We start from the raw sequence: 57,671 nt of genomic DNA, 5'->3' as shown, positions 1-57,671 counted from the left end.
GGCTTTCTGATTGAGTTTAACTGCCATGTTTCCACAACCGATATCGAACCCCACGCCCACGGGCGATACTTTGTTTTTGTAGGCCGCAACGCCGCCGATCGGCATGATATATCCCACGTGGCCATCGGCCATCAACGCGCCGCGCTTGGCGCGCATCAGCACGTTCTGGTACTGCTCCAGCGTCTGATCGTCATGGGATCCGAATACGGGATTTTTCGACTTTTCTGTTTCTTTCATAAATCAGAATAGATACTTGGTTCGAGTGTTCATATAATAACAAAACAGATGGACATACCATTTTTGAGCGAATCCTCTGCTCAAAATAGTTGTTTAATCTGATACCTATGATGGGTTTAAATTGAACTAAATTTGGAGGTTCACATATGATTACGAAGGATATCATTCTGGATATTATTGAGCATGCAGCGGAAACAAGTATTTCAATATTTTTGCCCACCCACAAAACAGGAGAGGAAGTTCAGCAAGATCCCATCCGACTGAAAAACAAGCTGAACAACATTGAGGCCGACCTCTCCGAATCCGGGATGAAAAAGAGCGAAATTGACAACCTGCTCGAGGGCCCCAGGAAACTGCTTGACCAGCCCCTTTTTTGGCAGCACAACGACCGCGGACTGGCCCTGTTTTTGGCAGAAGATTATTTCGAATATTTCAGGGTGCCACTGGACTTTAACCCGCGTTACCTGATCGACAACTATTTTCTCGTCACACCACTACTGCCCATGATAACACTGGAGGGCACCTTTTGCATACTGGTGATAAGTCAGAAGAAGGTGCGCCTGCTCAAAGCCACCCGCGACTCGGTTGAAGCGCTGTCACTGACCGATTCGCCCACAAGCATCGAAGAGTTCAAGCAGTATGACGTGGTACAGCGCAACCTCCAGCACCACTCCGGGCAGGGACAGGGGCCGGCCATCTTTCACGGGCAGGGGTCCGGCAGCGACTACGACCGAAAAATTGTGGAGGAATACCTGAAAACAGTTGAAACCGAGGTTACCAACATCATGCGCCGGCGCAACGATCCGCTGATTCTCGCGGGGGTTGATGAAGCCGTTTCGATTTATCGAAAATCGAACCACTACAGCCGGCTGCTGGATTCCAGCATCAAGGGCAACCCGGATCCCAAAAGCGACGAAGAGATCCGTGACGAGGGGTGGGAGATCATCAAATCCTATTTCCTGAAGGACATGTATTCCGATATCGAACGGTTCGGCGACCTCTCGGGCAGCATGAAGCGTTCCGAGGACCTATCCTACATTGTGGAAGGCGCCTATTACGGGAAGATAGACTCCCTTTTTGTTCCGATCGGGGAACACAGTTGGGGTAAATTCGATGCCGTAAACGATGTGGTTCACCTCAGCCACGAACAAGAAAACGGCGAACATGACCTGATCAACCTGGCGGCGATCAAGACGATCACCCAGGGAGGCGACGTGTACGCCCTCCACAGGGATGACATGCCCAACAATGCTTACATAGCGGCTATCTTCCGTTATTAGCATTCCCCCATTCCCTTATGTGCGGCGCACTTACCAGCGTGCGCCGCGCTTTTGTTTCTTCCACCTCCTTTACAATAACCTCTGCTTTTCGGTACTTCCATACAGGTAATACACCGCAATCCATAACGACCTTTTCATGAAGCGCATCGCATATTCAATATCAATTCTACTCCTAATCGGCTTTCTTCACATCACAGCGGGACCGGTTGCTGCCCAAAATCCCTCCGAAGCCGTGGCCACCATGAATTACTACCTTCCCGGGGATGTAAGCTATGACGAATCGGTGCCCACTCCGGAGGAGATCCTGGATATGGTACCGGGAGAGTGGCATGTTCGGCACGACCAGCTGGTAAAATATATGTACGCACTGGCCGAGGCCTCTGACCGGATCGCCATCCGGGAGTTTGGGCACACCTATGAGAACAGACCGCTGCTGTTGTTGACGGTCACTTCTCCGTCAAATCATGCCAATATTGAGCAGATCCGTCAAAACCACCTGGCCCTGACCGATCCCGGCCAATCCAGCAATTTTGACGTCAATGAAATGCCGGTGGTGGTATACATGGGATACAGCATCCACGGTGACGAGTCCAGCGGCTCAAATGCAGCACTGCTGGTTGCTTATCACCTTGCAGCGGCACAGGGAGCCGATATCAGGCAGAAACTCAACAATTCGGTCATCCTGCTGGATCCGAGCTTCAACCCCGACGGACTTGATCGCTTTGCCGGCTGGGCCAACACCCACAAAAGCAAAACCGTTGTGGACGATCCCAATAATATGGAGCAAAATCAGCCGTGGCCCGGCGCCCGCACCAACCACTACTGGTTTGACCTGAACCGCGACTGGATGCTGGTTCAGCACCCAGAGAGCCAGGCCCGAATCCGGGTGTTCCACCAGTGGAAGCCAAACATCCTGACCGATCACCATGAGATGGGTACAAACGCGACTTTCTTCTTTCAGCCGGGCGTCCCGTCGCGGACCCATCCTCTGACACCGGATCGCAATCAACGGCTCACCGAAGCGATCGGGGAATACCACGCGCAGATGCTGGATCAACACAAGCGACTGTACTACAGCAAAGAAAACTACGACGACTTTTACTACGGCAAGGGCTCCACCTATCCCGATATCAACGGCAGTATCGGCATTCTTTTTGAGCAGGCAAGCTCCCGCTCGCATGCCCAGGAGAGCATCCACGACGTACTCAGGTTCCCGTTTACGATAAAAAACCAGTTCCTCACCTCGCTTTCCACGCTGGAGGCCGCCCAGAGCCTGCGTCCCGAAATCCTAAACCACCAGCGTTCTTTTTACCGGGAGGCCCGGCAGCAGGCAGAGCGCTCTCCAATTGAAGCGTACGTGTTTGGCACGCAGGAAGACCGGGCGCGAAGCTTTCACCTGGCCGAGATGCTGCACCGGCACGACATTGATGTGTACGAGCTGGAGGAGAGCCTCTCAGCCAACGGCGAACTGTTTGCCGCGGGCTCCTCCTACATTATCCCGACCAACCAGGCGCAACACCGATTTATCGAGGCCCTGTTTGAACGGAGAACTACTTTCCGTGACAGTCTTTTTTACGATGTCTCGGCCTGGACCATGCCTTATGCTTTTAACATGCCGTTTGCCGAGCTCGACAGCCGCGCGTTTAACCGCAACCAGATTGGAGATAAATTCACCATCGAAAAACGTCCCGCGGGCAGCCTCATCGGTGGACAAAGCGAGTATGCCTATATTTTCGAGTGGGATGAATATTACGCGCCGCGGGCGCTCTATCGTATCCAGGAGAAAGGGGTACGGGCCAAAGTAGCTGCCAAACCGTTTACTGCCGTTACCTCCACCGGTGTTCACCAGTTTGGCTACGGCAGCATCATCGTGCCGGTAGGTCCCCAGGAAGTGGATTCTCAGACGATCTACGAGTGGGCCCGCATGGCAGCGGAACAGGATGGAATCGACATTTATGCGGTAGATACTGGCCTGACTCCCTCCGGCATCGACCTGGGCAGCGGTTCGTTTGAAGACATTGACAAACCCTCGGTCGCCCTTATTGCCGGGGAGGGGACCAGTGCTTACGAAGTGGGTGAAGCCTGGCACCTGCTCGACCAGCGGTACGGCATGCCGGCCACGCTACTCACCAAGGATCGTCTCGGGCAAACCGATCTCGACCGGTATACTGCCATAGTCATGGTCGATGGATGGTATGGCGACCTTTCAGGCAGCGACATCCACAAGTTAAAGGAATGGGTGGAGAGCGGTGGAACGCTGGTAACAACCAAGGATGCCGTTGAATGGGCCCGTGAAAACGGCCTGGCTAACGTCTCATTTGTGGAGAAAAGCGATAGTGAAGAGGAAAACAGCGATAGCGTTCAACCCAAACCGTATGCCGCAATGGACCAGGAACGAGGAGCCCAACATATCGGAGGCGCCATTTTCCATGCCAGGATTGATACCACGCACCCGATCGGTTACGGATATAATGGATCGGATCTCACCGTGTTCAGGAACAGCACGCTCTTTATGAAGAAATCCGACCATCCCTATGCCACACCGCTTCGCTATTCCGATGATCCCCTGGCCAGCGGCTATATTTCGGAAGAGAATCTTGAGAAACTGAACGGTACGGCGGGAATTGTAGTCTCCGGATTTGGAAGCGGAAAAGTAATTGCAATGACAGACAACCCCAACTTCCGGGCGTTCTGGTACGGGACCAACAAACTGTTTGCCAACGCGATTTTCTTTGGCAGCACAATCAGTGGCTCGTCAACCAGTCGTTAGTGTAGTTATTGGTTAACCAGTGTATTGCTTATTTGTGGAAGACCAATAACTAATTCCTAATAACCAATCTCCGGCGGTAATTTTTGTAGCCCGCCTCCTCGTCAGATAGAAATTCTTCCAGTTGCACATGGCGCTATGCCGTTCATACGACCTCTCCTTCGAAATTCATCATTTCTAATTGTTCATTCATAATTCCCATCCCCCTACCGCTGTTCGGGTAGAGGCTCCTGCTCAAAATCAGAGTCATTCACCCAGCCGGTGTTCATCTCTTCACCTGCCATGTATCGCTGATAGAAATTCGCCGTTCCCTCGTCCATGTAGCGGTAGGCATCAAAAAGATAGCCCCGGCCAAACATACGGGGATCTCCCTGCTGTTTCAGCTCGCGATAAAGTTGCGACTTTAGTGCCTGTTTTTTGGAGAGGTAGGCGGGATCTTCCGCCAGGTTGTTCAGGCAGTATGGATCGGCTGCAATATTGTAGAGCTCTTCGGGGGGACGTTTTCCAAAATTCCAATCCCAAAAATGGTACATGCCTGGAGTCGTTCGGTGGTCCAGAATGTATGTTTTTGTGGGACTCCCGTCGGTATTCAGGTAACCAGTCTCCGGGTTGCCCACAGGCCATCGTTCCGGTTCGAAATTCCGGATATAGAGCAGGTCACCGCGAACGATGCCCCGGATCGGGTAGCCCCAGTCGTATGGGCGGCCGACATCGTGCCGCTCCTTGCCCAGCAGTACGTAATCGCGTTCAGGCGTTACCTGACCGTCCGAATCTGAGTAAAAAATATCGGTAAGGCTGCGGCCGACGGTGGAATGCATTCCGGTTTGAGTCCAGTTGAGCCCGGCCACTTCGATAAACGTCGGGGCAAAATCGGCAAAGCTGACAACATCCTCGACAACGCGCCCGGCATTTTCAATACCCCGTGGCCACATTACCGCCAGTGGCAGGTGAGCCGATCGTTCATAGGTTTGTCCCTTGATTCGGGGAAAAGGCATGCCGTTGTCGGCAGTAACCACAACGAGAGTGTTATCCAGCTCTCCGCGTTCCTCCAGCAGGGCCAGCATACGTCCAAGGTGCCGGTCGAAATGCTCAATTTCAAACGCATAATCCAGCATGTCAGTGCGTACGGAGTCGGTATCCGGCCAAAAACCGGGGACATGAGCAATGTCTGACAACTGCTTGCCGCCCTTTTCGATTCCTGATTCGTATTCATATCCACGATGCGGCTCATATCCCCCATACCAAAAGGCAAACGGCTCGTTGCCCGCGCGATCTGCCAGGAAGGCCTCAAAATTGGCCGCGTAATCGTTCCCGGAAATACCGCCGGCCGGCGGCTCCGTTTGGTGGTCATTATACGGTTGGCCCGCCAAGTGTCGCGGTTGCCCCTGAGCCGTCTCGGCCACTCCCGGTGCCCACCCCTTGCCGGTGCTCCCCACATGATAGCCGTTTTCAGCCAGCACCTCCGTATATACTTTAAACTTGGTCGGGAAGTCGGCCCAGTGGTTGGCGGCTTCTTCCAGCTGCCAGGAGTTGCGTCCCGTCAGGATAATTGACCGCGATGGACCGCATTTGGGATTGGGCGTATAGGCATTGGTAAACAGGAGACCCTGCCCGGCTACGCGATCAAACGCCGGTGTTCGTACCCATTCGGTGCCGTATGCTCCCATATGGGGAAAGGAGGCGTCATCGGCGATAGCGAAAAGGATATTGGGACGATTATCATCAGATTGAGCATGAACAGCCAATCCATTATATCCAGTAATGAACAGTAGACAAATAACGCTTTTCCACACAAGGGAGATGTAAGTTTTTGAAATCATGGTACCATCCGATTGGACTTCCAATTCAATTGTTAAAAGTGGACTTTGCAAAACCGTTGTTTTGACCAATCTCTGTATTTTCGCGAATTTGGAATCCTCACTTATAGCTAATAAGCTCCGGTTTCAAATTCGCTCAAGCTTCAACCTTGACCAAAACCCCTGGTTTTTCAAAGCCCTATAAAAAATAAATGGCGTCAGCTTGGGATAAAAATATATCCACCTCAAACCTGCCACTTGCAACCTTCAGCGGATAAATACACTATCGGTTCTCTCCATCCAGGGTAGTCAGGAACTCAACAAGATCCCGGAGTTCGGCACGCGACAACACCCCGCTCATCGTCGGCATGGAGGAGGGGGAGTTCGTGCGTTCACTGATCTCGGACTTGCTGATCACCCATTCATTTTCCCTGGAGACGACCGTAATCTCCTCTTCATCCTCTTCTTGCAGCACACCCTGTATCGTCTCTCCATTTCGGAGTGTCAGGGAAACCGACCCGTAACCGGGTGCAATGCGGGCGTCGGGAGCCACCAGGGCCTCCAGCAGGGTACGCCGTGAAAGCTCGTTGCCAATATTTGTGAGGGGTGGTCCCACTTCGCTTCCCTCGATCCCAATCTTGTGGCAGCGCATGCACTGGGCCGCTTCATGCTGGTACAAAATATCCCGGCCATTTTCCGCATCGCCGCCATAAAGTGTCTCGCGATAGCGGGTCACTGCGTCTCCATTTTCTTTTTCAGATCGATAGGTCGCCAGCAGCTTTTCCACATTTTCCGCGTTGGAGGAATCTGCGGCCTGAATCACTTCAAGTTCAAGTTCCCGTTCCAGGTCTCCATTCATCAGCTGTTGCAGCAGCTTCTCCAACAATGCGTTGGCTCCCGGACTGCTGATCTCACCCAGCAGGGCTATTGCTGTGTGTTGCTCTTCTGTTGTTCCATCATCAATCACCGGTTCCACCAGCTCCACGATATTTCCCTTCGGCAGATTCAGCTCTGTGATAGTCTGCAGCGCATTCATCCGCACGCTGCCAGCCGGGTCATCAAGAGCGGTAAAAACCGCTTCTTCGATATCTTCATACCCCATTCCCGCCAGCAGCTCCAGTGCCGAAATCCTGACCTGTGGGGCCGGGTCTTCGGCAAGCATCGTGGAAACTTTGGGAACCAGCGAGCTTATTTCCAGGCTCCCGACCACGTCGAAAGCGGCAATCTTCAACGCGACGTGGTTTCCATTCATAATGTTGCGTATTGACGAAGCCGTGACACTCCGGGCTTCCTCCACATTGTTGCGCACCACGTCCCGCGGATCGCCGGTCACCCGATCGAGCCGAGACGATTCCGGCCACACCGAGAGGGTCTGCAGCGCCTCCACCCTCAGGGCCTCGGGAATGTCCTCCCGGAGCGCAAAATCGGCCAGCCGGCGCGCACTTTCGCGGGTTCCATAGTAAAGGTTGGCGTTAATTGAGCGCCGGAGCAGCGGTTCATTTATAAACTGATCCTGCTCCAGCATCGCCGCCAGCTCGTCCAGTCCCTCTTCAATAAACGCATCGTCGTTGATCGCGCGGGCTGCGTTGGTGACGACGAATTCATCCTCATCTTCGAGGAACCGAACCACCCCGGGATGCTCCATCCGTTTTAATGCCACTACCGCGGCAATCCGTACCGCGCGAGAGGGGTGGTCGGATAACGCCGCCACCGCATCGCCATCTCCAATTCGCGCAAGGGCGATTGCCCCGCCATGGCGCAGATATACATCTTTTTCGTCGTTGGCTTCCAGCATGTCGACGATCGGCTGCAGGGCGGACTTCCAGGCCAGCCGACCCAGGGCCTCTGCAGCAAAAAACCGGACCCGGGCATTTTCATCCCTGAGCAACGGAATCAATGAGTCGCCTGCGGGCTGGTAGCGCACATCACCCAGCATCTTGGCAGCCTGGGCCCGGATTTCGGCCTCTTCATCTGCCAGCAGCTCCATCAGTGGTTCAACCGCTTCCGGGATGCGACGGCCCACCTGTGCCAGCCCCCAAATTCCGTGTACCCGCTTTAGCTGGTGATCACCCCCGCGGGCCGCCTTTTCCAGTGATAGCGTGTCATCCCGGCCGGCAAGTTCAAACTGCGCTTTTTGGCGCACCCGCATGTCGGCATGTCCCATTAGCCCAATAAGCTCCTCCGGGGAACGGTCGCCGAAATCTTCCGCCAAAAGCTCCATCGTTTCAATGCGGATATTGGACACCGAGTCCGGACTTGTGTCCAGCTTCCATATTCTGCCTTCCTGGTTCAATGCCCATCCCTCAACCCAGTCGGTAAAATAGAGGGCTCCGCCGGGACTAAAATCGAGTCCAACGGCCAGCACTCCTTTCATCACTTCCACATCTCGCTCCAGTTGGAACGAAGCTCCCTGCTGCTCAAGGGTAAACGCATTGATCCCCGAACGCGTCGTGGAGCCCACAAATTCGGCCACAAAAAAGTGGTCTTGCCATTGCTCATCCAGGGCGGTGCCCGGGTTATAGACCATGCCGGCCGGCCCGTCGTGGTATGCCGCAATTGGCGGCAGGAGGTGGGCGGCCTGGTTATCAAAACGAGGCTTGTAATATCCCTCATCCATCAGCACTTTATAGTCGTTGTTTTTGGGATCGTTATATTTCCCGAACTGCCAATTGGTCCGCCATCCGCTGTCTGATCCGTTGACTACGTAAATCAACCGCTCATGCTCCCCGGAGTGGTCTCCGTCGTTGTCTACCGCAATCAGGTTTCCGTGCTTGTCGAAATCAAATTCATGCGTATTGCGCAGCCCGCGGGCGTACACTTCAAAGTTGCTCCCGTCCGGATCTGATCGCACTATCACGCCCTGGCGCGGCTGGTGCCAACGGTTGCCCTCCTGGTCCTCTATGCTGATGCCGCGATCGCCGATCGACCAGTAAAGCCGGCCGGCCGGACCGACCGTAAGCCCGGACATCCCGTGACCGCCATACCCGATATTTACTCCGTAACCGTGACTGATCGATTCTTTCTGCTCGCCGTATCCATCGCCGTCACTGTCCTGGATACGCCATAAATCGGGTGCCACCCCCAGGAAAAGATCGCCTTCGTGGCGGAGTACGGCACCCGCCACGTCCGTGACCTCCTCGTGGAAATCGCGAATAAAAAGCTGCGACTGGTTGGCGTATCCGTTACCGGTTAAGTCCCTTACCCTAAAAACAGATTCTTTATTGACTGTCAAGTCGCGCCAGTCGTGCGAGCCATCGCCGTTGTGATCATTCAGCCACTCGTTTTGGGCACTTCGCTCAGGTGCCAGCTTGCGGTGCAGAAAATCCCGCCGCTCTTCCACCGTCTCAAGGGTAAGAGATTCAATCATCCAGTTACGGTGGCCGCGAATGTCAATTTCCGAGGTTCTCCTGCGCGCGGTATTGGTGACCCAGACGGTTCCATCGTGATCTACATCCAGCGCCACCGGGTCGCCCAGCAGTTTCTCGGAGGCCCACAACGAGAGATTCAGTCCCCCTGCCGTGGATGGGGCGAGCTCCCCGAGTATCTCGTTCGAATACTCCTCTGCAACCTGGTCTTCTACCGTATGTGTTTCAATTTCAACGTCCTCCTGTGCCGAACATCCCCAAAAAACTGCCAACAATAAGATAAAAGTTCGTACAATGAATCTGCGAAAACTGGTCATAAATCTATATTCAACACTTTTGTTACTTGTTTGCATTGCACTATCCATCCCTGAGACTTTCCGGATTTCAGGATCGGGGATTAAAAGGTAGATGATCGAGATGATCGCTCTGAATCCCGCTTACCTGCCCCGCCAACCACTACTTTTTCATGCCAGGAGAGCTTCGAAAAACCGTTGTTTTGCCCGGTTGCGACACTTTTGCGAATTCAATCCCCCATGTTAGGATATGAACTGAGGTTTGGAATTCGCACCGGCTGGATCCCGGACAAAAACTTGATTTACAAAGCCCTCGTCAAACCAGACCTGCTCTCCCTGGAACAAGCGCAGCCTGTCTGTTTTAGGACTCGATGTCATAATTAAATCGGATGTTTTCCTGCACCAATCCCGAAACGTGACAAAAGGCTGAATAGTGCAAGGGTAATAAGCTTATCGTCCCTTTAAATATCCTTTCGAATTTAATTAAGAGACTCCTTAAATCGAAACTTATTCTATTTTCTCTACGGCTGGAGATTGGCTTTTTCAGGTATACATGTTATTGGGGGGGATCGTGAGGCAGGGATATATCAAGGAATTTTTTCAAAATAATGTACTGTTTGTATAATAAACCGGTGTTTTTCACTGATAGCAGATGGGAATTTAAAATCTACACTTGTAACAAAGAATAATAAAATAGGAGGACCACTTTTGGGTCACGGTCATATCTTAGCTCGAACCAGATACAAACAGATGAATATTTAAATAGTTTTTACAGTTATCCTAGTACCGGATGGAATTTTTATACTTGTCTCAGTACCCACTTCTAAAGAGGGGGCTGGCATCTGTAAAATTCTTCCTTTTTTATCAGCTCGATTTGTGTAGAGCATTTGACCATTATTTTTGTACACGGTAAATGGCACATTTTCTGCCTCTTCCATCTTTAAGCCCTTCCTAGTCAGATCAATTTCAGGAAGCATGGAACTATCCCACATGATCTCATTTGGTGAGAACGTCAGCGAATAATCGGGATCCTCGCGCCTCGGGTCTTTGGCCGGGTAATCGGGGGCTTTATTATGGCGTTTCCAGATCTCAAATTTTACCGATCGCTGGTTTTTGTTGAACCGGAATACAGTATACCCGTTCCATTTCTGGAAACCGTGGGTTATCGCCTGCGTTTTATCGGGGGTCTGATGCAGTACATCATACTTTATGCCCTCTTCCGAGACCCCGCTTTCGCGGATATGACGGAACCATTCCCCAGACAGGTTGGAAAGTCCAAATTCATACACACTCACATCGGTCAGGGGCTTCAGGATGGGATCGTTGGGATAGGTCTCCGAAAAGTCGGTGTATTTCACCAGCCTGAGGTTGTGCTCATCACCAATCGCGTACATCAGGCCGGTTTCCACGATGAGACGTGCCAGCCGGCGTCGCTCCCATGGATACAACCGGTAGGTTTCTTTGGGAGAAGCAGTTCGAATATCGCCGAGCGGGTGATCTCCGTGAACAATTTTAAAGGGAGCCGGAGACGTTCGGGCCCAGCGTTCCAGCTGATGCATGACCTCAGTTCCGGAGGGAGATTGCTCGTTGGTCTCGTCAATGTGATTGGGATACTTACGCGTACCAATATTCACGGTTTGGTTATACCGGGTCACAATATGGAATACTTCAATCCACCCCGGGATCGGCCTTGAGATAAAGGAAACTTCGTCGTCACTCACCGGCTCATGTCCATCCAAGCTAATCGCCTGGTAAGCATTTTTAATATAGTTCGGGTAATACTGTCCCTGGGCTCCGCCCGGCTGAAGTGGCGTAGCGTTTGCAAACTCGTGATCCCCGCCTTTAAAGGCCGACGGCACATTCCCATGAAGCTCACGCTGGGCATCACAAGCGGCAAATACATCCCAGATCCGCTGCTGGTAATCGACCTCACTCAGCGTCAGGATCGGATTATCGGGGTAGCCGGGATAGTCGTCTCCCGCAAAAATAAAGTCGGGCCAACTGTTGCCTGTGCCCTGGTATTTAATATACTCCGCCCCGGTATCGCCAATGTTATCGGAATGACGATCGAATGCGATCTGCTCCCCGTGCCCCTGCCAGCGCTGCTCGGTCAGTATATGGTCAAACCAGTTGAGCTGATTTTGCTGCTTATAGCGCCATACCTCGTTGCAAGACATGCCTATGCCGACCACTTCGCGCTTATCCTCCCAGTTGTTATTAAATGGGGGGATCCTTCCCTCGAAAATAGATTCTCCATCCTGCAGCAGACGGTAACGGCTGGGGCGGTCTCCCTCCCAGGTAACTTTATGAGTGTAAACCGTCATCCCACCGTTTTTCTCTTCAGAAGTTCCGGGAATAGGGTTAGACTCTCTCCACTGGTTCCCCTTTTGTATTGAAACCGAGGTTTGTTTTGCCTCTCGGAGTGCAAACGTCAGAGTCATATACTGTTGCTGGTTGGATTTTACTACACACCATTCGCAGGCTCTTTCATATCCCTGCAATCCTTCACTGATCGGCTTGTTATTTCCTGGATCCAGTTCGATATCCAGGATCTCAACTTCCCCTGGTCCATCCACCGAAAAGCCCCAGTATCCATACCCGCGAATATGGGGATTGCCGGTCACTTCATCCGGTTTGCCCAAGTCAATCGGGGTTTGAGGTAATTCGGCCTGGAGGTCGCCCTCCAGCCGGGCAGATACCATGCCGCGGGCGCCTCCTTCGGACAGGTTCAGGGTCATCGTAACTGTTTCGCCCTGCTTCCACGGGCTAGCAAGCTCAGTTCTTCTATCCTTCCAAACTTTTGCTCTATCCGTCCGGTGATCCCGGAGAGCAAAATCGTTCTCACTCAAGTAGGCAAACAAGGCTCCATGAGCATCGGGTCCGCCCAGCTCAAATTCATACGGTGTTTTGGCCCCGAATATCAATCCCGCAGAAACCGGTTTATGATCCTGTTTTCGCAAAGTGACCCGCACCCGGTATGGATAGGAGCTCATTTCCCACTGGGGAAACAGGAAGGTTCGGTGCCGCTTGAACTTTCCATGCTGGGTTACCAGGCGACCATTGACCGCCTCAAAAAACGAAGGGTCATTGAAGCGGATCAATCCACCAATTTTTTTCTTGGGCGTAAGTGATTCAATGTTAAACGCCTTTATCCAGCTGCCTTCGTCACGTCCTGCCAGCGAATTTCGAAGGAGCAAGTTTTTTTGGTTCAAGAAGGGAACGGAAAAAGTTCCCAGCAACATCGTTTTTATACTTTCTTTGCGATCCATATTGATAATGACCAGATAAAATTAATAGAGATAGTTCTAATCTTGGTATTCCGGGTTCCGTTGCGTTGGCACCGGCGCATTGGTCTGCTGGCGCCAATTTTCCAGCTCCCGGTAAAGTTCATCCACTTTCCCCGGGTAGAGATCCTTCAGATTTTTCTGCTCCCCGATATCGGTATCCAGGTTATAGAGTTCAATGTGTCCATCCTCAAAGTACTCATGTAGCTTCCAGGGCCCTTTCCGGATGACGGATCCGGGTGTGGTTCGAAAATAAGGATTCGGCAAGTCAGGATTTGCCCCCGGTTCATAGGCCTGTAGATAAATCGGGAAATGCCAAACTAGGTAACGTTCCTCGATCGAACCTCCTTCAAACAGCGGCACCAGACTCGTTCCATCCAATATTTTCCCTTCCGGTCTGGGGGTGCCAGCCACATCCAGGAACGTGGGATAAAAATCAAGATTGGTCACTGGCTCGTCCGAAGTACTCCCGGCCGATATCACCCCGGGCCAGGTGGCAATCATGGGCACGCGAATACCCCCTTCATAATAGGCCCCTTTTCCCGCTCTTAAGGGATACTGCATACTCACACGGTAAAGCCCTCCGTTATCACTGGTAAAAATGATCAGGGTATTGTCAAACTGGCCGGATTCCTTCAGGTAATTCAAAATCCGTCCTACATTGTGATCCATCGTTTCCACCATCGCGCCGTACCCGGGATTGTTGTGGATTTGAGATCCCTGTTTCTGCTTATATTTTTCCTCCAGTTCTTGCTTAGGCTGAATGGGCGTATGCACGATGTAGGGAGCATAATTCATAAAAAACGGCTGGCCTTCGGTTGACTTCAGGAAGGAAAGCGCCTCCGTGGTTATGCGGTCGTTCAAATATTCTCCTTCCGGGCCTTCTTCCAGGTACGGATTATTGTACGGGGCAAAATAACCTCCCAGATCGCCGGCCGATGGATTCCCTGCCTCAAGCCCGGCGATATTGATGTCAAACCCCTGGGTTTTGGGATCCTCCCCCAAGTGCCATTTACCAACATGGGCGGTCCGGTATCCATGCTGCTGCAACACTTCCGATACCGTCACGACGCTGTCGGCCAGATGAATGGTGTTTTCTATTGGAATCAGCTTGCGATGAATTGCATCCCCTCGATCAGAATTCGCAACCGTATACACGCCCGTGCGTGGGGCACTCATCCCGCTGAACAGGGCTGCGCGGCTTGGGGCACAGTTGGCCGCTGAAGCGTAGGCTTCGCTAAACACCATTCCCCGGGTCGCGAGCTGGTCAATGTTGGGCGTCTCGTAGTAGGTACTGCCCATATAGCCCAGATCTTTCCAGCCCAGGTCATCTATATTAATAAGCAGGATATTAGGTTTTCCGCCCGTATCCTGATCTCCATTCCTTGAGTTACTGCTGCATCCCGCCAATAGCAAGCCGGCCAGCATCGTTGTAACTGTTAGTGACGTAAAACTCGTAGTTTTATTTATCATTTTACCGGGGAGTCTTCTATTTATTATTTAGTTACGATTACGATATTGACGCAGCATTCGGCCGAAGCCGATTTCTTCCCCCTCTAGCATATCCAGGTAGCGTGGCGTACGTTCATACTGTACCCACTCCAGCAGTTCCGGGGCAATGGGAACCACCAGGTCATGATCATTTGGGGAACTGGCAGGAAGGGTGGCCTCCCACTCTTCAAGCATATCCCGCAACCGGCGGAGCTGATCCCTATAGTCCGGATCATTAATTAAATTGTTGGTCTCGTGGGGATCTTCCTGGAGATCGTATAACTCCTCAGTTGGTTTGGCACCTGTAAAAAAGCTGGCCTGTAGCGAGTCGAGCTTCCCCTGGTGATACAGGGAGCGCATCACATGTACAGCGGGACGATAAAATTCAAGGTAAGCCTGGGCGGCATCAAATGGAACCCATGGCATGTCATGACGAATATATTTAAATCGCTCGGTGGAAACACTGCGCGACCGTTCCATAACTTCATCCCATAAATCACGAGCAGAGAACACCGCTTTGCGGCTGGACTCTGTATTTATAAATGGAATGCCTGTGAGATAGTCTGGCAGCTCGGCCCCCGCCAGCTGCAGAGTGGAGGCGGTAATATCGGTTGTGCTAATGACCTGGTCACTAACCTGTCCACCCTCAAGCTTTTCCGGCCAACGCACAAGCAATGGTACGCGCAGTCCCGGGTCATAAAGGTAGCCTTTGCCTCGAATGTTGGCCCGCCCATTATCACCAACAAAAATTACAACCGTATTTTCGGCTATGCCTTTTTCTTCAAGCTCTTCCATAATCATGCCTACCTCGCGGTCCATATACTCTATCTGGTCGAGGTAGCGGGCCCAGTCCATCCGTATGACAGGATGATCGGCCATATATGGTGGAAGTTCGATACTCTCCGGATCAACCGGGTCCGGGGATTCCCTCCGAATCCGGTTCCACCAGTCCCCGCGATGAGTCACATTCAGTTGTACCTGGGCAAAGAAAGGTTGCTCTTCAACGCCAAGGGTATCCAGCTTATCAAAAATGCCAAAAGCGTCCTCGCCATTATAAGGACCAAGGCGTTCATGTTTAAAATTGACATCAATTTTACGACCGTTACCCATCACCCCGTGATGCCCTACGATATTAGTGTAGCCTGCTTTTCGAAGCCAATATGTAATCGGTTTATAAGGATCGGGCAGCACGCGGTTGCGGTTGCTCCGGTGGTGCTGCGCGCCGATCATATTCTGGTGCGCCCCCACCATCATTGCCGATCGATTGGGAGAACAGATCGGGTTGGTGCTGAAGGCGTTGGTATACTTGATGCCCTGTTCGGCCAGTTTATTTAAGTTGGGCGTCTCCACCCCGGCCATGCCGTAAGTTTCGAGATCTGTGCTAATATCCTCGGCTATCAGCCAGATGATGTTGGGTCGCTGCTGGGCCTGGAGAGATAAAGCAAAGGTTAGTAAAAGTATACAACTTAGGAGCTTCTTCATTCTTAATCCCGACTGTTATTGGTTTATTCGACAAACAAGAAACATAAAATGAGTGGATGAGTCCAACATTCAATCTTTGTTTTAATAATTAAACGCACTCTTGAAAACGGTCATTTATCAAGATCAGTCTCCCAGAGGGGCCATCTCCATGCTTTCCAGGGCCGGTTTTTCGTGTTCTTTCACCATTATCTGTTCCATTCGGTCTACGATTTCAGGGTATTGAGCCGACACATCATTTACCTCCAACGTATCCTCCTCCAGGTTGAACAGCTGTATTTCCATATTCCCGTCAAAGATGTTTTCCCGAATTCCTTTCCACTTGCCCATCCGTACGGCCTGCTGTCCGCTATAGGCGGGAAATTCCCAGTATAAGTATTCGTGCTTATCCTGCCCTTTATCTCCTTTAAGTGTGGATAGAAAACTGGTTCCATCTCTACCAGGGGGAAGTTCAGCCCCGGCTACCTCGGCAAGAGTGGGCATAACATCCCAAAAAGCGGAGATATGATCTGAGCGACTCCCGGCTTCGATAACCCTAGGCCATGAAGCGATCATAGGCACCCGAATCCCTCCTTCATGCAGATAGCCCTTAATCCACTCTTTTCCGCTATTGAACGGGGTGGCACTCTCAAAAAATTGCGGGTCTGCACCGCCCACACTACTGGGGCCGTTATCACTGCTAAATATTATCAACGTATTTTCATAGCCCCCCATCTCCTTGAGTTTACTCACAATCTGGCCCACCTGCTGATCCATATAGGAAATCATGGCCGCATAGGTAGCGTGCGGGTAACGCGCAGGAAAATACCTATTTTCTCCCAGGTAAGGCTCTTCATCGCCAAATTTTTCCCTGTAGTAATCGATCCACTTTTGCGGGGCCTGCAACGGTACGTGAGGAATGGGGGTGGCAAATTCAAGGAAAAACGGTTCATTTTCGCTCTTCTCAATAAACTTGAGTGTCCTCTCTATCATTAAATCTGGAGCATACTCGCTTAACTGGTATTTCGCGTAGCTTTGGGGATCATATGGATCGGCCCCTTCCTCCAGTTTGGTATTGGGCTCTACCAGCTTGTTATCCAGCGGAACTTTTTCTTCATTTTCCCACAGATGCAGAGGATAGTAGGTATGCGCCTGCCGCTGCCCGTTATACCCGAAAAAGTAATCAAACCCCTGCTTGTTGGGGATACCTTCAGTACCGGGCGCCCCTAACCCCCACTTGCCAACGAAGGCTGTCTTATAACCTGCGCTTTGTAACACCTCACCAATTGTTATAGTCTCTGCCGGTATGGGACGCTGTCCTTCTAGCTCCGGGTTATTGGAGGCTTTCTCAAAATCCCATACGTCCCCGCGCTCCGTCCATTCATCGTTGGCCCGGATATAGGCGTGTCCCGGGTGCTTGCCAGTTAACAGCATGTAACGGGAAGGGGCACAAACCGGGGAGCCCGAGTAGTGCTGGGTAAACAGCATTCCGTTTTCGGCCAGAGCATCGATATTTGGCGTCTCAATTTTTTCCTGTCCATAAGCGCCCAATTCGCCGTATCCCAGGTCATCCGCCAAAATGTAGATAATGTTGGGCTTTTCGGGATCAGTTTCCTTATTACTTTGCTCATTACAGCCAGAACACATTACTACCACTATGACTGTGAAGAGTCCATACACTAGCAATCTTGCATTATATCCCATCATAATTATATCCCAAAAAATGAGCCCGCAGTGAATGATCTCTTCCCCTGCGGGCTCGTTTGAACTTGCTATTTATTGTTGTTGATCAATCAATAGGTTTCACTAATTTCCTGCTCCTGGTTACCTATACCCATTGTTGGTCGGATCCGATTCCAGCAGGGCCGGGTTAAGATTCAGCTCTTCTGTTGGAATTGGCAGCAATACATGCTTGGGCTCAATATTGGCAGCCGGGTTGTACACCCGGTATTCGGTATCCTTGACCACCTCTTCCAGGATTCCCCAGCGAATCAGGTCCAGCCGGCGGTGCCCTTCGCCGCCAAGCTCCCAACGGCGTTCATCATATATGGCTTGCCGAAACTCCTCCTGGCTCAAACCGGAAAGAGGCTGATCGGGATCATAGGCGCGTTCCCGCACACGATTGATATACTGGTAGGCATTTGCCGGGCCGTTCAGTTCATTTTCGGCTTCAGCTGCCATCAAGTATACATCCGCGAGACGGAAGATGATCTTGTTGTCACCGTGATTGCCCCTTGGTGAACCGATCTGGTCCAGGTTCCACATCTTGGGCATGTAGGGAAAATTTAAGTCGTAACCCAGGTAGTTGGTCACAATGTTGGAGGATCTCCTCAAGTCATCAGTGGGAAATTCGTTGACATAGTCGGGCAGTGGAATGGCCAGGCCATAGCCGGTAAATCCTTCATTCCTGCTGCTAAGATCCGCACTTAGAGCATCACGCTCGCTGCTGTTCTGCGGCTCATCGCGGATACGCGGCGTAAAGTGATCCACCCAATCGTCGGGGTTCGTATCCTTGACAAAATCTATCGACCAGATCACCTCGTCATTGTACTCGTTATCCGGGGCAAAAACGTCGGCATAATTATCCAGCAGCCGGTGGGGTGATTCGTTGATTATCTCAACCGCTTTGTCACGGGCCTCTTGCCATTTCTCCTGTATCAAGTAGATTTTGACCATAACCGTCGCTGCGGTCCACTTTGAAGCCCGACCCTGTTCACTACCGCTGTAGCTGTCGGCCAATAGATCCTGGGCTTGTTGCAGGTCCTGCAGGATATCATTACGAATCTGGGTCTTGTCGGTACGACCAAGTGTGCGGATCTCCTCAATCGAAAGGTTTTCCCTGAAATAGGGTACATCTCCCCAAAGGTTGGTTAGGTGGTAGTAGGAATATGACCGCATAAAAAGGGTTTCTCCAATGAACTGGTCTCGGTCTTCAGGTCTAATATTTTCATTGCCCTCTACACTTGCCAGTATGATATTGGAATTCTGGATAACCCGGTATAGATCCTGCCAAGTAAGCGGAGCACCGCCCCCCTGCGAGATATCCCCGACATTTCCTTCATTTAGCGTATAATTTTGAATCGGTTCAACCTGCCCGAATAGCCTGTTGGGGCCGATCACATCCGCTCCATTCTCGTAGAATCGGTCCAGCCCGATCTTGGCATGCAGCGAATTGTTTTTATAGATCGTGTACAAGCCGTTGACAGCCGACTTTACCTCTGCACTTGAGTTAAAAAAATTAGAGGGCGATACGATATCCCGAGGCTCCTCGGCCAGGAAATTATCGCAACTGAATGAAGAGCCCACCAACAAAACAATCAGTATGATGTTAAATTTAAAATTTTTCATAACGCTGATATTTAGATTAATTTTTTTCAATGAAATACCGTGGTTAGTCTTCATTAAAGGGTTGCCTTGATACCCAGGGAAAGCGTCCTGGCACTGGGATATTCACCCTGCGAAAACCCGAAGGCCACGTTGCTTCTGCCGAACATGCTGGTTTCGGGATCGTTCAACCGGAAGTTTGACAGGATAAACAGATTGGTTCCAGAGAAATAGACACTCAGGTTCTTAAACGAATTCAATCCCCATTTTTCTACCGGCAGGTTGTAAGAGAGCTTCAAGTTCTTGAGGCGCAAATGGGTGGCATCCTCAATCTGCTCAGAGTTACTTTTTATTTCTGCCAGCGAAGCTACTGTTCCGGCCCTGGGAATATCGGAATCCTGGTTATTTGGGGTCCATCGATCCAGGGTTTCCGCATACTTGGTACGCTCAGCCCGTCCGAAAAAGGCGGTCTGTGTGAGGCTGTTAAACACCTCGTTTCCGTATGTTCCCTGAATGGAGAAGTCCAGCGCCCAGTTTTTATAGGATACTGAGTTTTGGAAACCGTAGATAAAATCCGGCTGTGGGCTGCCCAGCACTTCAAAATCATCTTCTGTAATCTGGCCGTCGCCATTGGTATCCTTAAAGCGAGGACCTCCGACGTCAACACCAACCTGGCCGGAGGCGTCGATCTCTTCCTGGGATTTCCAGGTTCCAAGGTACTCAACACCCACAAATACCGGGGCGCTTTCACCAACGATCAGTCGCCCGCTGGGACCACCCTGACCCGTACTTGAGGGGTCAACTACATTTATAAAATCAACACCTCCCAGGTCTACAACTTCATTTCTATTCCCGGAAATGGAGAGCGTGCTAGACCACCTCAGGTCTTCATTGGAAATATTGACGGTATTAACCATCATCTCCAACCCCTTGTTTTCAATCTGTCCCAGGTTCTGGAGCCTGCTCACGAACCCTGTTTGACGGGGAATTTGAACGTTCAGCAGCAGGTCCGAAGTCTTTTTGTAGTAGTAATCCAGCTCAACCGAGAGGCGGCTGTCGTAAAAAGCCGACTCAAGACCGATATCAAGCTGTTCGGTGGTCTCCCACTTCAGATCTTCATTGGCTGGACGTCCCAGCGTTACCCCTGCTTGCTCGGCACCATTAAAGGTGGTGTTGGCATTATCGAGCAGGGCCAAGGTTCTAAACGATTCAATCGCCTGGCTGCCGGAAATACCGTAACTGGCACGAAGTTTCAACAAGTCAAAAACATCCAAATCCTTAATAAACGGTTCCTGGGACAATCTCCAGCCGACCGCCGCAGAGGGGAAAAATCCATATTTATTCCCCGGTGCAAATCGTGAGGAACCATCTACACGGCCAACTACCGTTAACAGGTATTTATCCATGTAGCTGTAGTTGGCCCGACCGAGCCAGGAGACTAGCTGGAAGGCATTGAAGTCGGAACCCACAACATTACGGTTCGGGTTTGACCCAAAGGAGAGGTTGTTGTACCCGGTAATATCATTTGAAAACTCAAAGGCGCGGGCCAGGTTATCCTCTACCAGCAGTTTCTGAACGGTGAATCCCCCCAGCAGATCAAGACTGTGATCAACTCCCAGATCGGTATTGTAGGAGACGGTGTTTTCATTGATGAACCCGATGCTGGAACTGGTGCTTACGCGGGCATTCCCACCCGCATTAATGACCCTGTTCTCTGGCAATGCTCCCGGATTAAACTGGTTCAGCTTGTTTTCATTGATCTCCGGGCTGAATGTGGACCGAATACTCAAATTTGTGATCGGTTCTATTTCAACAAAGACATTGCCCAGGATATTTGTCACGAAATCGTGATTATCCTGGAGCTGTATATCAGCCTCGGGGTTTGACTGGATTGAGGCCGACACAGGATTTTCTTCTGAGAATAATCCTTCATCATTATAAATGGCCCTGTTGGGGAGGATATCCCGAAATACCTGGGCTATATTTACCACGTTGTTCTTTTGTTCCAGCCTCGAAATATTAAGTCTAAATCCCGTTTGTACAGCATCTGACAACTGGTAATCAAGGTTCGTCCTAAAGATATACTTCTTTATCTGGGATTCGCGGACAACTCCTTCTTGGTTAAAGTGATTAGCCGACAGATAGTAATTTATTTTTTGATCCTCCGAAGTACCTGCAACGGATAGATCTACATTATGAACACTGGCATCGCGCGTGACCTGGTCGATCCAATCCACGTTAGGAACGTTATCAATATTGGAGAACGGAAGGGCTGCACTTCTGAACTCTGCATCTTCGTTGGCGTATTCCGCGTGTTCCCGTCCATTTAAGAAGTCGACCGTTTCCGTCATGGACTGTATACCGGAGTAGGCACTGATCGAGATTTCTGGGCTTCCCGCACTTAAGCCTGAACCACTTTTCGTGGTCACCAGGATAACTCCATTCGCTCCCCTGGTACCGTAGATCGAAACCGCCGTGGCATCTTTAAGGATGTCGATCGATTCAATATCGTTGCTGTTGATATTATTTAAGTTGAAATTCTGCCCCACAATAACACCGTCAATTACCCAGAGCGGTTCATTGTTTCCCTGGATGGAATTCCCCCCGCGAATACGAATGGAGGAAGCAGAGCCTGGTTCACCACTGACCTGAGTAACTTGAACACCTGCTGCACGACCTTGCAGAATCTGATCTACCCGTGAATTTGGTACATTTTCTAAAGCCTCACCTTCGACTTTACTAACTGAACCCGTTAGTTCTTCTTTACGAGTAGTGCCGTAACCAATAACTACTAACTCATCCCCTGAAACCGCCTGAGATTGCAACTCAAGATCAATCTCCGTCCGCCCATCAATCGGCACCTCTTGCCGCTGATAACCGATAAAGGAAAACACCAGCGTATCCTGCAGAGATGGGACCGAGAGCTCGTAGCGGCCTTCTGAATCTGTTGAAGTACCCGTGGTAGTTCCCTTCACCAGCACGTTTACGCCGGGCATTGTTTCACCCGTGGAAGCATCCGTCACCTGGCCGGTCACCTGTTCCAGCACCGGGGCCCGCCTGAATGAGGGCTGCCCGTTCAACAAAACATATGTCTGGGCATCGATTCGCTGAAAGGAAAGATCCAGGCCCTGCAGTATCATAGAGAGGCTACGACCCGCCTGAGTGCTCTCTTCCAGGTTAATTTTATCGGAGGGTACCATCTTGTTTTCCACTACCTGGTTGCGGTACAGAAAAGTGACATCAAACTGCTGCTCCAGTGCCGTTAACAGATCCTGCAGCGCAACCATCTCCTTGCCCTGCAGGTTCTTCATCACATCCGTACTACTCAGGAGTACTTTATTCTCTGCTCCGCCCTGGGCTATACTTTGATGTGGCCATGTCCCCTGAACCAGCATCGAGACCATAAACAGTATAATCGTCAACCGTAGCTTATTCATATCTATCCTTTTTGCTTTGTTTGTAAGGGTTAATTTCCAATCAATTTTGGGTCACATCTCCTATTAAGAGCTTATTTCCCCGTTGTACAATCTCTGTCCTCAAAATCTTTTCCAGTGCTTCCCGCAAGACTTCAATGTTGTCGCTTTTAATAGAACCGGACAGCTTTTCTTTGCTGAATTTGCTGCTCAGTACCACCTCCACCCCAAATGTATCTTCAATTCGCCTGGCCACCTCTTCCATAGGCGTCTTTTCAAAAATCAGCTTGTCCTCTTTCCAGGAGGTATAGACGCGGGTGTTGACCTGCTTGACTGCGATTTTGTTATCGTAGGCTTTAAACTGGACCATCTCACCGGGCTCCAGCAGGTACTCATTGGGTTTGCCGGTATCTTCATCCCTGACCCGAACACTGACTTCGCCTTCTTCCAGCACCGTCTGGGTCCGCCCCCTGAACGTGTTGACCGCGAAACGGGTCCCCAGCACCTGAACAGACCCATTGTCGGTGTGAACGGTAAACGTACGCTGCTGTTCATCTTCCAGGTGGGTGATATCAAAATACGCCTCCCCCTTCAACCAGACTTCCGTATTGAGCCCTTCTTCAATCCGGGAGGAAAAACGTAGCTCTGAGTTGGCATTCAACACAATCCGGGACCCGTCACTGAGTCGGAATGTCAGCTTTTCGCCATAATCGGTCTCATATTCTTTAACCGGCGTCGTTTGGGTCTTTTCAGCAGTGGACTCAATGGACTGCTGGTAGGAGGGATACGCCTGGTATGCAAACACGCCTCCCAATAGTACGACAAGAAATACGATACCGGCCGCAACCGGGGCAATACGTCTCCTGTGGTACAGTCCGGGAGCAGCGCCGGCTTGCGATGAGGACGCGCGTTCAGCCTGGTCAATTTTTTGATTCAGCTTCTGCAGCTCTAGATGGGGGTCGGGCAGCTCATGCTCCCGCTCAAGTGCCTGCATCATCACTCTCGCGTCCGCAACCAGCTGGCGGCGGCCGGGCTGCTCCTGCAGCCAGACATCCCAGCGCTCCTTCTGCCCGGGAGACGCTTCTCCCTTAAGCCAGAGCACAAAGGATTCATCTGACAGTAATTGTTCCAATTTGCTGTTATCCATCTTTTACGATCTTTGTTATCATATTTCCACTTGGTAAGAAACCATCGTGACCATTTTGTCCCGGGTATTATTTTCTGGTTTGTTCTGCATGTTAACCCGGATTATTCACGAAATAGTAAAACATGAAATTAAGCCTGTGATGTTGGTTGATATATCGAAAATTACCTGTAGCTCAAATTTGGGTGCCGTTGCAACGAACTGCGAAATTGGCCCGTGCACTTCGTTATCCCGACAATGGCTCTTCAACGCACCTCAGTACGCCTGCTGGTGCCATTGCCGGGACGCCTCGTGCACAACCAAATTTCTTGGTGAATAATCCGGGTTAAAGAACCAGGAAGGCGGTCAACCTGCCTGGCCTTGCGTAGGGAATGGGATTTCCACGTTACAAAACTGTAGAACCCGGGCTAAGAGGTGCCGGCACATTTTACTCGGTCAAATAATAGATCTCTTCCCGTATCCGTCGCGTCGCCTCGTAGATAAGGTTGCGCACCCTTTTGTCGGAGATCCCCATGATTTTGGCAATCTCCCCGTTGCTCATCCCCTCATCCACTCGCAGCAACAGCGCCTCTTTCTGGCGGGGCGAAAGGACCTCTACCGACTTTCTGTACAGCTCCATCCGCCGCTTTCGCTGCTCCTCCCGGACTATTTCCTCTTCGATGGTAACAAAAGCCTCATCTTCCTGTTCAAGATAACGAGCATTGCGCTCTCGGCGGGACGTTTCACGCTCATGTAACCTCAGCAAAATCCGGCGAAGCGACACAAACAGGTAACCGCGAACCGACCGGGGACGGGAGAGCAGGGTTCGCTTCTGCCAGAGACGGAAAAATAGCTTTTGGATGCTGTCCTTGACCACCTCGGAACCTGAAGAGAAGTTCATGCCGTACCGAAAGAGCTGCTCGTAATACCGTAAAAATAGTTCTGAAAAAGCACCCCTGTTACCCGACTGAAAAGCGGTCCAGAGTTCTTCTGCCGACCGGCCGTGCCAATCATCACTTGTACCTGGCTTTCTGAACATCTCGTGCAATCCCACAACTTCCCCTTTTTTGTGGCTCTGTTATCCCAACATGAATGAAGCGAAAATCCCCGCCAAGCTCATGTCCTTCTCACTATCTGTTTACTAAGAAACAGCCAGAAGACCAATGTCCCGGATTTTTTTACTACTCCTTAAATAGAACTCAACCCGCACTGCTGATCGAGCTATGATATCCCTCTTCTTGTTTTCACATCGCAGGAAAAGGCCGGAAATTAATTTTAAGCAGCTAACGGTGGCCTGATTGACTTTTTTACCGCTTCCCAAATGCATTTTCATATACTTTTATCGCATTCATCTGAATCCCTCCTTTATCCCATGCAGATATGCATTTGGCAGGTACCTGCCAAATGTGTTTACCCGTTTACAGCGTGTTCAACCCCATCAAATATTGGGGGCGTCCTCCGCTCCGACAAAGCGGATCAGGGAGATTGAATATTCACCTAAAGAAATATAAATCAACTTTTTACCGGTAATCGTGCCATCTAACTCTATATATTGATCTCTCTCCTGAATAGCAATAAAGCAGGAAAAGTATAACAGCGCATCGCTACTGAATTAATTCTTCATGCGATTGGATGAAAGTATGTAAAGGGATGAAGTGGCCGTGATGGGAATTATGAATGAAGAATTAGGAATCAGGAATTTCGAAGGTCGCATAAACGGGTTATAACATCATTTCGAAACCGGAAGAATTTTTGTCTGACGAGGAGTTAGGACAAAAAATAGACCGGCTTTTCCTGGCCTTAAATGGGGCGTGGAGGCCCTGCCGGTACTACCTTGTCTGATGGTCAGCTCGGCTCGAAACCTGCGAGGTTTGTACTCCGGAAGGGACGCACCCTATCAAGGCCATTGCCTTTCCTGGAAGGGAAACCTAGCAGGTTTGGGATCAAGACCTTGTTCGGAACAGGCATTGTTCTCTACCCCCCCACGCCTGCTGCGGCTGTTCCCGGCCTTTTTGGGTTCCTTTTGGATCAAGCCAAAAGGAACATTGTATTGAGGGAAACAGCTTTTTTTGGACTTGATATATCACTCGTGCGGTAGCCGAACAAGAAATGCCTGAGGCCAGCTTGTACTTTTTAATATTACAGCGCGTTCTGAATTTTATCGGTGTAATCCAGTTTCTCCCAGGGAAACTCCTCGCGTCCGAAATGTCCGTATGCCGCCGTTTTTTGATAGATCGGGCGCTGCAGGTCAAAACGATCGATAATGCCGGCCGGCGTGCAGTCAAACGTCTTAAGAATCGCCTCTGCCAGCGCGGCATCCGTGACCTTGCCGGTTCCATTCGTGCTTACATTCACCGACACCGGTTCCGAAATCCCGATAGCATATGCCAGCTGCACCAGGCATTCATCGGCCAGCCCGGCCGCCACCACATTTTTTGCGATATGACGCGAAGCATACGCCGCGCTGCGATCCACCTTCGTGGCATCCTTCCCGGAAAACGCGCCACCACCATGAGCCCCGCGGCCGCCGTAGGTGTCTACAATAATCTTGCGTCCTGTCAGGCCCGTGTCGCCATGCGGGCCGCCGATGACAAATTTACCGGTGGGATTTACATGAAAAATGGTTTCCGAATCCATCAGGTTTTCAGGAATAACTTCCGGGATGAGGTGCTTTTTCAGGTCCTGCTTTATCTGCTGCTGGTCCACCTCTTCATCATGCTGGGTGGAGATCAGTATGGTATCCACCCGCCTGGGATTACCTTCCTCATCGTATTCCACGGTCACCTGGCTCTTGCTGTCGGGCGCCAGGTAGGGCATAAGAGCCGTATTCTTGCGAATATGCGCCAGCTTCCGCAACAGATCGTGCGAATACTGCAGCGTCATCGGCATCAGGGTGTCGGTCTCCCGGCACGCGTAGCCAAACATCATGCCCTGGTCACCGGCCCCCAGCTCCTTGTCCTCTCCGGCGTCGACCCCCTGCGCAATGTCTGGACTCTGCTGGTGGATGCTGGAAAGGATGCCGCAGGAATCGGCATCGAACCGGTAAGAGGCCTTGGTATAGCCGATATCACGAATCACTTCCCGGACAATATCCTGCACTTCTACATAAGCCTCGGTATTCACTTCGCCGGAAAGAATTGCCAGGCCGGTCGTTACCATCGTTTCAACGGCTACCCTGGAGTTCGGATCTTCAGCAAGCATCGCATCCAGAACAGCATCTGAAATCTGGTCTGCTACCTTGTCGGGATGTCCCTCTGATACAGATTCGGAAGTAAAAAGGTTTTTCATAATGTCAGCTAATCAATATTTAAACAATATGTGGCCTGGTACTTTGAAAATTGAGCAGTGAAGCTACGAAAAAAAGATCATAGTGTACACTTTCGATCTGCTTTTAACCACCCGGTATTGTGCCTTACGCTGGAACTGTGTGCAGATATTAAACTACCGCGATATCAGCCAAACAGACCCGGCTCGGCTTCTTCATCGGGGTCGATCCCCAGGTATTTAAACGCCTTTCGGGTGGCGATGCGCCCCTTGGGCGTGCGCTGCAGGAATCCCTCCTTGATCAGGTAGGGTTCATAGACCTCCTCGATCGTGCCCTTGTCTTCGCCCACGGCCACCCCCAGTGTGCCGAGCCCCACCGGTCCGCCGGAGTAGTTTTCGATGATCGCCTTCAGGATGCGGATATCCATCTCATCAAAGCCGTTTTGATCTACATCCAGGGCATTGAGGGCTTTGTCAGCGATCTCATCGGTAATGGTATCCAGATCCTCCACCATGGCAAAGTCGCGCGTGCGGCGCAACAGCTTGTTAACAATGCGCGGGGTCCCCCGGCTGCGGCGGGCAATTTCAAACGCTCCCTTGTCGGTAATGCCGAAGTCCAGAATTTTAGCCGTGCGCGCCGCAATATGCTGCAACAGCTCCACATCGTAATAATCCAGCCGCATGTCGATGCCGAAACGGGCGCGCAACGGGGCTGTAAGCAACCCTTTTCGGGTTGTGGCTCCCACCAGGGTAAACCGGTTCAGGTCGATTTGAACGCTGCGGGCATTGGGACCTGAATCGATCACGATATCAAGCTTGTAATCCTCCATCGCCGAGTAGAGATACTCCTCCACCACGGGATTCAGCCGGTGGATTTCGTCGATAAAAATTACATCGCCCTGCTCCAGGTTGGTCAACATGCCGGCCAGGTCCCCGGCCTTTTCCAGCACCGGACCCGTCGTCGGTTTGATCTGCACCCCCATCTCGTTCGCAATAATGTGGGCCAGCGTGGTTTTGCCCAGTCCGGGAGGCCCAGAAAGGATGACGTGGTCGAGTGCTTCTCCCCGTTTCTGGGCAGCTTCAATAAAGACAGAGAGGTTCCGAATCACTTTGCGCTGACCTATAAATTCCCCGATTGAGCCGGGGCGAACGTTCTGTTCAAAGAGTTCCTCTTTTTTTTCAGCGTCTAGCAGTGGATTTTGCACGGAGTTGTAGGTAATGAATAATGATGAGTTTGAGTTCTCTTAAATTAATTCATTATTCATAAATCTCTAAAATTGTTACAAATAACAGAACCACTTTACATTTTCTGAACAAGTTGCCGAAAAGTTCTTGTATTTACCAGCTCCTCCAGCATTTATTTAACCGGATTATTCATCAATAACTTAGTAGGATAAGCAGGCTGTTTTGAATGCAATATTTTATGGACATTAGCCCGGATTTACCTCACCAAGAAATTTATTTTTCAGCAAGGCGAAGGGCAAATGGCCGCGCAGACGTACATTGGCACGTTGAGCAGGTGATTTGCCCTTCAACGCAGCTGAAAGACAAATTTCGCAGGCTTTTACACTCTGTGTGTGATAATCTGGCAGTGAAAAATAGTATAAGTTATGGTCACCCATGAAGTTACATGATTTTATCCGAAATACTGTGAGAAATCCGGGGTAGCTGCATTTTCCTGCATAGGTGTTTTTACAGGAAATTTTTGATAGCCAGGTTCCTGTTAGAAGTGGTAATCTCGGAATGGGATGTTCATTTTGTGAGTGACCCATAACGAACAAGGAAAGCTGATTGGGAAGTCCCATCAAAAAAAGCTGTTTCCCTCAATACAATGTTCCTTTTGGCTTGATCCAAAAGGAACCCAAAAAGGCCGGGAACAGCCGGTCTATTTTTTTGTCCTATCTCCTCGTCAGACAAAAATTCTTCCGGTCGGACATGGTGCTTTAACCCGTTTATGCGACCTTCGAAATTCACAATTACTAATTCTACTGCTCAAGCTCCTGGAAGTCGATATTGCCCAGCTCGTAATCCAGTTTTCTCAGCAGGCGATATGCCGGCTTGCGATAGGTTCCGTCCAGCAGGTACGTTTTTTGAATCGCTGCCCGAGCTTTATCCAGCTGGTCCAGATTGATATATGCATTCCCCAGGTACCAGTACGCCTTTTCTTTCAACAGATCGGCATCTTCTGCAATCGAAATAGCTTGCTGGAACGCATCGGAAGCGGTACGAAAATCGCCCTCATTATAGCGGATAATGCCAATATTCAGGTGGGCCCGGGCCGCCACCGGCGTATCCTCATATTGTAGAATCACCCGCTCATACATCTGTACGGCCCGCCCTATATCCCCGGATAAAGCGGCTTCAAAACCGACATTCATAAGTGAATCCGCGCCGGTAAGTTCCGCGTTCTGGGAGCGCATGACCATCGGCGCCGCCAGGTTGCTCGTCATATTAATGGTACCGACCGTCTGCTCCGATAGAGGAGTAGAACTGTCAATTTTGAGAAAATTGATTGCAATCACCAATATCGCTACAGAAGCAGCAGCTGCAATCCATTTCCATGACTGGCGCAGTTCTGATACCTTCGATTCCGGTCCTTCTCCCGTGCGATTCTTCCGTTCCTCAAGAATCGATTTTACCGCGATTTCGGTTTCCAGGTACTCCAGGTATTCCTGGTTTTTCAAAAGTTCAACCCAAAATTCACGGGTCTCCTGTTCAGATAGCTGATCTTTTAAATAGGCATCAATCTGCTTTATAATTTCGATATCTCTTGATTGATGATTCATCACGCTGGTTGTTCTGTTTTACAAATTACTTGTTAGAGGGCTTGGCAAAACCATTGTTTTTGCCAATATCGTCATTTTTGCGGATGCGAAATCCTCATTTATCAGATATAAACTGCGGTTTCGAATCCGCTCAGGCATTGATCTTGACCAAAACTCCTGGTTTTTCACAGCCCTCTTGTTGCAAGCTCTCTTGGCATCCGAAACGGTACCTTCATTGTCAGTATGTATTCCAAAAACTTGAATTGACCAACACCTCGGGTTTTCAAAAGGACTCCTGTTATTATATAGACCGGTAAGACGACCAATCCTTACAAAAAAATTTATTGATTGATTTTCCGCTTGTAACATTGGTTCAGTTTTTTAATCACCCGGTGCTTCCGGGTCCATACATTATTGACGCTGATACCAAAATGGGAGGCTACCATATCGGCTTCAGAGTCGGGGTGTTCAAACCAGTACTCGATGAATGTGCGATACATCTCCTTCAGCTCCTCGATGCAGCGCTTCAAAATCTGCTTGCGCTCCCGGTCCAGTATGGATTTTACCTGGTTGGGCTTGTGAAACTCTGTCCTGGGAACGTGATCATAATTTACTTCCCTTATTTTCTCCTGCTCCTTCAGGTAATTATTCCTGCACGTGCTCATAAGGTAGGTTAGTATACGGTCCGTATTGTTCAACCCGTCCTCCCTGAGTACCTTCAGGACGCGTTCCAGCGAGTGCTGCACACAATCTTCCGCATCTGCTGTTGAGGCCCCCATGTGGATCTCCAAAAAACGGACCAGGCGGGGTATGATCTCCTCAAGAATCTTGTTTACTTTTACATCATCGCCATCCTGGAGAGCTTCTGCTAACTCTGAATAATCCATCCAACTTCCTGATTTTTAACTGTCGTTTTTTGCACCCCGAATGCTACTTCAACCCAAAGGTATTAAAAACAAATCAAAATTATGTATTGGTGCTGCATTCGTTATTAAAATTTCCTTTTTTAGCCAAAGAACTGTACCATCAGTGTTGGTTGCACCCTTTTCCATTTTAAGAATTTCTCATGTACCGAGTTCAGCTCAAAAATTTTGAAGGTCCTCTCGACCTGCTGCTCTTTTTTATCAAAAGGGACGAGCTCGACATCTATGATATTCCGATCTCCTATATTACGGAAGAGTTCCTGGAATATATTCAACTGATGGAAGAGCTGGACCTGGATGTTGCGAGTGAATTTATCCTGATGGCCAGCATGCTGATGTCGATCAAAGCGCGCATGATGCTTCCCAGGGAGGACTCCGGCGATGATGAGATGGATGAACACGATCCCCGTTATGAGCTGGTGCAGCGGCTGCTGGAATACAAGCGGTACAAGGAGGCGGCAGAAAAAATGTCGGCTATCGAGGAAGAGGCCCAAAAATTTCACTACCGGGGCTACCACGAGGTCGATGAAGTTGAGAAACAGGCGACCGGGGAGGCGCTCAAGGATGTCACTATATTTGACCTGATGGCCGCTTTTAACAAGGTGCTCACGCAGGCGGAGCATCAGCCGACGGCCCATCATGTGGAAAAGATCGGGCTTACCGTGGAGCAGCAGACCGAATACATCCTGGAGAAGCTCCATCGCGGCGGGCGGACCTCATTTAAGGCGATCTGCCTGGATTTGAGCAGTAAAACAAAGGTGGTAGTCACCTTTCTCGCGGTCCTCGAAATGTTGAAAGAGCAGCAGATCAGTCTCTATATCGATGACGATGATCCGACCGAGTTTTACCTGGACCTGCGCCCCGTAGACGAGATTATCGGAGACACGATGCGGGAATCGCCGGCAGAATAAAAACTCTGTCAGCCTGTTATATGCTACCTAACCCCGACAACCCGTTTTCTGAAATTAACTTCCTGTTTCGCAACATGCCTCTTTAATCCTGGCTGTTTACTACCATGAAAAAAAGAAATCCGCTTCTCTACCTGTTTTTTCCCGCTATACTTCTCCTGTTTATCCTGCACGGGCAGGCCGTTGGTCAGAGTGCCCCGGCTGAACGCAGTACCGACCAGCTGCTCAACCACCAGGAGGCGATCCGTACCGGGTTCCTGCATCGCCACCTTGCCGTGCTGGCTGACGATTCCCTGAAAGGCCGCGATACCGGCAGCAAGGAGCTCGACATTGCCGCGCGCTACCTGGCCGACCTGTATGCATCGATGGGCCTGCAGCCGGCCGGTGATCAAAACAGCTATTTCCAGCACTTCTCACTGAGCGCGCTGAAACGGGACAGCACGGTATTTCAGCTGTACAAAGGGGGCAGCCTGGTGGACCGCTCCGTGGAAAGTCAAACCAGCACCGGGAACTTTATCCGCTCTTTCGGGGGCAGCGATTCCCTTTCCGGCGAAATTGTCTTTGCCGGGTTTGGCATCAACGACCCCCGGCGGGATGTCAATCACCTGGGTGATATGGACCTGGAGGGCAAGTGGGTGCTTATCTTCCAGCAGATTCCCCACAAGGTCGACGGCGAAACGGTGATAGATCCCTCCATCAACGGGAAAACCCGGTTCAATACCATCATCGAGGAACGGGGAGCGGCGGGCATTCTCAATATTGCTCCCATTAGTGAAGAGGAATACCAGGCTACCGCCCAAAAAAATAACATCCGGTACGCTGAACCGACCCGGTTTGGGCTGGAGTACCTGAAAGATGACTCACGCGGAGATCTTCCCGTGGGATACAATTTGGTCAAACCCAGCCTGGCGGCCCGTATCCTGGATATCGATTCAACGCCGGAGGCCCTGCAGCAATACCGGGAGGAGCTTATTGAAAAGATCAGCTCGTTTTCGCCTCAAAAAACAGGGTACTCTCTCTCGCAAGCTCCCTCTGCTTCCCTCTCACGGTTAAAAACAAAAAATGTGGTTGCGATGCTCCCGGGAGGCGATCCCGAGCTGAAGGATGAGGTTGTCGTGCTGACATCCCATTACGATCATGTTGGCGTAGGTCAGCCGGACTCAACGGGCGACGCCATCTACAATGGCGCCGACGATGACGGCAGCGGAACGGTAGCGATGTTGAACATTGCCCATGCTCTTTCACAGGCCCGGGAAGCGGGTCACGCCCCCAGGAGAAGCATTCTTTTCCTGCATGTCTCCGCTGAAGAGAAGGGGCTGCTCGGCTCCCGCTACTATTCCGACCATCCTGTTATCCCGATGGAACAGACTGTCGCCAACATTAACATCGACATGATCGGGCGGATCGATTCCAGGCACAAACAAGAGGGGATTACCGACTATTCCTATATCATCGGAAGCAGTATTATCTCTTCTGAACTGGACAGCATGCTGACCGTTGCCAACAGCCGTTCGGGCAACATCGAACTCGATATGAGATACAACGACCTTCAGGATCCCAACCAGTTCTACCGGCGCAGCGATCACTGGAATTTCGGGCGGTTCGGAGTGCCGTTTGTCTTTTTCTTTACAGGGGTTCACGAAGATTACCACCGCCCCTCCGATGAAGTTCACAAAATCCGGTTTGACAAGCTCGCAAAAATAGTACGGACGATCTATGCTACGACCGTTGTTGTGGCAAATGAGGAGGATCCGCCGTCGGTAGATAACCAGGAATTCATCGACATGACCCGTACCCAGCCACGCTAAAAAACTTACCGGCCCAGCACGATAAACGGGGCCCAATAGACCGGGTGGTGAAAAAGCGGGTGCTCCAGCATCTTCAGCTTGGCTTGACGCATCGCGGGGGCGGCGTCTCCAAAGGGAACCGACGGATCCCATCCCACCCATCGCAACAGCGAGCTCCAGCTCCACGACGAGTGCAGGCTCTCTGCCCGATTCAGCAACGAGCTGTAAAACTGGTCCATAAAGTAGGCTGTAGACCGGTCATATACATTCCAGAGGCTCACGCTCACCGTGGGCACGCCGGCATAGAAAAAAGCCCGCTGCAGTCCCAGCATGCCTTCACCATTCACCATTTTGCCAAGCCCCGAGTTGCAGGCGCTCAGCACCACCATATCGGAATTTATGTTGAGCTGGTAAATTTCCGAGCTCCTCAGCATCCCGTCTTCTCTTCCGGACGCCTCCGAGGGGGAGGTGGAGAGGGCGAGCCCGCTAAGATTGGGGTTTTCTTCATCAATGATGCCATGCGTGGCCAGGTGAATATACCGGTAGTTTTTGGTGAGACTCTCTTTTATAAATTGCTCACTGAAATTCCCCTTCTTGAATACCTCTGCATCATTAAATTTTGAGGCAATAGAATCGACTTCAGCCAGTGTAGCCGGCAGGGGAGGGTAGGCTTCGCCCCGTTGTAACGGGCTGGATATTCCCTCAAAGCTGGATCCCGCTATAGCCAGCAACTCCCGCTCGTGGCCCGAATGTCGCTCTTTCCTGTTCTTCAGTAACGAAAATGTGGTCATCGAAGGGGCGTATTTAATACTAAACTGCTCAATCAAATATTCACCCTCGACCATCAGCGCTTCGAAGGGGAGGTAGGCCAGTACTTCATCCGGGACAATCATCAGGTTTTCATAACCCGAAAGTTCCTCGAAAAAAGGGGTGATCAGATGGTGGACCAGCTCGGATGACTGCGCCTGGATCAGGTGGCTGGGCTGGTGGGCCAGTATGTTGTCCCTGAACTGCTCCACCAGGGTAGTTATCCGGTGCCGGTCCTGCCGGCCGCCAGCCACATCGACCCGCTGTACCCGGATCTGCTGCCGCGTGATCAGAAATATCAGCAGCGCTTCGTCAGCAAAGGCGTATTCCAGGATTGCCGTATCACCGCCCGTCAGTGCCTGTGCGTCTGCTGCCGAAACCGGGGTTGGGTATTCCAGCTTCTTGAAGCCCTCATTTTGAGCACTGATCTCGTTCATAAAAGCGGCATATTCCAGTTCCGCACTGCGCAATTCTTTTTTCAGCCGCTGCTTTTCATATATGCTGGTCGTGGTATCGATCTGGCCCTGGTAGTTCTCTATGGTTTTCTGCAGTCGCTGCTTTTTTAGCTGATCTTCAACCGGCAGCAGATCATCCAGGTTTTTTGAGGCCTGTACCAGCTCATCCAGCAGCGTACGCGCCCGGGAGGCCTCCACAAGTTCAAAAGCCCGCTGCTTGTCACCGCGGTATTTTAACATCCATGAGGCCAGGTTTACATAAAAGTCGGCGTAGTTTTCAAAATATCCCGATTTCAGGCTGGCCAGCTCTCCCACCCTGCTTCGGCTGCTTTCAATTATATCTACAAGCTTAGTCCCATAGACAACTGCGCTGTCAGAGCCGATCTCATTAAAAGTGTGTGCCAGCAAGGCCAGCGGCCGCGGTGTAAGCCGGTCGCTGGTAACCCTGCCCTGGCGATAAGCTGTCCGAAAGTGAGGGAGAGCCCGCCTCGGATTACCGCGAGCTCGCTGTATGAGTCCCAGCTCAACCTGTACTTTTACCATTAAATCACGTATGCGGGTGGAGTCGGCAATCTGTTTGCTGCGCTCCACATAGTCGAGCGCCTTATCAAAATGATTACGGCCCCGTTCCAGCTGGGCGATATCCAGGTAGGAGAGGGCCAGTTCACGAACATTGCCCGTCTGCTTGCGTAGCTCAAGTGCTTTATGGTAATTCTGTCGGGCTTGTTCCATCTGTCCCAGGTCAACCTGCCGCGTAGCTATGTTCTTGTACTTGGTAGAAAGCTCGACGGGCGATGTGATGTTGTGACGGAGCACCAGCTCCAGGCTTTCCTGGTAATAGTTCAGTGACTTTTCAATATCTCCCAGCCGGTAGTAGAGATTTCCCAAATTTACCAGCAAGTGGGACCGCCTCACCGGGTTGCCGGTTTCTTGTGCATACTCCAGGGCTTTCTGGTAGGAGACCAGGGCCTGGTCATAATTTCCGAGATTAAAGTGAACCATCCCGATATTGAGATATGCCGTGGTAAGCCGGGCCGTATTATTGAGATTCTTACTCAAAGATAAACTTTTGGAAAGGTAGTCATAGGCCCGATCATACATCGAAAGGTTTATGTAGGTCATCCCGATGTTATTAAGGGTAATAGCTTGATTGAGGTCGGTGCCCACCTTTTGAAAAATTGTCAACGCCTTACTCCGGTGTTCAAGAGAGGAGGCATAATCACCCAGTTCAAGGTTTACACTGCCCAGGTTGTCGTGTATGATTGCAATCATCAGGGAATCATTGCTGGAGATAGCCAGCTGAAGTGCCTTCTGATACCGTTTCCGGGCGGCAGGAAACCGACTTTGATATTTTTGTATGAGTCCCCAGTAGTTATGGACCGATGTGAGATTCGAAGTATCCCGCCTCTGCTCTGCCAGGGGTTTGACAATTTCCAGTTGCGACAGCGCCTTGTCATACTTCGCCCGCTGAAAAAGCGCCTCGGTATAAGAAAACAGCGTATTGATATATTGAGAAGTGTCCTGAACCTGGTGCTGCCGGTAGAGACTTACCGCCTCTGAAAGATACAATTCAGCTTCCTTATAATTACCACGCTGCTCATATTTGATCCCGACTGTTGCGAGTGAGTCGGCCCGTTGCAGGTTTTGCCCCTGAAGAAGAACAGGAAGTCCCACCAGCACCAACCCCAAAATACCAAACCGTTTCAAGAGCATTGTATGCGATACCATCCACTGTAAATTGCCTGCTGTCCTCAAGTAAGCAAAAAAATCAGTAGCTAAAAAGGACAAATGATCAAAAAATAAAATTAATTTGTAAGGAATGTCCTGCCAAACGGTCTATTATAATAAAGCGCAACACTAAAACAGCCAACGGAGGTTGACAATGTTGATACTCAACCAGAAATCCAGCACTCTATTTGACAACGATACCACGCTTAGCCAGATGCCTGATGGTCAGGATGACGATTCAGGAGGTCAAGATTCGGAAAGAAATCTTCCGAGCCCCGAAGACAGTGACAGCTAAGCATCGAAGCTTATAGTCTCCTTTCTTGGGCAGGGCCCTCTCACTGGGTCCTGCTTTTAATTTTTCTCTTCGACTTATCACCGGCAGTTCCCATTTCCCAGGGACCTTTAGAGAACCTGCTAATTTGTAGGAAGGTGGTGGTACCACCGACCTTATTGACTTTTTAAAAGGGAATACAACTCCCTCAGAATCAGGATATTAGGATTTTGCCAAGCCCTCTACCTATTCGCCGATGAGCACAAACGGAGCCCAGAACCGGGGCGCGGCGTACTGCGACTCATTTAGCAGGTGAAGCTTTGCCTGCCGGGCCGCCTCTCGCAGTGAACCGTTATTATCGAGATGCCGGTAGAACTCGATCATCAGTTCCGAGGTAGACCGGTCATCGACCTTCCACAACGAGACCAGCAAATTTTGCGCCCCCGCATACTCAAAAGCCCGTGCCAGGCTGATGATCCCTTCTCCACGCTGCAGTTTCCCCAGCCCGGTTTCGCAGGCACTGAGCACAACCAGCCGGGCGTTCAGCTGCAGGTTGTAAACTTCCTGCAATCGCAAGATGCCATCTTCATCTTCCTGATGACCCGGTTCCCTGGCAAAGTGGATTCCGGGCGCGGTCACCGAGTCTTGCGACAGAAATGCGTGGGTAGCCAGGTGGATGATCTCATACTGCTCCTGAACCGACTGTTTAAATATCGCTTCCGAAGCTTCCTGCTCAAGATACAACTTTGTCAAGTACCCCTTACTGTTCATGATGGAGTCTACCTGCTGAACCTCGTAACGACTTAGAGGAAGGGCGTGGACAGGCGGAGTATCCCTGCTTTTATTCGTGCCGGCCTGCTCTTGGTACTGAGAAAATACCGGGGCCACGCCGACCAGTGATTTGTGCCCCTCCTGCCTTTGGTCCTGGCGCCAGAATTGCAGAAGCGTGGCCGAGGGGGCGTAAGAGATGGCATGCTGTTCCAACAGGTAGGGCATTTCCTGGTAATCTGTTTCGGGACCGGCCGGTTTTGTAGTTAATGCTTCAAACGGAAGATAATGGAGTGTTCCATCGGGTATTATTATCAGGCTGGAGCTCTTTACATGCGGCGCCAGGGGGGCAATCAGTGTTTCGTACAGCCGGTTTGAGGTATGGGCAAACTCCTGTTTATCATTCTCCTCAATTACCGTACGAAATTGATGGATTAACGAATCCAGGGTGGTATCTGCCCCGACCTTTTGCAGCCGGATCTGAGCCCGGTTCACGACAAACGCATACAGCGCGTTTCGGCCGGAGGCATACTCGATCATCGTTTGACCGGGCTTCAGCATCGCTTTAACATCTTCTGGGGTAATAGTTACCTCCTGGTATTTAAGCCTGTAGTATTGGGGATACTCCCGCTCCAGTTGTTCAATATGTGCTGACAACTGCTGCTTCAACGTAAAGACCGAGTCTTGCAGGCTTGTCATCTGAAGCGAATCGATATGGGTTTCACGGTCTGTCTTTTCCGCAATACTCCTGTGCACGCGGGTAATCTGACGACGGAGCTGCTGTTCCCTGGAGATCAGCGAATCCGGCACGCCGGCAAAACTTTTCGCTTCCATCTCCTTTAACTGTCTTAGCAGCACCTGTGCCTTTCCCTGTTCGGCAAAGAAGAGAGCATAAGCTACCTGCTTCGAGCTTCCGGTGCGCCGGTAGAGCTGGTAGGCTGTATCCAGCCCGCGTTTGTAGATCGCATCCGCACGTTCCGCCAGCACCAGTTTTGACTCATCGCTCCGGTATCCCGCCTGCATATTATTAACCAGCGAGGAAGCCGACAGGTAGGTCTCCATCGCCTTCTCCAGATAATCGAGCTCCCCGGTTTGTTGAAACAGTGCGCGATACGCTTCGCCCCGGCCTTGCAGGGCCTCCATCAGCAAGACCGGATGGGTAACACTGTCATGTACCCCTTCCTGGCCCCCGTTCTCTCCAGGATTGTTGCCTGACAGGATGGAAATGGCTTTTTGAATATGCTGAAGGGCGGCCTCTGGATTTTGTTGCCGCATAAAATTTTGGGCGATCTTGGTATGAGTATCGGCTATAAACGGGTGCTCGCTTCCCAGCAGGGGAATATTCATCTCAAGGTCTTTTTCCAGCCACTGAAGTGCCTCGTCATACGCTTTTTTGGCGGAATAGGCTTCTCCCAGGTTCGCATAGATATTGGCAATTTCGGGGTGCCGGCCCTCAAAGATCTGGCGGTGGAGGCTCAGCGCCTTCTTGTAGTATTTAATTGCCTGGTCGTATGCTTCCATATCGTAATGCAGAGCCCCAAGGTTTTGGTAGCCAATCGCCACGTCCAGGTTGACCTTCCCGATCACCTGCTCTTTTATCTCGATGGACCTTCGCATGTAGCGGACCGAGGCTTCCAAATTGCCTGTTTCCGAGTACACAATACTGATATTGTTATACCCGGCCGCCACCTGCGGATGCTGCTCTCCCCAATATCGGCTCAGTGTTTGGGTAGCCTCTTTCATATAATCCAGCGCCTGCTGGTAGTCCCCCCGGTAATAATGAATAATCGCAATGTTATTGATTCCACGGGCTACATTCGGGTGATCCGGACCCAGCAGGTTCCTGTCGATCTCAATACTTTTCCGGTAATATTCCATTGCGGTCCCGTTATCACCCATTTTTTGATAAGTGGCACCGATGCTGTTGTACACCTTGCTGACAAACAGGGACCCCGGAGGTTCCGAACGGTGGAATATATCCAGCGACTGAAAAAACTGCTCCATCGCCAGCTCAAGCTTTCCCTGGCTGTCGTACACCTCTCCGAGGTATAAAAGAAGGTATGCGCGTAATCTGGCATATTCCTGCTGTTGGCCGGAAAGCAGCTCAAGTCCTTTCTGAATTTTTGTGATGGCAGAATCATATTGCGACTGCTCCATATCCAGGCGCGCACCGAGCCGCAGCAACTTCGCCCGCAGCCGGGGACTTCCGGGCGTATGCTCCTGTACCAGGTCTTCCGTCTGTGCAATAGCAGTATTCGCCGTCTCATACCGGGCACTCTCAATACTGTTAATTGCCAGATTAATGTTACTGTCGACAACGCGTCTCCAGGACCCCGCCTTTTCATACAGCCTCGCAGCCCTTTCAAAATATGAGGAGGAAGAATCGTAGCGGGCAAATTTCTGCAGGGAATCCGCTTTTTGAAACAACTGAAAGGCGCGGGCAGTATCGGCAATAGCGGGCCGAGCCTCAGCCATCATTGCCGTTCCTCCCAACAGGGAGAGGAACACAAAAAGCACTTTTAATGCAGATGTAACTGAATTCTTAAAAAGGCTGGTTGCCATATTTAACTTTCGATTAGCTCGGGAGAATCAGACAAGCCGTGCCAGGCCGTTGTTGGCACGATAACGATATTTCCGTATATCCGGGACTACATATCCTCATTTGGTATAATGACAAGATACAACCTGCAATTTTCAACCCCATCCAGGCTGGGTTCCCCGCCTTATAACCTTCTTCAAGGGACTTTTGCAGAACCTAACTATTTTGTTTGGAGGTGGTACCACCGACCTTATTGCCCCTTTAGACGGGAGTACAACTCCCTCAGAACGAGGAATTAAGGATGTTGCAAAGCCTTCTTCAAATATTTTATTCCCTGGAAATCCGGCAGAGGATACAAATAACTACTCCCGGTTTATTTGTAAGAGAGCTTTACAACATTCAAACTCCTGTTCTCCTCCGTTTTCAGAGATCCAGGCTTTTTGCAATTAATCTCCAAACAGGGAGTTTACGAACAGTTCACGATCAAAGACCTGCAGGTCATCGATATCTTCCCCCACACCAATATATTTGACTGGGATCTCAAATTCGTGAGAGATTCCCAGGACGATGCCCCCCTTGGCGGTACCGTCCAGCTTGGTGAGCACCAGTCCCGTTATATCCACAAAAGAGGTGAAGGCGTTCGCCTGCTGCATCGCATTTTGGCCGGTTGAGGCATCCAGTACCAGCAGCACTTCATGCGGGGCACCCTCCACCACCTTGCCGATCACCCGCTTGATTTTAGCCAGTTCATCCATCAGCGACTTTTTGTTGTGCAGTCGGCCGGCGGTGTCTACAATGGCCACATCGGCGCCGCGCGACTGGGCTGCCGAAACCGTATCATAGGCAACGGCCGCGGGATCAGCCCCCTGTCCCTGTTCGATAAGAGGCACATCAGCGCGTTCACTCCATATCTTCAGCTGATCAACGGCGGCTGCCCGGAACGTATCTGCCGCACCGATCATGACCTTTTTGCCGGTCTGTTTGTACAGGTGCGCCAGCTTGCCGATAGTGGTGGTTTTACCCACCCCGTTTACGCCTACCACCAAAATAACGTGAGGTTTGGTGGGAAACTCGGCATCAAAGTCTGCCGGTCTCTCGGCAGAACTTTCTTTCAGCAGACCGATGATCTCATCGCGCAGCATATCCTGCAATTCGTTTTCCGTCAGGTACTTGTCGCGGGAGACCCGCCCTTCAATCCGGTCGATGATTTCAAGTGTGGTTTGCACGCCTACATCGGAGGTGATCAAAATCTCTTCCAGCTCGTCCAGAACGGCTGCATCCACCGTGGTTTTGCCGGCGACCGCCTTGCCGATCTTTTCCAGGAGGGAGGAACGGCTTTTTTCCACTCCTTTGTCGACTTTCTCTTTTTTCTTAAGTCCAAGCTTCTCTAAAATACCCATTGGCGTATGCTACCATTGATATAAATTGACATTGCATTCGTTCAACCAGACAGATATTCAAGCACCGATGTCGTCTCCAAACAGGGAACCAGACCAAATATTCAGTTAAATTCGGCCCCTTGCCTTATCTGGTTGAATCGTTGAAGATAATCAAAAAAGGAGAAAACCATTAATGCAATGGCATTTCCCATAAAAAAGAGGTGAAACGGGCCGGCTTCCGGTGCAAAAAAGACACTCATCCAGTACGCAGCCAGTCCGTTGACCGCAAACTTGCCGGAGGTCACCGCCATGGCCACCTTGCCCCGGGTTAGCTTAATATAGACGGAACCCGAAAGGATAAGCAGATCACGAATAACGGCAAATACAAAAAACCACAGGGGGATATAGCCGATGTAAACCGTGTAGATAAAAAGGAAAAAGGCGGTCAGTTTGTCGGCTATGGGATCAAGAATCTTTCCCAGCTCAGACACCTGGCCCGTTTTCCGGGCTATAATGCCATCCAGGTAGTCTGAAATGACCCCATAAGCCAGGAGCACAACCACCAGCCAGGTAACCTGAAAGTCATTCACGTAATGCAGGTAGATTACCGGGAAGGAGATGATCGTACGCGAGGCCGAAATCGCATTCGACCAGGTAAACACCTTGTTTTTTACCCGGATTTTAACTGGATCGGACGCCGCTTTTTCCACTGTTTCTGCCATCCTAATTGGTTATACTTTGAGCATCAAAGGTATGAATTCAAACGGAAAAGAAAAGGATATACTCGATGAGCTTAATTTCGGATAGTGAACAGCTGGTTGAAAAGCGGATCAGTTCAAAAGAGATTTTTGACGGCCGCCTGCTGCATGTTTTTTTTGACGAAGCCAGGCTGCCTGACGGGTCTGAATCGACAAGAGAATGGATTAAGCATCCCGGGGCCTCGGCTGTTCTTCCCGTATTCAGGGATGGAGATGTCATGCTGGTCAAGCAGTTTCGCTACCCGGTAGCGCAGATTTTCTACGAAGTGCCCGCCGGAAAAATTGATCCCGGCGAAACGGCCGACAGCACCGCCCGCCGCGAACTAAAAGAGGAGGCGGGGCTTACCTGCCAACAGTTCCATTACCTCGGCAACTTTTATCCCAGCATCGGCTACACTGATGAGATTATCCACCTGTATATCGCGTGGGAAATCGAGGAGTTCGAACAGACTGTGGATGAGGATGAGTTCCTGGTCAAGGAACGAGTGCCGTTTCGGGAGGCCGTCGAGATGGCACACACCGGAGAGATTTCTGACGGGAAAACCGCGATCACCCTGCTTCGGGCCTGGAAATGGTGGCAAAAGGAGGGACCATTCGAAGTGTAGAGGTCGGCCCCCCTCTCAAAGCCCGCGGTTTATTCAATCCGGCCTTTATCCTGTGCTTCCCGCATTATTTTATGATCTCCTCTTCCACGGCCAGCTCATACAGCGATTTGTGAAGGTCGGCATCCTCAATATCCCCCCGATTGATCAGCTCTTCCACCTCTTCGCCCTTGAGCAGCAAAATACACCCCATCCTGTTCAGCTCTTCGTCAAACTTGCGGGGATCTGCAAGCGACAGCTCCTCCAGATCAATGCCGTCGGGACTTTTATTCAAATTCACCAGTGCGTAAAACTTGTCGGCTTCCGTTTCTCCGAATCCAAAAATCTCGAGCTTGGTATCATCTTTCTTCAACATAAATTATTGTCCTGAGTTTACTCTTATCGTTACTGGTGCTATTCCTGAAACCCAAATAAGCAGCCTCCCGGTCTTTTTCCCGGTGTCCCTTTGCCGGCAGCAAATATTGGCGACTGGATTTTCGAACCTTGCAGCCTGGACAGTGAGGCCTTTTCGCACGCCATTCAGCATGCCTGAAAATCAACCCTTCAGGTTGAGCCGCCAGCAGCGTTACTTCCGGTAACGGTCCAGGAATTCGCGCGCCTTGATCAGCTCCTCAACCTCGTCGGTTTCTTTATTTACCACGGTCACCTGGAACAAGCTGATAATCGCCTGGTTTTCTATACATTCGATGGTCTCGTCCAGCGTCTCACACTCCTGCTTTTCGCTCACCAGGTCGTTAATGCCCTGTACCACATAGCGAAAGTTCCCGGTCGACTTTTTCCTGCTCTTTTGAGCCGGCGGATCTACCCTCGGCTCGTCAAAGTATTCGCGCAGGGCTTCTTCGGTCACATACCACTGTACTCCAAGCTTTCGGGCCCGTATTTTCCCCTCACGCAGGTACGCGCGAATCGTCATTTTACTGAGTCCGAGCTTCTCATGGAGATCATCTACAGAATACAGTGTCAGGCTTCCTATCTCTTTAGGCATAAAAGACTACCAAATGGTCATTTTATTACATTGCTATCGTTAAATCCGAGCTTAAAAAGCTATATGTTAAGCAGATAAAGATCAATTATAAATATAGTTTACTTATATATTAGTTAGTGAATTAAAAAAATAGTTGATCTGTATGGGTATAATCCCTTAAATTAATAACAGTTGTCTAAAACAAAGTCTGGTGTCTGCCGGGCTTTTTCTTTTTGCCCTCCCGACTAACATTTATTTTACGTCCCTCATCTCGTTCAGAAAGACCTCTGAGAATAAAATTTCCACCCGGTACCGGGGAATGTAATTAAACCAGGCAACCAAATTATGGACGATCTCAGGAAACATCTTATCGATCAGCTGGCAAACGAACATGCCCACACCAGTTTTGAACGCGCCGTAGAAGGGCTTAATATCAGCGACGTGGGGATACGCCCGAACTCACTTCCCTACTCCATCTGGGAACTTGTGGAGCACCTGCGCATCGCACAAGCCGACATCCTGGAGTTTTCTGTCAATCCCGGGTATGAGGCCCCGAAGTGGCCCGACGACTACTGGCCGCCCGAAAAAGCCCCGTCCGGAAATGCGGAATGGCAGCGTTCTCTTGAGGCTATCAACTCTGACCTGCAGGAGATGATTGACCTGGTGAAAGATCCCGGAATAGACCTGTTTACACCTTTTCCCCATGGAGACGGGCAGACTTTGTTCAGGGAGGCGATCTTGATTATTGACCACAATTCGTATCATACAGGCCAGATTATTACCATCCGGCGGTTATTGGGCCTGTGGTAAGATAGATTTAATGCGGTCAATTCCTGATCTTTCACTGAATATCAATCACGTTTGTAAAGCGATCCAATAATGAGTTGACTTGATGAGAGAACTGCTGAAGTTTTTTAAATATGTGCGGCTGGGGTACCTGATATTCACCTCGTTGCTAATACTGGGGGCCGTCTTCGGATTTTTCGAAATCGTGCAGATGACGATCCTGGACGATCCCTCTATCAGCACCCTGCGATGGCTTTATTTTACCCGTGGCGTGCTCGTATCGATACTGCTTGTGGTATGGGCGGCCTGGACCGTCTACAAATACCGGCAACTCTACGAAGACCGACTGGAGGTCGCCGAGGGTCGCTACAAAGATATTATTGAGCAATCAGCAGATGCGATCCTGGCCGTTAACAACGACGACATAATTACCGCCTGGAACCGCGGGGCGGAAGATATTTTCGGGTGGGACCGACAGGAGATTGTCGGGGAGTCTATTAAAAAATTTATTCCCCGCGACCTGCTGGAAGCACGCGAACTCGACTGCCTGGAGTTTGGCATGCAGTACCGGGGCTATGTGCAAAACTACGAAACCGAGCGGCTGACCAAGGATGGCAACCGGGTGCTGGTGAATTTAACCGAGTCTTTTATTCGGGATGTAGATGGCAAAATCGTTGGCCGATCGCAGGTACTCCGGGATTTGACGGAGCTCCGCATGCGGGAAGAACAGGTGCAGCAGTCGGAACGGCTGGCGGCTGTGGGACATATGGCGGCGGGCGTGGCCCACGAGATCGGTAATCCGCTGACGGCCATCTCATCCCTGACCCAGCTGGTCCAGCGCAGAACCGATGACGAATTCGTACAGAACCAGCTCACGAAGGTGCGTGACCAGATCCAGCGAATAAACAAAATTGTTCGCGATCTTGTGGACTTTTCCCGGCCCTCCAGCCTGGATCGGGAGGAAACGCAGATCAACAACACCATTGAGTCGGCGGTGGGCCTGCTCAAGCACGACGCCCGCTGCCGGGATGTGGCCTTTAACCTGAATCTTAATCCTGATTTGCCTACTATTCTCTGTGTGCCCGACCATATCCACCAGGTCCTGGTAAACCTGCTGCTCAATGCCGTTGATGCGATGAATGAAGTTGAAGACCCCGAAGTAAATATCAACACAAAAAGGATGGAGGAACCCGAAGGCGTCTGCATCATGGTGTCTGATATCGGCACGGGGATCAGCGAAGAGCACCTGGACCGGATTTTCGAGCCTTTTTTCACGACCAAAGAAGTTGGGGCCGGTACCGGGCTGGGCCTTTCGGTCAGTCATGGCATCATCAACAAGATGGGAGGAACCATTTCGGTTGAGTCGGAAGTAGGGCAGGGCACCACATTCACCATCACGCTCCCAAAAACCAATAATCACAACCAGGAACAGCAGTAGATGAAAGGTTCGATTTTAATAGCCGACGATGAGAAAGAGATCAGGGAAACCCTCTCCATGATACTGGAGGATGAAGGATATCGCTGCACGACGGTTGCAGACGGGACGGCGGCGATTGAGGCGGTCCAGGATGGCCGGTTTGATATCCTGATAAGCGACCTGAAGATGCCCGGGGCCGACGGCCTAGAAGTGCTTCAAAAGACCAAACAGCTCTCTTCCCAGACCCTTACCATCATTATTACCGCTCACGCCACTGTGGAAACCGCCGTGGAAGCGCTCCGCAAAGGCGCTTCCGACTATATCCTGAAACCGATCGATTTTGAAGAAGTGTTGATCCGCATCCAAAACCTGCTGGAACACAAAGAGCTTATCCAGGAAAACCGGTACCTGCGCGAACAGATCGACCGCAAGTTCAACTTCAATCACATTATCGGGGAAAGCGAGGCGATGAAGCGGGTTTATGACATGATCAGCCGGGTAAGCAACGCCTCAACCCACGTACTTATTACGGGTGCCAGCGGTACGGGCAAGGAGCTCGTGGCCCGCGCCATCCACTCCCACAGCGACCGGTCCGGCAAACCGTTCCTGGCCCTCAACTGCGGATCTATCCCGGCCGACCTGGTGGAAGCTGAACTTTTCGGTTATAAAAAAGGGGCTTTTACCGGGGCGGATAAAGACCATGAGGGTATTTTTGAAGCAGCCAACGGGGGAACGGTATTCCTTGACGAAATCGGCGAACTTCCTCCCGGCGTACAGGTCACGCTCCTGCGGGTTCTGCAGGAGAAAGAGGTCAAACCGGTCGGGTCAAACCGGTCAGTAAATTTCAATGCCCGGATTATTACGGCCACCAACCGCAACCTGGAAGAACAGGTGGAAAAGGGCACTTTCCGCGAAGACCTCTATTTCCGGCTCAATGTGGTTGAAATTGCGATGCCCTCGCTGGAGGAGCGCAAGGAGGATATCCCCATCCTCACACACCATTTTTTAAACAAATACAACCGCGAGCTGAACAGGGCCGTGAAGGGAATCACCAGCGATGCGATGAGCGCGCTGATCTCCTACCAGTGGAAGGGGAATGTGCGGGAATTGGAAAATGTCATCGAACGGGCAGTGCTTCTCGGGACTGAAGATCACATAACTGTTGAGGACCTGCCCGCCTCCATCCGCAACACCGATGACAAAGTGGACCTTGACAGCCAGTCGCTCGACGCGGCGGTACACGCGTTTGAAAAGCATCATATCAAGAGCGTGCTGAAGCGGACGGATGGCAACAAGTCGGAGACGGCCCGCCTGCTGGGCATCGATCCCTCCACGCTGTATCGCAAAATGGAGCGGTACGCGATTGATTCATAGAATGGAAACTGGTGGCCAGTCAACCGTAACCATGCAGCTTTACGGGATGCCGGAACGCAGATGAAACGGATACTGCGGATTAACCACAGAACAGGTGTTCCAACAGCACCCTCACATAATTGACCTGTGCAGATCAGCCTGATCGGTGTTTATCCGCGTTCGGTCAGGAACAAACCGAAATCCAGGTTTTTGATACGACACCAGGGATGTTTCCGCTTAAAAAACTTGCCAAAGACAACACCTGGCCAAGCAGGAGAGGGCACCAAAATGTTTTAGCCGGTCGGTCAATCTACTCGCCTCCCCCGTTCAGGTGAACGGATACATCAAAATGGACCGTAAGCTTTTCATTGGCCTTGATAAGGCCCATAAGGGCGGTGGGCGGTTCAATATCAAAATCGTGCATATTCAGTGGTTTTACCCCTTTTACGCGGAATCGCTCCTGCCCGACCAGCTGCCCCTCTACCACCAGGCTGGTCGTGTCGGTAACCCCGGCGATCGTCAGGAGGCCCTCCGTCTGAATTTTCATCCAGCCGGCCGAATCGGGATGCGTACTTTCACTGAGGAGGGTTGCCTGCAACAGCTGATAGGTTATGCTCGGGTGCTCCTCGGCCTTTAAGGCCTCATAGAGGTCGCGGTTCATCTTGCTTTTACCACATTCCAGCGCTTTTACGGGAATGGTTACTTTTACCTTTACATCCCCCTGGCCCTGTACATTTTTAGTGGGCTCTGTGGTATTTTCGATTTCACCAGAACCGGCCAGGCTTTCGGCATAGCAGCGGTAATCGACAACCGAGGCCGATCCCTCCAGCCAGAGTGCGCCGGTCGGTTCAATCTCGATATTTCCCGCCTCATAGGCCGGAGAAATCTCCTGGGCCCCGGCAAGCTGCAGCGATAATCCCCACACCGCCAGCAGTGCCACACTCAGCAGTCTCAGTAGTGCAGGTCTCGCCTGGGAAATATATCGTATTACAGTCTGGTGCCGGAGCATGGGAATTGATCGGTTTCTGTTAATTATTTGCCACAGCCTTGTTGGCGATTACAACATTGAACGATATCGTTACTTCCTCACCCGCTTTAATCGTGCCAAAAACAGCGCTGGGAGGATCTACATCGTAATCTTTCATATTCAGCGAGTAGGACCCCTGAAAACGAACATTTTCACCATCAGAGAGCGTTCCCTCTACAGGAAAACTTATCGTTTGTGTGGTACCCGCCACCGTTAATTCTCCGGTGGTATCCAGGGTAAACGTCCCGGTACTTTCGTCACTGGAAACAAGCTCCGCCTCGGAAAGCGTGTATGTGATTTCAGGATGATCTTTCTCCTTCAGGGCGTCATAGATCTTATTATTCATGCCTCCCTTTCCACTTTCAATGCTCTCAACAACCGCGGAAAACGACAGCGCCTTGATAAATTCGGCCGATGCCGGAACCGCAGACTCAAACAGGTTTTCGGACAGATCCGCCGTTAATTTCATCTCTTCCACGTCGGCTTCCCAGTCGTGTATCGTCGAGGTTCCCTCTATGGTCATGCTACTTTCAGATAACAACGTGTAGGCGTTGTTTTGGGCGTTTGCGTTTATGGAACCAGCCATTACCGCAACAAGCAAGCTTAGGATATAAATGTTGAACGTTTTCATTGTAACTCCATTATTCTGATTATTGATTTTGTAGTTCTACTACTAATACATGCAACCATCGTTCCAAAAAGGTGAATAACAGTGAATTATTTTTTACCCGGTAAAAAAGCCCTCCTCTTTATGCATCTGCCGGGTCGCGGTCGCGGGTATTTCAGCTGTATCCCAGGCGCGTTGCAGTAGTGCAATTTATAGCTGCGGCCCGGTTTGCAGTGTTGCAACACTGCTATTTCAGTTTCCCTGCTTCTCAAAGCTCCATTTCAGTTTATGTGGGCATAACGCCTCTCAAGGGGCCGTATTCAGAAAACTTTCATTCTTTCGCCTTTTTGGTACCAGTATTGCATACCTAACATATAAAGCTATAAAAATCTTTCGAAGAATATCTATAATGAACCGATCCATTTTAATTATCGATGACGAGCAAACCATCAGAGAGGCCCTGTCGCTCTTCCTGGCGGGAGAGGGCTATATCTGCCAGGTTGCAAAGGATGGAGAACAGGCGATCCAAAAAATAGGAGAGCAACAGTTCGATATTATACTTCTGGACCTGCACATGCCCCGCCATAACAGTTTGAATATACTGGAATATATTAAAAGGCATCGTTCTTCCAGTATTGTTATTATCCTCAGCGAATACTTCCACATCGACAATGCGTCCACCGCGTTACAACAGGGAGCCTCTGCGGTGATACTAAAGCCAATCGACTTTGAAGAATTGCTGGAGGTCATAGACCGGCAGACCAGCGTGGATAACGCAAATTAGTGACCCTTTACGGCATCCCCGGTCTTTACTCCTGTTGACTCTCCCAATTTTTTCGCCTCCGTATCTTAGGTTACCTTTTATCGCCCCCCTACACCCGGCAATAGCCCGATAAACGTTACCACCGGTCAGCAATCAAGCAGATGAAGTCGGCTACCGTACATTTGCTGGCATGGAAGGGCTATTGAGGACAGGCTATATAACAGGCAAACCTCAGCTCGGGATAAGAGTAAGTGGATGACCTAACAACCGGCTTCGACATTAATGTTGAGTGACCGTAGCAGGAGTGTTAAGTAGCCGATCCCGGGTAAGATTCACCTTCTATCGGATTGAGTTCAATGGTTTCAGCAAAGAAGGGGAACAGCAATACCCTGTTATTATAGTAAAAGCCGCTCCTTTCAGGGAGCGGCTTTTAAAATAAGGGAGTTATGTATTTAGGGATGTATGTAAGCTATAACGCACTCAATCATAAGGTCGTTTTATAGCCGCACCATAGGGATTGGTGCTTTGTTAGGGATATTCGTTAGAAACTGATTACGGCTTCCAGCATTACGCCGTCAAATTGGCCATCTTCCAGTTGACCGGTAAAACCGTCATAGGTTTGGGTTACATATTCGAGTTTGGCCAGCACGTTTTTGGTCAGGAACCAGCCACCGCCGATATTGAATCGCTCGATATCAATATCATCATTTGATACGAGGTTATATCGGGCACCCAGGTAGACATCCTCTCCAGCACCGAAGCGATAGAGCAGTTCTGCACCATACTGGTTGAAGGTATCTGAGGGCTGTCCCGCATCTTTACCCGTAACGGTTTCAAAGACGCCATAGAACTCCAGGCCGTTGTATTTGACAAAGGGGTTGATCATGATGGCCGTAATCTCGTTATCGAAACCGGGATCAAATCGACCAGAGCGGAAGCCGCCACTCATGACGTTGTAGTAGCGGGAGCCTGCACGGTCACCATCATACAGGTAGATCCCGTTGGCCTGGCCGGTGGTGTAGATAGAACCGGTCAGACGCAGGCGCAGGTCTTCGTTCACCTGGGAGTCATAGCCCAGCTTTCCTACGAAGCTACCCGTGTTTGCAGGATCGGTTTTGATCGTGCTCTGGTTCAGTTTACCGTTGGTGAGTCCCACCATGGCAAAGAGGTCCCCGCCGTAGTAGTAAATTTCACCGCCGACTTCAGTCGTAAATGAATCCATAATGTAGTTGCCTACAAAGGGATTGTGAATAGCCGCCCCGTTGTCCGTTCTGCGGAAGTGGTTGTCACCATAGTTGATCTCCATGTGCCCCACCTTAATGCGGAGGTTGTCCATCAGATCAGAAGCAAAGCCCTCTGAAATAAAGTCCAGGCGATCAATCTGAATATACCCGCCCTTTACCCACGCTTCCGGGTGGTGCTGGGAGGAGAGATACGTACGCAGGTGCATTCGCAGCCCGTTATCCAGTGCTACGTCAAAATCCAGGTTGGAGGTAGCGAGATTGAAATTGGATCCCAGTTCCGGCAGTGAACTCATAATCGGATTTCCAGACTCGTCAACGCCCGATTGCCAGGGACCCGCATTCTCATGGGTAATCGCCTGGAACTGGAGCGTGTTGGCGCCGCCGAGGCGAACGTTCACTCCGTCAAACTCCTGATCCGTGGTAAAAGGGGCTTCAAATTGATTAACACCCCGCTGGTCGGGACTCGTATAATATTGCAGGTCCCGGTCGGTGTCCTGGGCAAATACGCTACCTGCCATCACAAAGAATGACAATAGAAATAGAGAAAGGTATTTGGTTGATTGTTTCATAATAAAACCTGTAATGATTTTATGATTGAGATTGTTAGATGTTGTGAAAGATCGTATCTGTGATTTATTCACTCTTTTTTCGATTAACCTTTATTCAAACGTTTCTGTGTTCTTTCTCTTGGTAGTTACAAGGACCGTTCCAAAAGTAAGATCCAAAGAAATATTTTTTTGGATCCCCGGAAAAACAGCCTCATAATGCTTGAAAAGCAGAAAAAAATCACATAAAAATTTTTAAGCTCAACACGATGCGTAACCGCGTTATCGACAAATGCAATGTTGCAAGTATTACCGAGGGGGGATATTGCAGGACTGCAATATTGAATCTTCACGATTAAAAAGTGTATTATTCCAAGCGGAGCAGCAGAATAAGAATGGATATGACGCTTCCGTTCCCGGTAGTGGTACGTGGCATCATTATATTCCGGCAAAACACGTTAACTTAGGAACAACGCTGAAGAACGAAATTAATAACCCATATATACAATTAGAGTCGCCTGAGATGGACAATCCCGTGAATTCGTACAAAATCGGCAATATAGAGGTAACGATTACAGAATCGGATCATCCGGACAAGCTCCATGTTGAATGTAATGACGGTACCTACCATTCGGAGTTTACCATCCGCAAATACGAATATGAAAACTACCGGCGACATATGAACCAGCGTATAAAAAATGCATACCAGGAGCAGTACAGGCAGGAAGAGTAGAAAATACCGGCCTGTTGTTTGTACACACAACTATTTCTGTCGCTGGGAATTTGCCGGTATGCAGGACATGATCAATATCATGGGCGACACTTCCAGGTCCTGTGGAAATGCGCTGCTGGTTTAACGGAATGCATCCACCCCCTTTTGAAAACGGCTGAAATTAGCAGATCCAAGTTCTCCTCCCCAGTTCCCCGGGGAGAAGAAAGGAGTGTTCTTACGTCTCTTTGAGCATAGAATTGAATTTTATGAACTTCCTGTGGCTATCTCTGCTTAATCAAAATTATATTCTCCGGTTTGGGCCATATGCATCAGCCTGTTTACCCGGTCTTCCGTTTCCGGGTGGGTTGAAAAAAGGCTCATAAACTTTCCCCCTTTAAACGGGTTCACCGGGAACATGTGCGAGGTAGAGCGCATGGCCGTTTCCGAAACACGCATCGGCGTCTGTTCTACCGCCTGCTCAATACGCTGGAGGGCGGCAGCCAGGCTCTGCGGCTTGCCCGAAATTTCAGCTCCCACTCGATCCGCTTCATATTCGCGGGTTCGGCTGATGGCGGCCTGCAGCAGCGAGGCGGCAATGGGCGCCGTTATCAGCACCAGTATGGCCACCAGCGGGTTGGGCCCGTCGCGGTCGCCTCCACCGATGGGAAGGAAGAATGCAAACTGGGCCAGCATGCTCAGCGCGCTTACGACCGTCGTCACAATGGTCTGCGTCAAAATATCGCGATTTTTAATATGGGCCAGCTCATGGGCGGTCACACCGCGCAGCTGATCTCGATCCAGCACATTGAGGATCCCCTGCGTAAAAGCAACCGCCGAATGCTCCGGATTTCGACCCGTGGCAAACGCATTGGGCTGCTCCTGGGGAATAATGTATACTTTCGGCATGGGCAGATCTGCACTTTCCGCCAGCTCTTTTACCATGTTGTATAGCTGGGGATTAGACTGCGGGTCCACTTCCTGCGCCTTGTACATTTTGAGGACCATTTTATCGGAATACCAGTAACTCACGGCATTCATTCCCATTGCAAATATGAAAGCAATAATCAGCCCGGTCGATCCACCCAAAATTTGACCGACCAGCATAAAAAGCACAGCCACAAGCGTCATTAAAAAGACTGTGCGCATACTGTTTCTGTTAATCATATAGTACTCCGTTCAAATTTGAGTTTTACTTTTGGTTCAAAACGCGCCAGATAGTAATTTGTTTTGTCAGGCCGTATAGAATGTAAGGGATTTAACACCTGTTTTATACCCTCATTTTTACGATAGGCCGTTTATATTTTTAGAGGACTTTAAAAAACCAGGAGTTTTGTTCAAGATCAAAGCCTGAGCGGATCGGGAACCGCAGTTTATATCTCACATATGAGGATTTCGAATCCACGAAAATGCCGATATTGGCCAATACAACGGTTTTGCAAAGCCCTCTTTATATATGAACTCAGCCCTGACCTTCAATTGTCGGAATCAGGTGGAGAGGTTCTATCCGGTAAGGAAAACAACGATAACTGAACCACATCGGGTGTAACAATGAGTGACAGGAATGCTCTTTTAAAGAAAATAAAAAACAAACGGCGGGAAGCGGCGGATTATCTCAGCAGGAATGAGCCTAAAAAGTCACGACTTCTTACTACTTCCATCATTGCGGGGGCCCTGGCTGCCGCTTTAACGGCCGGACCTGGCATGGGGGGCAGTGGTTTTATCGAGGCGGCCAAAGGGGTCGTTTCTTTCGGCATTCCGGTGTGGCAGGTGCTGTGCCTGCTCGCGACGCTGCTATCGATGGCGGCGGTCATCAGCAACGGCCTGTTGAAATCTGATGATATCTCCTCGAAAATCGCCCAGGTCCGCAGTTGCGATGCAAAACTTGAAGGACTGGAAACGATGCTGGAACTTAACCAAATTGACCTGGAGCATGCGGCTTCCCTCTACACGCAATATCTGACGGATATTCCCCACGTTCGATGACAGCCCCTGGAATGAGTTCGCAGAGGAGTTCCAAAAACCGTTGTTTTGCCAATTCCTGCATTTCAATAATCCTCTTCTTCCAGAACGTTGCCGTAGAATCTGTATCCAACAATATCTCCACCCTGCAGCGGGCCCGGATTCATGCTGAATCCTCACCTTCATTTTGTTTCAAAAACGCGTGTTGCCTCCTCCATCTCAAAGACGTTGTTTTCCCGGTTCACATCTGCCATGCGGCCAGTGGGATCTATAGTAATGCGCGAAATTGATTCAGGCGCTTCCGGAATTCCGAACGTATAGGAGGGATGCACCCACGGCCAGTCTGGCAGCACCGCCCGTTCAATACCCGGAGTTTCGTTGGGCTTTTCGCCCCGCATGATGCGCAGGGGAATGTAAAACTGCTGTTTGCTGCCGTCGGAATATTCCACCAGCACGTCGGTCGGCATCGGCATCAGGTCTTCCCGCTTCAGGGTCACGAACGTAGAGTCGCCTTTCCCTACCACAGTTTCAATCCCGTAGTCAATGGTTTTGGTCGTTTCAATAAAATACTCGTAATACCAGTCGAGCACCATACCCGATTCCTTCTCCATCACCCGCAGGAAATCGCGGCCGGTCGGGTGTTTGAACTTCCAGGTTTCAAAATAGCGCTTCATGCCGCGGTCAAATGCTTCAGGCCCGATCACATACCGCAACTGATTCAGAAATACAGCGCCCTTTGAGTAGGAGGCCACCCCATATGCGCGGTTGGTGACAAAATGATCGGCGTGGGTATCCAGCGCCTCCTCTTCGCCATCTTCCACAATCCGGTAGTAGGAGCCGTAGGCCCCGCTGTGGGGGAAGTCACGTTCCCCGTAAAGGTGCTCCGTGACCAGGGCAGAGGCGTAGGTTGTAAACCCTTCATCCATCCAGGGAAACCGGCTTTCGTTGTTGGCCAGCACGGTGTGATACCACATGTGAACAAGCTCGTGCACTGTAACACCAACCAGGCTCCGCTCTGAGCGGTTGCCGGTAATAAGGGTAGCCATCGGGTACTCCATGCCGCCGTCGCCTCCCTGGATCACGGAAAACTTCTCATACGGATACTTTCCAAAGTGCTTGTTCATAAACTGAAAGCTTTTGACCGTAAATTCCGGCAGACGCTCCCAGTAGGCCTTCAGCGAATCCTGCCGGCTTCCCGAGGATACGTTGGCGGCCACCGGGTCGGTTTGGTAGAAAAAGTGGAGCATTGGTCCGCCGGGTACCTGCGCCGTTGTATGTGTGAAGTCGGGATCGGCACCCCAGGCAAAATCGTGCACGTTATCGGCTTTCCAGTGCCAGGTAAGCTTGTCGGAACCGGGGCGGTTCACCGCGGTGCCCGGATCCTGGTAGCCGTGGCCGATCTGCTGTGGGTTCTGCAGATTTCCGGTGGCCCCCATCACATAGGAGGAATCAATCTTGATTTTAACATCAAAGCTGCCGAAGACACCGTGAAACTCGCGACCCACATACGGGTTGGGGTGCCAGCCTTCGTGGTCGTATTCCGAAATCTTGGGATACCACTGTGTCATCGAAAATTCGACGCCCTCCCTGTTTTTCCAGCCGGAGCGGCGGATCTGCAGTGGCACCTGGCTTTCGAACTCCATCTGAAAAACCGTGCTTGCACCGGGCAGAATTGGCTCATCCAGCTCCACTTCCATTATGGTTCCATCCACCCTGTAATCAACCGACTCCCCGTCCTGGTTGATTGATCGAATCCGATGATAACCAATCTGGTCCTCTGACAGGTGGTAGATACGGTCGCGCACGCGGCTGTCGGGATCTTCAATGGTGCGGGAGCGCTTGTCCATCATGCTGCCGGGCTGAAAAGCGTTAAAATAAAGATGATAAAACACGCGCCGCAGCGTATCGGGAGAATTGTTGTGATACGTCAGTTTCTGGGTTCCCGTGAACTGGTTGTCCGGGGCGTTCATTTCGATCTCCATTTCGTACTCCACCCGTTGTTGCCAGTAGTCGCGCGTCTGGCTGTGTGCGGTAAGCGAGAAACAGAATAGCAGTAGCAGAATCAATCCGTAGCGTAGATTCATAAAATCAGGTATGGTTTGGATTAAGTTCGTGGTTGAAAGGTCTCATACAGAGCCCCAGAAAACCAGATTGATCTTTAAAAAGTTGCCTCTTTACGTCTTTGCAGGAGCCATTATTTTGGGGTTAAAAAGCGTTGCGGCTGGCAAAGGCGCGGCTGAGAGTGGCCTCGTCAATAAATTCCAGCTCGGTACCCATCGGAATGCCGTAGGCGATGCGGGTTACCTTGATCTCATCATACGGTTTTAAAAGCTTGTTGATGTAGTACGAAGTCGCTTCCCCCTCGGAGTCGGGATTCAGTGCAAGGATTACCTCGTCAATGGGATATTCCTCATCATTTACCCGCCTCATCAGCTCTTTTACGCGGATGTCGTCGGGCCCGATATTATCGAGCGGCGAGATGACTCCCCCCAGTACATGGTACATCCCCCGGAACTCGTTGGTTTTTTCAATAAGGTAGACATCCTGTGATTCCTCGACCACGCAGAGCTGCCCATTTTGGCGTTTCGGGTTGCTGCATATTGAGCAGGGATCGCCGTCGCTGATAACTCCGCAGTGTGAGCAGCGGGTAATCGACTGTTTTAGATCGACCAGGGCATCCGCCAGCTGCATCACCGATTCTTCACTCTGTTTTAGCAGGTGGAGGGCGATGCGACGCGCCGATTTCCGGCCTGTTCCCGGCAGCTTGGCCAGCTGCTCAATAGCCCGTTCCAGTATTTCTGAGGTGCCTTGCATATTCTATTGTTAAAAGTTAAACATTACATGGTGCAAGCCAGCGTTAACTTCAGACATTCAACCTGCAGCCTGTAAAAAATTTAGAAACCCAGTTTGGAGAGATCCATCCCGGGAATTCCGCCGCCGGGGATCATATCTTTATAGGTCTCCTGCATCTTTTGCTGGGCCGCTTCTTCTGCTTTTTCAAGCGCCTTGTTGACTCCGGCCACCACCAGGTCTTCCAGCATCTCAGCATCTTCCGGGTCAATTACGGCCTCGTCGAGCTCAATAGCAATAATCTGCCGCTTGCCGTTGGCTTTCACTTTTACCATCCCGCCACCGGCTTCGGCTTCTACCTCTACCTTTGCGAGCTCTTGTTTGGCCTGTTCCATTTTTTCCTGTAACTGGGAAAACTTCCCAAACATATCCGCCATATTTTTATTCATAACAATAGAGATTTTGGTTGTTTGAAATTATTCATGTTAACGTATTTACTTTCTTTTATAACGCCCTCTTCCTCAAGGGGGAGTTTTTAACCTGTGCTGGTCCCAAAGACTTTAGTTCCAGCCCGGAGGAGGAAACCGGGGAGATTAACCTGCTGGGACTACAGTCTTATTCAATCATCCTACCGGTTCAGGTTATAATCGAGTTCGGCTCCGAACAGTTCAACAAGCATCTTTATTTTTGGATCCCGTTCCTGCAGATCCTTAAATCGC

General features: G+C 50.6%; 42 protein-coding genes (2 of these 42 cut by a window edge). 12 read left to right on the top strand and 30 right to left on the bottom strand.

Annotation, left to right across the window (positions count from 1 at the left end; genetic code table 11):
* A protein-coding gene (locus ACG2E4_RS06965; protein ID WP_395262164.1) for an RtcB family protein crosses the window boundary here: on the bottom strand, window positions 1–237 show its 5' end (the start). Its footprint begins 972 nt before the window's first position; 237 of the gene's 1,209 nt are visible here — the first part of the coding sequence; the start codon lies at window positions 235–237; its stop codon lies beyond the left edge, outside the window.
* Window positions 238–383: 146 nt separating this feature from the next.
* Here ACG2E4_RS06965 and ACG2E4_RS06960 point away from each other — a divergent pair, with 146 nt between their 5' ends.
* Window positions 384–1,517, top strand: a complete 1,134-nt coding sequence (locus ACG2E4_RS06960; RefSeq protein ID WP_395262165.1) for a hypothetical protein — start codon at window positions 384–386, stop codon at window positions 1,515–1,517.
* Between the two features lie 136 nt (window positions 1,518–1,653).
* Entirely contained in the window at window positions 1,654–4,287 is a 2,634-nt protein-coding gene (locus ACG2E4_RS06955; protein WP_395276102.1) for a M14 family metallopeptidase, read from the top strand.
* A 203-nt stretch (window positions 4,288–4,490) separates the two neighbouring features.
* Here the strand turns inward: ACG2E4_RS06955 and ACG2E4_RS06950 are convergent, their stop codons facing one another.
* The 15 genes from ACG2E4_RS06950 to ACG2E4_RS06880 all read right to left on the bottom strand — a co-directional run bounded on the left by ACG2E4_RS06950 (window position 4,491) and on the right by ACG2E4_RS06880 (window position 30,747).
* Complete coding sequence (locus tag ACG2E4_RS06950) at window positions 4,491–6,104, bottom strand: sulfatase (protein WP_395276101.1); 1,614 nt, start codon at window positions 6,102–6,104, stop codon at window positions 4,491–4,493.
* Between the two features lie 259 nt (window positions 6,105–6,363).
* Window positions 6,364–9,717 (bottom strand): HEAT repeat domain-containing protein, encoded by a 3,354-nt coding sequence (locus ACG2E4_RS06945; RefSeq protein ID WP_395276100.1) that lies wholly within the window; start codon window positions 9,715–9,717, stop codon window positions 6,364–6,366.
* A 779-nt stretch (window positions 9,718–10,496) separates the two neighbouring features.
* Window positions 10,497–13,007, bottom strand: a complete 2,511-nt coding sequence (locus ACG2E4_RS06940) for a hypothetical protein (RefSeq protein ID WP_395276099.1) — start codon at window positions 13,005–13,007, stop codon at window positions 10,497–10,499.
* 36 nt (window positions 13,008–13,043) lie between these two features.
* Window positions 13,044–14,450, bottom strand: coding sequence for a sulfatase (locus ACG2E4_RS06935; protein WP_395276098.1), 1,407 nt, complete (start codon window positions 14,448–14,450; stop codon window positions 13,044–13,046).
* Between the two features lie 72 nt (window positions 14,451–14,522).
* On the bottom strand, window positions 14,523–15,995 hold the full coding sequence (locus ACG2E4_RS06930; protein ID WP_395276097.1) for a sulfatase: 1,473 nt from the start codon (window positions 15,993–15,995) through the stop codon (window positions 14,523–14,525).
* A 123-nt stretch (window positions 15,996–16,118) separates the two neighbouring features.
* The gene (locus ACG2E4_RS06925; RefSeq protein ID WP_395276096.1) at window positions 16,119–17,618 is read right to left on the bottom strand and encodes an arylsulfatase; all 1,500 of its coding nucleotides are present in this window, start codon (window positions 17,616–17,618) and stop codon (window positions 16,119–16,121) included.
* 177 nt (window positions 17,619–17,795) lie between these two features.
* Window positions 17,796–19,319 carry a RagB/SusD family nutrient uptake outer membrane protein gene (locus ACG2E4_RS06920; protein WP_395276095.1) on the bottom strand — a complete coding sequence of 508 codons (1,524 nt, stop codon included), beginning with the start codon at window positions 19,317–19,319 and terminating at the stop codon, window positions 17,796–17,798.
* Between the two features lie 53 nt (window positions 19,320–19,372).
* The gene (locus ACG2E4_RS06915) at window positions 19,373–22,732 is read right to left on the bottom strand and encodes a SusC/RagA family TonB-linked outer membrane protein (RefSeq protein ID WP_395276094.1); all 3,360 of its coding nucleotides are present in this window, start codon (window positions 22,730–22,732) and stop codon (window positions 19,373–19,375) included.
* 40 nt (window positions 22,733–22,772) lie between these two features.
* On the bottom strand, window positions 22,773–23,855 hold the full coding sequence (locus ACG2E4_RS06910) for a FecR family protein (RefSeq protein WP_395276093.1): 1,083 nt from the start codon (window positions 23,853–23,855) through the stop codon (window positions 22,773–22,775).
* Between the two features lie 424 nt (window positions 23,856–24,279).
* Window positions 24,280–24,870, bottom strand: coding sequence for an RNA polymerase sigma factor (locus tag ACG2E4_RS06905; RefSeq protein ID WP_395276092.1), 591 nt, complete (start codon window positions 24,868–24,870; stop codon window positions 24,280–24,282).
* 1,100 nt (window positions 24,871–25,970) lie between these two features.
* The gene (metK, locus tag ACG2E4_RS06900; protein ID WP_395276091.1) at window positions 25,971–27,119 is read right to left on the bottom strand and encodes a methionine adenosyltransferase; all 1,149 of its coding nucleotides are present in this window, start codon (window positions 27,117–27,119) and stop codon (window positions 25,971–25,973) included.
* A 164-nt stretch (window positions 27,120–27,283) separates the two neighbouring features.
* The gene (ruvB, locus tag ACG2E4_RS06895) at window positions 27,284–28,300 is read right to left on the bottom strand and encodes a Holliday junction branch migration DNA helicase RuvB (RefSeq protein WP_395260104.1); all 1,017 of its coding nucleotides are present in this window, start codon (window positions 28,298–28,300) and stop codon (window positions 27,284–27,286) included.
* A 225-nt stretch (window positions 28,301–28,525) separates the two neighbouring features.
* Window positions 28,526–28,900: a hypothetical protein gene (locus ACG2E4_RS06890; protein ID WP_395276090.1), complete on the bottom strand. Its 375-nt coding sequence runs from the start codon at window positions 28,898–28,900 to the stop codon at window positions 28,526–28,528.
* 180 nt (window positions 28,901–29,080) lie between these two features.
* Window positions 29,081–29,881, bottom strand: a complete 801-nt coding sequence (locus ACG2E4_RS06885) for a tetratricopeptide repeat protein (protein WP_395276089.1) — start codon at window positions 29,879–29,881, stop codon at window positions 29,081–29,083.
* Between the two features lie 320 nt (window positions 29,882–30,201).
* Window positions 30,202–30,747 carry an RNA polymerase sigma factor gene (locus tag ACG2E4_RS06880; protein WP_395276088.1) on the bottom strand — a complete coding sequence of 182 codons (546 nt, stop codon included), beginning with the start codon at window positions 30,745–30,747 and terminating at the stop codon, window positions 30,202–30,204.
* A gap of 179 nt (window positions 30,748–30,926) precedes the next feature.
* Between ACG2E4_RS06880 and ACG2E4_RS06875 the strand changes: the two genes are divergently transcribed.
* The gene (locus ACG2E4_RS06875; RefSeq protein WP_395260112.1) at window positions 30,927–31,694 is read left to right on the top strand and encodes a segregation and condensation protein A; all 768 of its coding nucleotides are present in this window, start codon (window positions 30,927–30,929) and stop codon (window positions 31,692–31,694) included.
* 104 nt (window positions 31,695–31,798) lie between these two features.
* Entirely contained in the window at window positions 31,799–33,499 is a 1,701-nt protein-coding gene (locus ACG2E4_RS06870) for a M28 family peptidase (RefSeq protein WP_395276087.1), read from the top strand.
* Window positions 33,500–33,504: 5 nt separating this feature from the next.
* On the opposite strand, the gene ACG2E4_RS06865 is transcribed toward ACG2E4_RS06870, so the two are convergent.
* On the bottom strand, window positions 33,505–36,468 hold the full coding sequence (locus tag ACG2E4_RS06865; protein ID WP_395276086.1) for a CHAT domain-containing protein: 2,964 nt from the start codon (window positions 36,466–36,468) through the stop codon (window positions 33,505–33,507).
* A gap of 154 nt (window positions 36,469–36,622) precedes the next feature.
* On the opposite strand from ACG2E4_RS06865, the gene ACG2E4_RS06860 reads away from it, so the two are divergent.
* Window positions 36,623–36,763 (top strand): hypothetical protein, encoded by a 141-nt coding sequence (locus ACG2E4_RS06860; RefSeq protein WP_395260117.1) that lies wholly within the window; start codon window positions 36,623–36,625, stop codon window positions 36,761–36,763.
* A 222-nt stretch (window positions 36,764–36,985) separates the two neighbouring features.
* Here the strand turns inward: ACG2E4_RS06860 and ACG2E4_RS06855 are convergent, their stop codons facing one another.
* From ACG2E4_RS06855 to ACG2E4_RS06845, 3 genes are all read right to left on the bottom strand, one after another.
* Window positions 36,986–40,069: a CHAT domain-containing protein gene (locus tag ACG2E4_RS06855; RefSeq protein WP_395276085.1), complete on the bottom strand. Its 3,084-nt coding sequence runs from the start codon at window positions 40,067–40,069 to the stop codon at window positions 36,986–36,988.
* A gap of 423 nt (window positions 40,070–40,492) precedes the next feature.
* Entirely contained in the window at window positions 40,493–41,446 is a 954-nt protein-coding gene (gene ftsY, locus ACG2E4_RS06850; RefSeq protein WP_395260120.1) for a signal recognition particle-docking protein FtsY, read from the bottom strand.
* A 101-nt stretch (window positions 41,447–41,547) separates the two neighbouring features.
* Window positions 41,548–42,147, bottom strand: a complete 600-nt coding sequence (locus ACG2E4_RS06845) for a CDP-alcohol phosphatidyltransferase family protein (protein WP_395260122.1) — start codon at window positions 42,145–42,147, stop codon at window positions 41,548–41,550.
* A gap of 65 nt (window positions 42,148–42,212) precedes the next feature.
* Here ACG2E4_RS06845 and ACG2E4_RS06840 point away from each other — a divergent pair, with 65 nt between their 5' ends.
* Window positions 42,213–42,788: an NUDIX domain-containing protein gene (locus tag ACG2E4_RS06840; protein WP_395260123.1), complete on the top strand. Its 576-nt coding sequence runs from the start codon at window positions 42,213–42,215 to the stop codon at window positions 42,786–42,788.
* A gap of 64 nt (window positions 42,789–42,852) precedes the next feature.
* On the opposite strand, the gene ACG2E4_RS06835 is transcribed toward ACG2E4_RS06840, so the two are convergent.
* Together ACG2E4_RS06835 and ACG2E4_RS06830 are read right to left on the bottom strand one after the other, a co-directional pair.
* A complete protein-coding gene (locus ACG2E4_RS06835; RefSeq protein WP_395260125.1) occupies window positions 42,853–43,140 on the bottom strand; it encodes a hypothetical protein in 288 nt (95 codons plus the stop codon).
* 210 nt (window positions 43,141–43,350) lie between these two features.
* Entirely contained in the window at window positions 43,351–43,770 is a 420-nt protein-coding gene (locus tag ACG2E4_RS06830; RefSeq protein WP_395276084.1) for a helix-turn-helix domain-containing protein, read from the bottom strand.
* Between the two features lie 324 nt (window positions 43,771–44,094).
* Between ACG2E4_RS06830 and ACG2E4_RS06825 the strand changes: the two genes are divergently transcribed.
* From ACG2E4_RS06825 to ACG2E4_RS06815, 3 genes are all read left to right on the top strand, one after another.
* Entirely contained in the window at window positions 44,095–44,559 is a 465-nt protein-coding gene (locus tag ACG2E4_RS06825) for a DinB family protein (protein ID WP_395260128.1), read from the top strand.
* An 82-nt stretch (window positions 44,560–44,641) separates the two neighbouring features.
* Window positions 44,642–45,973, top strand: a complete 1,332-nt coding sequence (locus tag ACG2E4_RS06820) for a nitrogen regulation protein NR(II) (RefSeq protein ID WP_395260130.1) — start codon at window positions 44,642–44,644, stop codon at window positions 45,971–45,973.
* Window positions 45,974–47,326 (top strand): sigma-54-dependent transcriptional regulator, encoded by a 1,353-nt coding sequence (locus ACG2E4_RS06815; RefSeq protein ID WP_395260132.1) that lies wholly within the window; start codon window positions 45,974–45,976, stop codon window positions 47,324–47,326.
* A gap of 289 nt (window positions 47,327–47,615) precedes the next feature.
* On the opposite strand, the gene ACG2E4_RS06810 is transcribed toward ACG2E4_RS06815, so the two are convergent.
* The gene (locus ACG2E4_RS06810; RefSeq protein WP_395276083.1) at window positions 47,616–48,314 is read right to left on the bottom strand and encodes a YceI family protein; all 699 of its coding nucleotides are present in this window, start codon (window positions 48,312–48,314) and stop codon (window positions 47,616–47,618) included.
* Window positions 48,315–48,333: 19 nt separating this feature from the next.
* Window positions 48,334–48,963: a YceI family protein gene (locus tag ACG2E4_RS06805; protein ID WP_395276082.1), complete on the bottom strand. Its 630-nt coding sequence runs from the start codon at window positions 48,961–48,963 to the stop codon at window positions 48,334–48,336.
* A gap of 385 nt (window positions 48,964–49,348) precedes the next feature.
* Between ACG2E4_RS06805 and ACG2E4_RS06800 the strand changes: the two genes are divergently transcribed.
* Complete coding sequence (locus ACG2E4_RS06800) at window positions 49,349–49,723, top strand: response regulator (protein ID WP_395260136.1); 375 nt, start codon at window positions 49,349–49,351, stop codon at window positions 49,721–49,723.
* Window positions 49,724–50,243: 520 nt separating this feature from the next.
* On the opposite strand, the gene ACG2E4_RS06795 is transcribed toward ACG2E4_RS06800, so the two are convergent.
* Entirely contained in the window at window positions 50,244–51,515 is a 1,272-nt protein-coding gene (locus ACG2E4_RS06795; protein WP_395260137.1) for a hypothetical protein, read from the bottom strand.
* Between the two features lie 511 nt (window positions 51,516–52,026).
* Here ACG2E4_RS06795 and ACG2E4_RS06790 point away from each other — a divergent pair.
* Window positions 52,027–52,224, top strand: coding sequence for a hypothetical protein (locus ACG2E4_RS06790; protein ID WP_395260139.1), 198 nt, complete (start codon window positions 52,027–52,029; stop codon window positions 52,222–52,224).
* Window positions 52,225–52,494: 270 nt separating this feature from the next.
* Here ACG2E4_RS06790 and htpX read toward each other — a convergent pair whose 3' ends face one another.
* Window positions 52,495–53,367, bottom strand: coding sequence for a zinc metalloprotease HtpX (gene htpX, locus ACG2E4_RS06785; RefSeq protein ID WP_395260141.1), 873 nt, complete (start codon window positions 53,365–53,367; stop codon window positions 52,495–52,497).
* A gap of 384 nt (window positions 53,368–53,751) precedes the next feature.
* On the opposite strand from htpX, the gene ACG2E4_RS06780 reads away from it, so the two are divergent.
* Window positions 53,752–54,186 carry a hypothetical protein gene (locus tag ACG2E4_RS06780; RefSeq protein ID WP_395260144.1) on the top strand — a complete coding sequence of 145 codons (435 nt, stop codon included), beginning with the start codon at window positions 53,752–53,754 and terminating at the stop codon, window positions 54,184–54,186.
* A 158-nt stretch (window positions 54,187–54,344) separates the two neighbouring features.
* On the opposite strand, the gene ACG2E4_RS06775 is transcribed toward ACG2E4_RS06780, so the two are convergent.
* From ACG2E4_RS06775 to dnaX, 4 genes are all read right to left on the bottom strand, one after another.
* Complete coding sequence (locus ACG2E4_RS06775; protein WP_395276081.1) at window positions 54,345–56,246, bottom strand: M1 family metallopeptidase; 1,902 nt, start codon at window positions 56,244–56,246, stop codon at window positions 54,345–54,347.
* 121 nt (window positions 56,247–56,367) lie between these two features.
* A complete protein-coding gene (recR, locus tag ACG2E4_RS06770) occupies window positions 56,368–56,976 on the bottom strand; it encodes a recombination mediator RecR (RefSeq protein WP_395276080.1) in 609 nt (202 codons plus the stop codon).
* 80 nt (window positions 56,977–57,056) lie between these two features.
* Window positions 57,057–57,401, bottom strand: coding sequence for a YbaB/EbfC family nucleoid-associated protein (locus ACG2E4_RS06765; protein WP_395260151.1), 345 nt, complete (start codon window positions 57,399–57,401; stop codon window positions 57,057–57,059).
* Window positions 57,402–57,580: 179 nt separating this feature from the next.
* Window positions 57,581–57,671, bottom strand: the end of a protein-coding gene (gene dnaX, locus ACG2E4_RS06760; RefSeq protein ID WP_395276079.1) for a DNA polymerase III subunit gamma/tau. The gene runs 1,853 nt beyond the window's last position; the window shows 91 of its 1,944 coding nt (coding positions 1,854–1,944); its start codon lies beyond the right edge, outside the window; its stop codon occupies window positions 57,581–57,583.

Source organism: Halalkalibaculum sp. DA384, assembly GCF_043951955.1.
In the GTDB taxonomy this organism is placed as follows: domain Bacteria; phylum Bacteroidota; class Rhodothermia; order Balneolales; family Balneolaceae; genus JAMQKA01.
Note: the sequence above shows the minus strand (reverse complement) of the source record. Positions and strands in the feature narration are given on the sequence as shown.

Bases quoted from the DNA above. Each gene is read 5' to 3' on its own strand.
- ACG2E4_RS06960 (WP_395262165.1), top strand. From the start codon at position 384: ATGATTACGAAGGATATCATTCTGGATATTATTGAGCATGCAGCGGAA.
- ACG2E4_RS06955 (WP_395276102.1), top strand. From the start codon at position 1,654: ATGAAGCGCATCGCATATTCAATATCAATTCTACTCCTAATCGGCTTT.
- ACG2E4_RS06950 (WP_395276101.1), bottom strand. From the start codon at position 6,104: ATGATTTCAAAAACTTACATCTCCCTTGTGTGGAAAAGCGTTATTTGT.
- ACG2E4_RS06940 (WP_395276099.1), bottom strand. From the start codon at position 13,007: ATGGATCGCAAAGAAAGTATAAAAACGATGTTGCTGGGAACTTTTTCC.
- ACG2E4_RS06935 (WP_395276098.1), bottom strand. From the start codon at position 14,450: ATGCTGGCCGGCTTGCTATTGGCGGGATGCAGCAGTAACTCAAGGAAT.
- ACG2E4_RS06930 (WP_395276097.1), bottom strand. From the start codon at position 15,995: ATGAAGAAGCTCCTAAGTTGTATACTTTTACTAACCTTTGCTTTATCT.
- ACG2E4_RS06925 (WP_395276096.1), bottom strand. From the start codon at position 17,618: ATGTGTTCTGGCTGTAATGAGCAAAGTAATAAGGAAACTGATCCCGAA.
- ACG2E4_RS06920 (WP_395276095.1), bottom strand. From the start codon at position 19,319: ATGAAAAATTTTAAATTTAACATCATACTGATTGTTTTGTTGGTGGGC.
- ACG2E4_RS06915 (WP_395276094.1), bottom strand. From the start codon at position 22,732: ATGAATAAGCTACGGTTGACGATTATACTGTTTATGGTCTCGATGCTG.
- ACG2E4_RS06910 (WP_395276093.1), bottom strand. From the start codon at position 23,855: ATGGATAACAGCAAATTGGAACAATTACTGTCAGATGAATCCTTTGTG.
- ACG2E4_RS06905 (WP_395276092.1), bottom strand. From the start codon at position 24,870: ATGTTCAGAAAGCCAGGTACAAGTGATGATTGGCACGGCCGGTCGGCA.
- metK (WP_395276091.1), bottom strand. From the start codon at position 27,119: ATGAAAAACCTTTTTACTTCCGAATCTGTATCAGAGGGACATCCCGAC.
- ACG2E4_RS06890 (WP_395276090.1), bottom strand. From the start codon at position 28,900: ATGGGACTTCCCAATCAGCTTTCCTTGTTCGTTATGGGTCACTCACAA.
- ACG2E4_RS06885 (WP_395276089.1), bottom strand. From the start codon at position 29,881: ATGAATCATCAATCAAGAGATATCGAAATTATAAAGCAGATTGATGCC.
- ACG2E4_RS06880 (WP_395276088.1), bottom strand. From the start codon at position 30,747: ATGGATTATTCAGAGTTAGCAGAAGCTCTCCAGGATGGCGATGATGTA.
- ACG2E4_RS06875 (WP_395260112.1), top strand. From the start codon at position 30,927: ATGTACCGAGTTCAGCTCAAAAATTTTGAAGGTCCTCTCGACCTGCTG.
- ACG2E4_RS06870 (WP_395276087.1), top strand. From the start codon at position 31,799: ATGAAAAAAAGAAATCCGCTTCTCTACCTGTTTTTTCCCGCTATACTT.
- ACG2E4_RS06865 (WP_395276086.1), bottom strand. From the start codon at position 36,468: ATGGTATCGCATACAATGCTCTTGAAACGGTTTGGTATTTTGGGGTTG.
- ACG2E4_RS06860 (WP_395260117.1), top strand. From the start codon at position 36,623: ATGTTGATACTCAACCAGAAATCCAGCACTCTATTTGACAACGATACC.
- ACG2E4_RS06855 (WP_395276085.1), bottom strand. From the start codon at position 40,069: ATGGCAACCAGCCTTTTTAAGAATTCAGTTACATCTGCATTAAAAGTG.
- ftsY (WP_395260120.1), bottom strand. From the start codon at position 41,446: ATGGGTATTTTAGAGAAGCTTGGACTTAAGAAAAAAGAGAAAGTCGAC.
- ACG2E4_RS06845 (WP_395260122.1), bottom strand. From the start codon at position 42,147: ATGGCAGAAACAGTGGAAAAAGCGGCGTCCGATCCAGTTAAAATCCGG.
- ACG2E4_RS06840 (WP_395260123.1), top strand. From the start codon at position 42,213: ATGAGCTTAATTTCGGATAGTGAACAGCTGGTTGAAAAGCGGATCAGT.
- ACG2E4_RS06835 (WP_395260125.1), bottom strand. From the start codon at position 43,140: ATGTTGAAGAAAGATGATACCAAGCTCGAGATTTTTGGATTCGGAGAA.
- ACG2E4_RS06830 (WP_395276084.1), bottom strand. From the start codon at position 43,770: ATGCCTAAAGAGATAGGAAGCCTGACACTGTATTCTGTAGATGATCTC.
- ACG2E4_RS06825 (WP_395260128.1), top strand. From the start codon at position 44,095: ATGGACGATCTCAGGAAACATCTTATCGATCAGCTGGCAAACGAACAT.
- ACG2E4_RS06820 (WP_395260130.1), top strand. From the start codon at position 44,642: ATGAGAGAACTGCTGAAGTTTTTTAAATATGTGCGGCTGGGGTACCTG.
- ACG2E4_RS06815 (WP_395260132.1), top strand. From the start codon at position 45,974: ATGAAAGGTTCGATTTTAATAGCCGACGATGAGAAAGAGATCAGGGAA.
- ACG2E4_RS06810 (WP_395276083.1), bottom strand. From the start codon at position 48,314: ATGCTCCGGCACCAGACTGTAATACGATATATTTCCCAGGCGAGACCT.
- ACG2E4_RS06805 (WP_395276082.1), bottom strand. From the start codon at position 48,963: ATGAAAACGTTCAACATTTATATCCTAAGCTTGCTTGTTGCGGTAATG.
- ACG2E4_RS06800 (WP_395260136.1), top strand. From the start codon at position 49,349: ATGAACCGATCCATTTTAATTATCGATGACGAGCAAACCATCAGAGAG.
- ACG2E4_RS06795 (WP_395260137.1), bottom strand. From the start codon at position 51,515: ATGAAACAATCAACCAAATACCTTTCTCTATTTCTATTGTCATTCTTT.
- htpX (WP_395260141.1), bottom strand. From the start codon at position 53,367: ATGATTAACAGAAACAGTATGCGCACAGTCTTTTTAATGACGCTTGTG.
- ACG2E4_RS06780 (WP_395260144.1), top strand. From the start codon at position 53,752: ATGAGTGACAGGAATGCTCTTTTAAAGAAAATAAAAAACAAACGGCGG.
- ACG2E4_RS06775 (WP_395276081.1), bottom strand. From the start codon at position 56,246: ATGAATCTACGCTACGGATTGATTCTGCTACTGCTATTCTGTTTCTCG.
- recR (WP_395276080.1), bottom strand. From the start codon at position 56,976: ATGCAAGGCACCTCAGAAATACTGGAACGGGCTATTGAGCAGCTGGCC.
- ACG2E4_RS06765 (WP_395260151.1), bottom strand. From the start codon at position 57,401: ATGAATAAAAATATGGCGGATATGTTTGGGAAGTTTTCCCAGTTACAG.